This window comes from Streptococcus sp. LYSM12 (assembly GCF_004569635.1).
In the GTDB taxonomy this organism is placed as follows: Bacteria; Bacillota; Bacilli; order Lactobacillales; family Streptococcaceae; genus Streptococcus.
Window position 1 is genome coordinate 1 of the sequence record NZ_SPOZ01000010.1, and the last position, 57,671, is coordinate 57,671.

The 57,671-nt window shown below is 42.1% G+C and carries 36 protein-coding genes, 1 tRNA gene and 1 pseudogene (1 of these 38 running past the window's edge); 3 read left to right on the forward strand and 35 right to left on the reverse strand.

Features of this window, described 5'->3' with window-relative positions; all coding sequences use genetic code 11:
- Positions 1–705 precede the first annotated feature (705 nt).
- The 10 genes from E4T79_RS04390 to secY2 all read right to left on the reverse strand — a co-directional run bounded on the left by E4T79_RS04390 (position 706) and on the right by secY2 (position 16,142).
- Entirely contained in the window at positions 706–1,875 is a 1,170-nt protein-coding gene (locus E4T79_RS04390) for a MucBP domain-containing protein (RefSeq protein WP_135028093.1), read from the reverse strand.
- The gene (locus tag E4T79_RS04395) at positions 1,872–5,282 is read right to left on the reverse strand and encodes a MucBP domain-containing protein (RefSeq protein ID WP_135028095.1); all 3,411 of its coding nucleotides are present in this window, start codon (positions 5,280–5,282) and stop codon (positions 1,872–1,874) included. Before E4T79_RS04395 ends, E4T79_RS04390 begins: the two co-directional genes overlap by 4 nt.
- Before the next feature lie 487 nt (positions 5,283–5,769).
- Entirely contained in the window at positions 5,770–5,937 is a 168-nt protein-coding gene (locus tag E4T79_RS11010) for a hypothetical protein (RefSeq protein WP_167752620.1), read from the reverse strand.
- 23 nt (positions 5,938–5,960) lie between these two features.
- Positions 5,961–7,271 carry an accessory Sec system glycosylation chaperone GtfB gene (gene gtfB, locus E4T79_RS04400; RefSeq protein WP_135028098.1) on the reverse strand — a complete coding sequence of 437 codons (1,311 nt, stop codon included), beginning with the start codon at positions 7,269–7,271 and terminating at the stop codon, positions 5,961–5,963.
- Positions 7,255–8,772: an accessory Sec system glycosyltransferase GtfA gene (gene gtfA, locus E4T79_RS04405; protein WP_135028100.1), complete on the reverse strand. Its 1,518-nt coding sequence runs from the start codon at positions 8,770–8,772 to the stop codon at positions 7,255–7,257. Before gtfA ends, gtfB begins: the two co-directional genes overlap by 17 nt.
- 10 nt (positions 8,773–8,782) lie before the next feature.
- Positions 8,783–11,161, reverse strand: a complete 2,379-nt coding sequence (gene secA2, locus E4T79_RS04410; RefSeq protein WP_135028186.1) for an accessory Sec system translocase SecA2 — start codon at positions 11,159–11,161, stop codon at positions 8,783–8,785.
- 19 nt (positions 11,162–11,180) lie between these two features.
- Positions 11,181–11,720: an accessory Sec system protein Asp3 gene (gene asp3 / locus E4T79_RS04415; RefSeq protein WP_135028102.1), complete on the reverse strand. Its 540-nt coding sequence runs from the start codon at positions 11,718–11,720 to the stop codon at positions 11,181–11,183.
- Positions 11,717–13,294 (reverse strand): accessory Sec system protein Asp2, encoded by a 1,578-nt coding sequence (gene asp2 / locus E4T79_RS04420; RefSeq protein ID WP_135028104.1) that lies wholly within the window; start codon positions 13,292–13,294, stop codon positions 11,717–11,719. Before asp2 ends, asp3 begins: the two co-directional genes overlap by 4 nt.
- A gap of 7 nt (positions 13,295–13,301) precedes the next feature.
- Positions 13,302–14,873, reverse strand: a complete 1,572-nt coding sequence (asp1, locus tag E4T79_RS04425) for an accessory Sec system protein Asp1 (protein ID WP_135028106.1) — start codon at positions 14,871–14,873, stop codon at positions 13,302–13,304.
- A gap of 9 nt (positions 14,874–14,882) precedes the next feature.
- The gene (gene secY2 / locus E4T79_RS04430; protein ID WP_135028108.1) at positions 14,883–16,142 is read right to left on the reverse strand and encodes an accessory Sec system protein translocase subunit SecY2; all 1,260 of its coding nucleotides are present in this window, start codon (positions 16,140–16,142) and stop codon (positions 14,883–14,885) included.
- A 256-nt stretch (positions 16,143–16,398) separates the two neighbouring features.
- Between secY2 and E4T79_RS11435 the strand changes: the two genes are divergently transcribed.
- Both E4T79_RS11435 and E4T79_RS11440 read left to right on the forward strand, forming a co-directional pair.
- On the forward strand, positions 16,399–23,415 hold the full coding sequence (locus E4T79_RS11435; protein WP_280643160.1) for a clumping factor B: 7,017 nt from the start codon (positions 16,399–16,401) through the stop codon (positions 23,413–23,415).
- Between the two features lie 1,884 nt (positions 23,416–25,299).
- A complete protein-coding gene (locus E4T79_RS11440) occupies positions 25,300–25,617 on the forward strand; it encodes a hypothetical protein (RefSeq protein ID WP_280643161.1) in 318 nt (105 codons plus the stop codon).
- A 161-nt stretch (positions 25,618–25,778) separates the two neighbouring features.
- On the opposite strand, the pseudogene E4T79_RS11445 reads toward E4T79_RS11440, so the two are convergent.
- From E4T79_RS11445 to E4T79_RS04535, 22 genes and pseudogenes are all read right to left on the reverse strand, one after another.
- Positions 25,779–26,006: pseudogene (locus E4T79_RS11445) on the reverse strand (accessory Sec-dependent serine-rich glycoprotein adhesin); the annotation flags it as partial.
- Between the two features lie 314 nt (positions 26,007–26,320).
- On the reverse strand, positions 26,321–27,199 hold the full coding sequence (locus E4T79_RS04440) for a glycosyltransferase family 2 protein (RefSeq protein WP_135028110.1): 879 nt from the start codon (positions 27,197–27,199) through the stop codon (positions 26,321–26,323).
- A gap of 1 nt (position 27,200) precedes the next feature.
- Positions 27,201–28,946: an SP_1767 family glycosyltransferase gene (locus tag E4T79_RS04445; protein ID WP_135028112.1), complete on the reverse strand. Its 1,746-nt coding sequence runs from the start codon at positions 28,944–28,946 to the stop codon at positions 27,201–27,203.
- A complete protein-coding gene (locus E4T79_RS04450; RefSeq protein ID WP_194183782.1) occupies positions 28,939–29,925 on the reverse strand; it encodes a sugar transferase in 987 nt (328 codons plus the stop codon). Before E4T79_RS04450 ends, E4T79_RS04445 begins: the two co-directional genes overlap by 8 nt.
- Before the next feature lies 1 nt (position 29,926).
- Positions 29,927–30,802, reverse strand: coding sequence for a glycosyltransferase family 2 protein (locus E4T79_RS04455; protein WP_135028114.1), 876 nt, complete (start codon positions 30,800–30,802; stop codon positions 29,927–29,929).
- 195 nt (positions 30,803–30,997) lie between these two features.
- A complete protein-coding gene (locus tag E4T79_RS04460) occupies positions 30,998–32,833 on the reverse strand; it encodes a glycerophosphodiester phosphodiesterase family protein (RefSeq protein ID WP_135028116.1) in 1,836 nt (611 codons plus the stop codon).
- Between the two features lie 1,152 nt (positions 32,834–33,985).
- Positions 33,986–35,728: an ABC transporter ATP-binding protein gene (locus E4T79_RS04465; protein WP_135028118.1), complete on the reverse strand. Its 1,743-nt coding sequence runs from the start codon at positions 35,726–35,728 to the stop codon at positions 33,986–33,988.
- Positions 35,725–37,455 (reverse strand): ABC transporter ATP-binding protein, encoded by a 1,731-nt coding sequence (locus tag E4T79_RS04470; RefSeq protein ID WP_135028192.1) that lies wholly within the window; start codon positions 37,453–37,455, stop codon positions 35,725–35,727. The genes E4T79_RS04465 and E4T79_RS04470 overlap by 4 nt, the downstream gene beginning before the upstream one ends.
- Before the next feature lie 609 nt (positions 37,456–38,064).
- A tRNA-Thr gene (locus tag E4T79_RS04475) sits at positions 38,065–38,137 on the reverse strand.
- Positions 38,138–38,631: 494 nt separating this feature from the next.
- Complete coding sequence (locus tag E4T79_RS11015; protein ID WP_167752621.1) at positions 38,632–38,790, reverse strand: hypothetical protein; 159 nt, start codon at positions 38,788–38,790, stop codon at positions 38,632–38,634.
- A complete protein-coding gene (locus E4T79_RS04480; protein ID WP_135028120.1) occupies positions 38,759–39,019 on the reverse strand; it encodes a hypothetical protein in 261 nt (86 codons plus the stop codon). Before E4T79_RS04480 ends, E4T79_RS11015 begins: the two co-directional genes overlap by 32 nt.
- Positions 39,016–39,642: a hypothetical protein gene (locus E4T79_RS04485; RefSeq protein ID WP_135028122.1), complete on the reverse strand. Its 627-nt coding sequence runs from the start codon at positions 39,640–39,642 to the stop codon at positions 39,016–39,018. Before E4T79_RS04485 ends, E4T79_RS04480 begins: the two co-directional genes overlap by 4 nt.
- 3 nt (positions 39,643–39,645) lie before the next feature.
- Positions 39,646–42,171 carry a phage tail tip lysozyme gene (locus E4T79_RS04490; RefSeq protein WP_167752622.1) on the reverse strand — a complete coding sequence of 842 codons (2,526 nt, stop codon included), beginning with the start codon at positions 42,169–42,171 and terminating at the stop codon, positions 39,646–39,648.
- A gap of 97 nt (positions 42,172–42,268) precedes the next feature.
- Positions 42,269–44,632 (reverse strand): VirB4-like conjugal transfer ATPase, CD1110 family, encoded by a 2,364-nt coding sequence (locus E4T79_RS04495; protein ID WP_135028126.1) that lies wholly within the window; start codon positions 44,630–44,632, stop codon positions 42,269–42,271.
- Complete coding sequence (locus tag E4T79_RS04500; RefSeq protein WP_135028128.1) at positions 44,586–44,960, reverse strand: hypothetical protein; 375 nt, start codon at positions 44,958–44,960, stop codon at positions 44,586–44,588. The genes E4T79_RS04495 and E4T79_RS04500 overlap by 47 nt, the downstream gene beginning before the upstream one ends.
- Positions 44,961–44,964: 4 nt before the next feature.
- A complete protein-coding gene (locus E4T79_RS04505) occupies positions 44,965–45,717 on the reverse strand; it encodes a hypothetical protein (RefSeq protein WP_135028130.1) in 753 nt (250 codons plus the stop codon).
- A gap of 11 nt (positions 45,718–45,728) precedes the next feature.
- Positions 45,729–45,962, reverse strand: a complete 234-nt coding sequence (locus E4T79_RS04510) for a hypothetical protein (protein ID WP_228063793.1) — start codon at positions 45,960–45,962, stop codon at positions 45,729–45,731.
- Positions 45,940–46,206, reverse strand: coding sequence for a PC4/YdbC family ssDNA-binding protein (locus tag E4T79_RS04515; protein WP_135028132.1), 267 nt, complete (start codon positions 46,204–46,206; stop codon positions 45,940–45,942). Before E4T79_RS04515 ends, E4T79_RS04510 begins: the two co-directional genes overlap by 23 nt.
- A 134-nt stretch (positions 46,207–46,340) precedes the next feature.
- Positions 46,341–50,372 carry a SpaA isopeptide-forming pilin-related protein gene (locus E4T79_RS04520; protein WP_135028134.1) on the reverse strand — a complete coding sequence of 1,344 codons (4,032 nt, stop codon included), beginning with the start codon at positions 50,370–50,372 and terminating at the stop codon, positions 46,341–46,343.
- A gap of 153 nt (positions 50,373–50,525) precedes the next feature.
- On the reverse strand, positions 50,526–51,341 hold the full coding sequence (locus tag E4T79_RS04525; protein WP_135028136.1) for a hypothetical protein: 816 nt from the start codon (positions 51,339–51,341) through the stop codon (positions 50,526–50,528).
- An 89-nt stretch (positions 51,342–51,430) separates the two neighbouring features.
- Positions 51,431–51,661 carry a hypothetical protein gene (locus tag E4T79_RS04530; protein ID WP_135028138.1) on the reverse strand — a complete coding sequence of 77 codons (231 nt, stop codon included), beginning with the start codon at positions 51,659–51,661 and terminating at the stop codon, positions 51,431–51,433.
- A 9-nt stretch (positions 51,662–51,670) separates the two neighbouring features.
- Complete coding sequence (locus tag E4T79_RS04535) at positions 51,671–51,979, reverse strand: hypothetical protein (RefSeq protein WP_135028140.1); 309 nt, start codon at positions 51,977–51,979, stop codon at positions 51,671–51,673.
- 1,288 nt (positions 51,980–53,267) lie between these two features.
- On the opposite strand from E4T79_RS04535, the gene ald reads away from it, so the two are divergent.
- The gene (gene ald / locus E4T79_RS04540; protein ID WP_135028142.1) at positions 53,268–54,377 is read left to right on the forward strand and encodes an alanine dehydrogenase; all 1,110 of its coding nucleotides are present in this window, start codon (positions 53,268–53,270) and stop codon (positions 54,375–54,377) included.
- Positions 54,378–55,372: 995 nt separating this feature from the next.
- Here the strand turns inward: ald and E4T79_RS04545 are convergent.
- The 3 genes from E4T79_RS04545 to E4T79_RS04555 form a co-directional block, all read right to left on the reverse strand.
- On the reverse strand, positions 55,373–56,332 hold the full coding sequence (locus E4T79_RS04545; RefSeq protein WP_135028144.1) for a PhoH family protein: 960 nt from the start codon (positions 56,330–56,332) through the stop codon (positions 55,373–55,375).
- A gap of 233 nt (positions 56,333–56,565) precedes the next feature.
- Entirely contained in the window at positions 56,566–56,781 is a 216-nt protein-coding gene (locus tag E4T79_RS04550; protein ID WP_135028146.1) for a YozE family protein, read from the reverse strand.
- 11 nt (positions 56,782–56,792) lie between these two features.
- Positions 56,793–57,671 carry the 3' portion of a DUF1958 domain-containing protein gene (locus E4T79_RS04555; protein ID WP_135028148.1) on the reverse strand. Its footprint extends 504 nt past the window's final position, so only the last 879 of its 1,383 coding nucleotides appear in the window; its start codon lies beyond the right edge, outside the window; the stop codon is at positions 56,793–56,795.

Genomic DNA, 57,671 nt, shown 5'->3' on the forward strand with positions numbered 1-57,671 from the left:
GTAGTGGGGAAACCTTGTTCTATGTCGGTTGTGGATCCTTTTAAAAGAGAAAAATTCCTGTATCATCTGATGATAAACATGTTTAAACAATCCCATTTATAAACCAATTCAACAGAATTCCCCCAGAAATACCGATGTAACATAACTACTGGAAATTTATTATAATAGTGATAAACAGTTTACAGGTCTATTCTTTGAATTTATGGCACAGGAAAAAATGTCTTTCCTATCTCAAACAGCAATCAAAACCTTATTCTTCTCTTTTAACAGGGTCTTGGATGCACTGAGAAACGCCAAATTGGGATTGGAGAATACAATCTCGCCACTATCATTTGCTGGAACCTTAAAAAGAGTTTTTTAAACAAATGAACTATAAAGAGAGAGGTCAGGACAATGATGTTCTGACCTCTTAAAGTTCTATTGATATAAACAGGTTTATATCTATCAAAAGTTAGGGGAATAACCTAATCCAGTGGATTAGATTATCCCGAGATTGAAAGCTTAAAAGATAGAAGCTAGGATATTAGATAACCTCAATCCTAGAAATAAAAGAGTGAGAATAATCGAGACTTCAACATCACGATTAAATCTCACTCCTTAGTGGTCGCTTTCATCAACCCACTACAGTTGACTATCTGTCTGGAAAACGAGCATCTCCAAATTAGATGTTCCTGTTTTATCTAAATGCTATAGTATGCAACAGTCTTATTCTTCTCGCTTGCGTTTTAACCTTAAGCCAGTTGCTCCTAAAAGCATGCCAAGACCAAGTGTTAGCGCTTCTACAGACTGTGTCTTTTCACCTGTCGCTGGCAATGACTTACTACTTCCAGTTGGACGAACACTTCGTTTATCAACTCCTGGAATACCTGACACATGGCTATCTGGTTTCTTAGGACCTGGAGCTGGTTGTGGTGCTGGATTTTTCTCATATGGCACCGGTGTATCTACTCCTGGATCATTTGGATTGGTAATCGTTGGTGGTACATAGCCTTTGGTTGGATCTGTTGGATCAACCGGCTTCAATGGATTGCCTGCAGGATCTTTTGGAGTGTAGCCTGGAATGTACGGTAAAGGTGGATTATCCTCTGGTTCCAATGGGGTATCATCATATGGGACTGGTGGACGATTGCCTGGATTGTCTACTCCTGGGATATATGGCAAGTAGCTGCCATATTCTCTGTAGATGTAGGTCACATGGGTTGTTCCCTCTACTACTGTTCCCGTTTCATGATCGCCCTCTTTCACCTTGGCGAAGAAGTAGCGTTTTCCGTCTTTTTCGATAGTGACTGGCTTGTTGTCTGTGGTGTCATATGGGGTATTGACATCACTTTCTGGCGTATCCACTCTGTCGCTTGCGATGCTCTCACCCTTTTCATTCACATAGCGAACAACAACTGTTCCCTTTGGTGCTGGATCTTTCTCATATGGCACCGGCGTATCTGTACCTGGATCATTTGGATTGGTAATTGATGGCGGTACGTAGCCTTTGCTTGGATCTGTTGGATCAGCTGGCTTCAATGGATTGCCCGCAGGATCCTTTGGAGTATAGCCTGGAATGTATGGTAAAGGTGGATTATCCTCTGGTTCCAATGGGGTGTCATCATATGGGACTGGTGGACGGTCACCTGGATTGTCTACTCCTGGGATATACGGCAAGTAGCTGCCATATTCTCTGTAGATATAGGTCACGTGGGTTGGTCCCTCTACCACTGTTCCTGTTTCATGATCGCCCTCTTTCACCTTGGCGAAGAAGTAGCGTTTGCCGTCTTTTTCGATAACAGTAGGCTTGTTGTCTGTGGTGTCGTATGGGGTATTAACATCACTTTCTGGCGTATCCACTCTGTCGCTTGCGATGCTCTCACCCTTTTCATTCACATAGCGAACAACGACTGTTCCCTTCTCACTTCTGGTGCTGGATCTTTCTCATATGGCACCGGTGTATCCACTCCTGGATCATTTGGATTGGTAATCGTTGGTGGTACGTAGCCTTTGCTTGGATCTGTTGGATCAACTGGCGTCAATGGATTGCCCGCAGGATCCTTTGGAGTGTAGCCTGGAATGTATGGTAAAGGTGGATTGTCCTCTGGTTCCAATGGGGTGTCATCATATGGGACTGGTGGACGGTCACCTGGATTGTCTACTCCTGGGATATATGGCAAGTAGCTGCCATATTCTCTGTAGATATAGGTCACGTGGGTTGGTCCCTCTACCACTGTTCCCGTTTCATGATCGCCCTCTTTCACCTTGGCGAAGAAGTAGCGTTTTCCGTCTTTTTCGATAACAGTAGGCTTGTTGTCTGTGGTGTCATATGGGGTATTGACATCACTTTCTGGCGTATCCACTCTGTCGCTTGCGATGCTCTCACCCTTTTCATTCACATAGCGAACAACGACCGTTCCTTTCTTCACTTCTGGGGCTGGATCTTTCTCATATGGCACCGGCGTATCTGTACCTGGATCATTTGGATTGGTAATCGTTGGTGGTACATAGCCTTTGCTTGGATCTGTTGGATCAACTGGTTTCAATGGGTTGCCTGCAGGATCCTTTGGAGTGTAGCCTGGAATATACGGTAAAGGTGGATTATCCTCTGGTTCCAATGGGGTATCATCATATGGGACTGGTGGACGATCGCCTGGAGTATCCACTCCTGGGATATACGGCAAGTAGCTGCCATATTCTCTGTAGATGTAAGTCACATGGGTTGGACCCTCTACCACTGTTCCCGTTTCATGATCGCCCTCTTTCACCTTGGCGAAGAAGTAGCGTTTGCCGTCTTTTTCGATAACAGTAGGCTTGTTATCTGTGGTGTCGTATGGGGTACCTACATATGAAGATGGTGTATCTTCTTGTGGCTCTTTAATTTCCGTGCCATCAATAGTGACGTACTTGATAACCACATCACCTTTTGATTTTTCTTTGTACACATAAGTCACTTCTGTTGTGCCTTCTACTACTTTTCCTATTTCAGCACCTGATGTTGTTAAGCGACCATTCTGATCAACGTTTCCTACTGCATAATTTCCAGCCGGCACCAACTCATATATTTTGCCATTTTTTTCAACTGTCAGTGGACGATTATCTTCATGAGTGTTGTAATCTGTTCCTGTTGAAGCTTGATCCATATCTTTAACAGATTCTTTAATCTCTGTTCCATTTAGATCAACATATTTAACGATAACATCGCCTTTTACAATTTCATAAATATATGTTACTAACTTGTCCTTATTGGCTTCTGTCACACCTGTTGGTGCATCAGAATCTGATTTATGCTCAACGAAGCGGTAAGTAGCGCCATTAAATACGATTGTATTTGGCTTATAGGTGTCAGTTGTTGTATCGTAACTTGTAGCGATAGGTTCTTTTTGAGAAACTATTTGCGGATCTTTTATAGGGTTTCCTTGTTTATCGTAGTAATTGACTGAAACTGTACCTTGTTTACGATAATAATAGACTGTTTCTTTCATTCCCGGTGTTAATGGGTTCAAAAGCGAAAAAATAACTCTCTTCACTTTGACATTTGGATCAGCAGGGGCGGTAGCTATCTGGAAGCTTGTTCCTTGTTCCTTATTTCCAATTTTTGATTCTTGGCCTGGTGATAGAACTTCACTAGTAAATAGTACTCGCCATTCCCCTTCTGGATGTTCTATTTGGGAAACAAATGTTGGCACACCGTCTTTCAAAATAGTCCACGCTAAAATCTGTATAACAACATCACCTTGTTCATTAATAATAGTATGTACACGACTATTTGGTCCCTTTGGATCATTATCCCTATAGATCCTTTGTCCACCTACCGTAAATGGTCGTCTTATTGCACCATCTTGTGGTTCTCCCGAAACATATTCATAACCTTCAATCTCACGTTTATGTGAACCTTCGAACAAATCTCCTTCTTTACCGGTAATTTCATATTTAGCTAACAACTTGTTAGTTCCTTCTTCTTTATACTGAACAACATTTGTCACTAAACGTGGAACCTCAAAATCCTGACGATGGGCATTTCTGACCGCAAATTTATCGGAAGCCAATAATTCATATTTACCGGCAACATATGTCGCTGGACTTAAGGCATAAGAACGGAAAACGACTAAATCTCTTGAAATAGCAAAATCAGACTCCACAGTAGCATAGCTAGCTTCCATCCAGAACTGAGCATTACCTTGTTTAGTAGTTATTGATGGGAGTTGCAGTCTAAATTGTTTAACATTATCACCATTGTTACTAGTAACAGGTACTTCTTCTTTAGTCAATACCAGTCTTGAATACTCTTTTTGCGTATCCTTATCCACAACACGAATGACTACATCTCTATTCTCACTAGCTGTTCTTAGTGTAGACAATGTAATATAGTAATTTCCGAATTGTCCATCTTCATTAAAGGATGACTTATATGGTCCATCTGGCTTGAACGGTATAAGATCAATAATACCTATCGTTTGATATCCAGGCGTTGGATCTGGATTAAAACCAACAAGTCTGTCGGCTGGGTATTCAGACGGTGTAATTCTTGCGCCATTTTCATCATCCATGTTCGGGGTTACTAAAGCATCAACTTCTTTATCCACTAGCTTACCAGTAATTTCTGGTGCTGTTTCTGGAGATACTGTGGGTGTAATCACTTCTTTTTCAATCGTTTTTCCTGTAAAACCTTGTAAAGAAGTGTTATTTGCAACATCTTTTTTTAGTTCTCCTGGTACTAAATGACTAGTTGCTGTTTCTGAGGAAGCTTCTGACGATGAACGGATCCCCCTATTCACATCACTATCCCCAATTTTTTTGACTTTTATCTCAATTACATTGTCTTGTTTTTCAATAATTTCTTTTGATACTGTTTTCAGTTGTCCATCAGCCAGGTCGTAGCCTTTCGGTAATTGGTTAACTGTTTCATAAATAGTTGCCTTTGCAATTTCATCGTAAGTATCAATAGGGAACAAATGGACAGTGTTTGCTACAATTTCCCCTGTTTGTTCTTCAATATACACTACTTCATATTTTATAGAAGCTCGTCTTTGAGAAACAATAAGGTTATGCTCTTCAGCATTAACAAATACTGTATCTGAAATCTCCTCTGCACCTAGCTTATTTTCCGAAACAGTTACATCCGAAGTAACTATTCCCAATGAAGATTCCGGCTGCTCTGGCTCTTCTGCCTGAACTGTATCAATACCAGTTGACAAGATAGCACCCAAGAAAACGCTTGCCAAACCAAAATGATATTTCCGAAGTGCAAAACGTTGCTTCATTGAATACCAGTCAAACTTCTTTCTTTTGTCCTTTTTCAAAAGCAAGTACTCCTTTATTTTTTATACATAAACGTAAACAATTTTCTTTAAAAGAAATTATCGAAATCTATGCTACAAAACGATTATACCCCCCCCCCGACTTTGTCAACTTATTTGATGCTAATGATAGAGAACATTTTAAGCCTTTTTTCTTTCCGAATCATTATACCTATTTTAAGCATAAGAAAAGAACCTCCTTAATAGGAATAGCCTCTATCTTTTTTGCTATTCACTTATAAGTGGTTCTTTTCAATCGGCTAAGAAATGTATCGCGAATAGTAGCCCTACTTTCTTTATCCAATATAGCCGTTTCGTTTATTTTTAGTACGAGGCAACGAGTCGCAGGCAGGTAATACTGGAGTACTGCAAGACGAGTCAACGAAGTAATAAAAATAGAAACGAAATGACTATACTATTTATTTTTTACGAGTTTACGCATATTCTTTGATACAAGGAGAGAAACACCTAAGCCATCAACTGTGTAGATTTACAGCAAATAGCGAAGTAAGGGCAGTAGAACTGCGAGTGTTACCAATACAACAACTATCAAATAAAACAGGGATTGTTTGCTCTTTTCTTTCTCACTCTTTTCATAACGAGCCTCACTGATTCGCTCATAAATATCGTTCTCCAATAGCTCATTTCTTTTTGGCATACGCTAACCTCCATTCTCAATCTTTAGCTCAACAAATCTCGATAACTCTCGACTAATTCTTGACCACTTTCATTTCGTTGCCTCTTGACTAAATCCTTTAAATACGATTGCGCTCGTAACCAGTTGGCTAATTTTTCTGGCTCTTCTGAAGAGAAAGTAGCTTCTCTTAACACAAAACTAGGATTGTGCAGAGTATTTTTAAAACCTGCAATCAATAGATTATGCTCAAATGCTTGTCTCACTGCTGATAAAATTTCACTGCCGTGATTAATATCTAAATAAATATCACATATCTGTAACAGTTTTTCTACCTGTCGCGGCGCTACATTGGGATAGAGAGTTACATGAGGTACATCACCATAGCTTGTCAATCTCTGAGACATTTCTGTCAATGCAGCGATATGAAAGCGAAAATCATGTAGCTGAGAAACCAGCGTCTCCAGTCCCTCTAACTGATCTGAATTTGTCAAAATAAGAATATCCTTTTGATTGTGATTTTCCGATTGACTTGGATAAATATAACCTAAATAACTAACTTTTTGTTGCTCCTCTAACGAAAGCAGTTGAAGCAGTTTATCATAACTGTCTTTATCCTGCACGATAATCTTCTTGGTTCGTTTCGCAGATCCTGATAAAATTAATCGCATATTTCCAGGAACGTGATCGCCAATTTTTTCTTGCCAAAATAGAATATCCTCTCCCTCTTCATTCAAGTAATACGAGATAACAAATGGAGTAGAAAGAGAATTATACCAAATTGCAGAGGTATCTAGACCTGCCTCCTTGAAATAAAATAGGAAGAAATCAGAGCGGCTTTCAAAGGTATAGACTTTTCCTTTCCAATAGAGAAAAATCAAGCCCATTTGGAGATTCTCAACAACTACTTCCTGCCCAGATACTCGGTAATACTTTTTGTAAATGACCTGTTCTTCCTCATTCATGTAACTTTTTGCATATAACCAACCGTATTGATTATAATGGTCTGTCCGATACACTTTTTGTGTGTTCGTTAACCAATCGACATCTTTCACAAGTCGCAGATGCTTTGGTTCATGGTAGTAGATATTTGCTTTCTTTTCACTAAAATTCCAGATTTCACCCTGCGTATTGGTTCCTGTAATCTGCCAAAAATCCGGCACCACAACTTGATTAAAATAGCGCGGGGACGTACTACCTTCTTCCATTCCACAAAAGAAAGAGTAGGGGGAGGTTATCCCTTCTGGCAAACAACCATCATCATTTACTACGACTCCAAGACCAGTAAAACCTGCTGTTTTGAGAGAATAATATAAGTCACGTGTCGCTGGATTCAACCAATCAAATAAGGCTATCATCACTCATCTCCTTTACAAACTGTGTCCATCTTTCTTCCAAACGCTGGTGCAAGAAAGACTCTGCTACTTTATACGAGGCAGCCTGGGCCTGCTCTTGATTCATTTCACTGTAATACCGGCAAATCTTTTCTGCAAAGGCTAGTGACATTTTCTGACTATCATCTGGCTCTTGGCGTTTGATTAAATATCCATTTTTACCATTTTCAACAAAGGTTTGATTACCATAAGGAACATCCAGTCCTATCAGGGGCAAACCTGATCCTACCGCTTCCATCAAGGTTAAACCAAATCCCTCACTTGTAGAAGCAGTCAGATATAGTTCATAGTCTTTATAAATTTCTGATAGATTCTGGTGACCTTTCAGTTGAATATAGTCCTCAGCTTGGTAATCTTGAATTAACTGCATTAGTTTATGGCGTTCACCACCTTCTCCATAAATATCAAAGGTGAGCTCCGGTAAGCTTTTACGAGCTAATATCACTGCCTGAACAAGCCAATCAATATGTTTTTCACTCGCCAAGCGAGATCCTGTTATCAACGCATACCGCTTTCTGGTCCTTTCTGGCTGACGCAGCACTTCCAGACTTCCAACTGGAATCACATAAATTTTAGGGCTATACGATGTATAGGTCCGGAATTGTTGCGCCAGGACTTCTTTTTGACCTTGCGTTGATACGATAAAAGCATCGATTTTATCTGCATTGGTAAACTGATATTCATAATAGTTATTCCAAAGAATATGCTGTTCATTCGTTCCTGCAACACTGAAATGTTCTGCATGAATGACCACACCTAATTTTGCAGCACCACGGTGTTGCAATACTGCTTGACCAATACCAGTCGAGCGATCAAGAAGCAGAATATCCTTTGATGTTAGTTCCAATTTTTCGAGCATGGTAGCAATTAAATCTTCTTTCGACTGGCAAATGCGGTCTTTGAAGCAGAACATACTTGTGTTCCCTTGCTGGATTTCCTCATAGGCCACGCTGCCATCTTCATTGAAAAAACTACGTTGATATAGTTGAGGAGTATCGTCTTTCGGCGTATAATATTCACTAAAAATTTTAGTGTAACTATAATAATCTTTCCGAAGTAACTTTCCTTTGGCTACATATTCCACTCGTTGAACATATTGATGTTCTTCGCCACAAACAGCCGCATTCACATATAAATCCTGACCTTCAAAATAGTAGCGAATTAACTGGTGACCTGTCTCTATCTTTTTAATTGGTCGGCTAAATGTTGCCTCCAACTGATCACGTGTATAGGTCGTCGGAGCCACTTTTATATCTGTGAAAAAACCATACAACCAGATAATCTCCTCATCTTGAAAACCAATATTGTTGGTAAAATGTTGGAGATTCTCAGATTGAAACATATCTGTAAAAATAAACTTAGCTGGGATACCTAATTCTCTAAGGACTGTGGCGCGATAAGCCTGTGCATATTCTACGCCACTACTGGCCCAGCCAATTCCCAAATTGATATTGTAAACTGTCATACTTTCTCTCTTATACAAAATAAATTGAATAGCCGTCTTTACTATTTCTTTCTATACTGCTCAACATTACATTCCTTACAATCAGATGTTTTACATCCATCCTCATTTGGTCATAAGAAGCCAGAGATTCTCGGTAATATTCTGTGATAGAATCACGCTGACCAAGTTGGCGCATAACGACAAAATTCTTTAATTGTTGCAAGTTGTCAACTTGTTCAATCCAACAAGTGTCAATCGCACGTAATACTGATAGGCGTAAAAATTCAGAAAACTGTTCATCTGTTTTCAACATTTGTTGCTTGTTTTGCACTTCTTCTTGATACAGGTTCCACAGGTAGGCTTTTAAGTTTTGTGGGTGTGACAAATCATCCTCTGAAAAGTGCTGTGGCTGATAGCTATAATTTTCCAAAATATACCGACGAAACTCATCTAATGTTACCTGTGGATGTTGGCGCAGATAGTCTTCCATAGCTTCTTCAAAAATACGATCAACTTGAGTGCTGAGTAATCGATCTTCATAAATCAATTCATCTCGTAGGGCATAAATTTTATTTCGTTGAACACGCAAACTCTCATCAAATCGTACCGTTGATTCACGCGCAGTCACAGCTTTATCCTCACTTTTGATCTGTGCGAGCCGGATGATTCTCTGATATCTGCGACTTTTCAACGGTTTGCCATAATTCGAACGCTCTGCATGATTCTGCTTATCAAAATAGTTATTAACCCACTTTCCACCATGCTGAATCAGCAATTCATCCTCCAAGGATACAAAAAATTGACTGAGACCAGGATCTCCTTGCCGGCCTGCTCGACCACGTAATTGCCAATCGATTCGGCTATTTGGCATTCGCTCTGTTCCAACTACAGCCAGTCCTCCCAACTCCGCAACTCCCTCTCCTAGCTTAATGTCAGTCCCACGGCCAGCTAAGGAAGTCGCTACTGTCACCGTTCCCTTACGACCTGCCTCTTTGATAATGAGGGCTTCTTTCGCTGTATTTTTCGCAGTCAATACACTATGAGGGATTCCCTCTTGTAGTAGCATACGCGAGTAAATTTCTGCGATATCAACTGTACCTGAAATCAATAAGATGGGCTGCCCTTTTGCATGCAATTCCTTGACATAAGCTAGTGTAGCATGAAGTTTTTCTGGTAAAGTGACATAAACTTTGTCCGGATAGTCAATCCGTTTTATGGGGGTATTTGTTGGAATAACCATGACAGAAACACGATAAGTAGAAATCAATTCATCTTCTGCCAACTTTCCAGTTCCAGTCATTCCAGCTAGTCTTGGAAACATATTGAACAAACTTTGATAAGTGACCGAGGCCATCGAGCGTGCATCTTTCGTTTTTTTAACACCTTCTTTTGTTTCGATCGCTTGGTGAATTCCGGATTGCAAACGGGTTCCTTTTAAAATCCGCCCTGTGCGATTATCTAAAAGTTGTACCTCATCATTCATTATCACATAATCCACGTCTTTTTGATAGAGATGTTGGGCACGAAGCGCTAAATTGATATGCCGGTTGAGTTCAAAATACCGCTCTTCATAGAGGTCTGTAATATCAAAAAATTCTTCTGCATATCGGCTTCCTTTTTCGGTTAAGTAAACCACTTTTTCTTCTTGATTTACATGATACTCTTCCTCTTTTTGAAGCGTCAGAACAAATTGATTTGATACATCATAGAGATTTGATTGGACACGAGGAGAACCAGAAATAATCAAGGGCGTTTGCGCGCTATCTAACAAAACAGCATCTGCTTCATCTACAATCACATAATGAAATGGTCGCAAAAACTTATCTTTTTTATCGGCTGCTAAATTCTCAGCTAAGTAATCAAAACCAAGAGCCGTACTTGTCGTATAAGTGATGTCGGCATCGTAGACAGCACGTTTTTCTTCAATGCTTACTTCCTCATCTTCTTCGAATACACCAATTCCGACACTCAAGCCCATAAAACGATAGACATGCCCCATTTCCTCTGCATCACGACGCGCCAAATATTCGTTTGTTGTGACCAACATAGCCCCTTTGCCTAGTAAAGCATTGAGATAAAGAGGAAGCGTCGCTGTCAGGGTCTTTCCTTCACCCGTTTTCATCTCTGCAATATAGCCTTGATGCAAGGCTAATCCACCTAATACTTGGACATCAAATGGGAACATTCCTAAAATCCGCTTATCTGCTTCCCGCATCACTGCAAAGGCTTCTACCGTTAAGCTATCTAAGCTTTCTCCATTCTGCAGGCGCAGGCGAAATTCCTGCGTCTTTGCAGCCAATTCATCATCCGATAAGCGACTCATACTCGGAGCAAGCCCATTGATTTTATTTAGAATTCGTCTTAATTCTCGTAGTTTCACCCGATTGATGAATGAATTTTTCTCTTTAATTGACACGTTCATTTCCTCATTATACTAATTGAATCAAGGGTTTTACAAACTGAAGTTCTTCTGGCAGCTGCTTTTCTGTATACTGCTTTTGTAAGGGAGAGTCACATTTCATCTCTGCGTCTTGTTCTTCTTGGTATAAGCGCATTTCTTTAAAACAGAGTTGGGTGCAGCCAGCGCTAAAAATAGAAATGGTATACGAAAAAGTATCTGGCGGACAGACAAACTGTTCTATTCCCTGCCTCAACACTTCAAAGGAAATCTTTTCATTTTGACGATTAAAAAAATCAATCTGGGCAAACATCCGTCCTGCTGGCTCTGTTGTTATACTTCGCTCCAAAAAATATGTCTGATTCGGGATTAGCAACGGTAAATCCGGACTACGTCGGTTTCCTTGATAGTTTGTCTTAGACAAAAATCGAACAATAGGCTTCCCTGAAGCTAGGCGTGGATTTTGAAATAAGACCGATTCACCCGAAAAATCAAGTGAGGAGCCATACAAATAAGCCGAGCCACTATATACTTCTTGCCAACGAATAACAGCTAGTAAACTTTTTGTCATGAATAGTTCCTTCCATATCCTTTTTCTAGTAAGTTCACATATTGCTTCATAAACCACTTATTAATGGCACTACTATTGTCATTATGTCGACCTTCGTAGCCTTTCGTGTAAATATGAGCCTGTTTATCCGACAGGTGCTCAATGAGGCGATGAGCAGCCTCTCCATCATAATCATCATTTTCCATGTAGGCAATTGCAAAATTGGTGTGAGGAAAATCAGACTGAGAAAATGTATCCCAAAATTTTTGATTCAGCTGTTCAATATGCTCTTCTTGAACACCACCAGTAACATTTAACAAGACATCCGCACTGGTTTCAAATTCATCTGGTCGTTTTAATTTCATCCCTGCTGCTGTATCTCCAACATTTGTAAAGGGTTTTCCAACGATGACTCCATAGGGATTAAAGTGAGAAGCATAGTAGAGCGCCCCAAACGTCCCCATTGATAGTCCAGAGAGAATCAAATCGGAAGAAGAGAATCCTAAATAGTCTAACGATTCCTGAATAACCGTTTTTATAGCCGTCTCCAAATTCTCTGTACCGCTATAAAAACCACCACCCTCCAAACGAGGATCTCCAATCAGCATAAAAGGAGCCTTGAGCGATTTCATAATCCCAAACCCTTCAAAGCCCTCGGCTGGCCGAAAACCAGAAAAGTAGACATTCATCGGAGGCTTCAGATCACCCGGATTGAAGTAATAGATAAATTCCTGACGCTTTTCATCATGGTAGCGTTCGCCTCCTAGTACAAAACGTCCCAAGCCAATTCTTGAATACCGCCAGTGTAGGGGACCAAAACTTAGTTTCCCACTTCCCTGAGCGTATACTGTCACAGCATAAAAACCAATCTCCTCATTGGGGACTAAAATATAGGGTTCTTCTAAGTCCTTTTCACTCAGTAAAATAGGATCCATCATATCATAGATACTTCCCTGTCGCATGGGAGTTAATTCTAAGCGAATGTGATTGTCTCCGAATACCTTGATGTATTCCAACCATAATTCCAAGGCAACTGGAAAGCTACTCAGATTGTAACGAAAGGAAAACAGTGGCTCAAAGTCCTCGCCAAAATCCCCCTCAAAACTAACAGACACATGTCCCTCATACGTTAGTTTCCCTGTAAACATTGGATTAACATCAATTTCAGGTAGCTTTAGTTTAGCTCCGTATTGGCCACTAAACAAGGTCAAATGGAGAAAACGAATGATTTCCTCTTGCGTTCCAGACACCTTTAATTCACGCAATACTTTTCGTCTAAAGATACCATATGGCTGTTCGCTTTTTAAGTTCAAGCCAGAAAGATGATAGAGTCCGTAAGCCTCAACCAGGTTCATCAAAGGCTCTAAGTCAGATTCTTTCGTTTCATCTGTGATGAAAACTGCATCAAAATGTAGACGAACCTTGGGAGGCTCTTCTCCTTCTTCCACTGCTGGGAGTTTGGCTAGGGCTAATTTTTTCTGTTCTTCTAAAAAGTGTGGAATTTCTTCCGACCGGCTAAATAGCCACTCTACATCTTCTGGAAACTGTTCCACTTCTTCAGCCCAATCAACTTGTCCAATTTGTAAAATCTTCATATTACGATTAGTCCTTTTCTAGTAGCTCTTTCCATTGTGCTAAGATACGCCCACTTGTATAGTCTGCCATTTTTTGAATCGCATAGACCAAGGAAGCGTTCCAATTAGACAATCCATCAAAATAATAGTGAATAGCTGCTTGCAAGTCGTTAGGACCCTCTAACACCCAACCATTTTTCTTGTGACTGACGTAATCCGTTTCTACACGATGAATTTGTGGAATTCCTGCACTGATACTTGCAATTTGTGTATAAAGATCAGGTTCCTCTCCCAAATCTAGTACCAACCGAGCCGTATCTAAGGCTTCAATAATTTGATTTTCATTACTAAAACAGTCAAACTCGATCCGACTTAGCTCAAGTTCTTGATCTTCATCTAAATGATTTTCTCCTGCATCTTCGACTAAGGTGAAAAAATGCTCCTGCTCAAATAGGCTTTCAATCTGACGGCATACCCAGTCTTTTAATTGAGATAGAGAAAACTGGTGATTAAAGGTTACCACCTTTAATTCGATTAATGGGTTTTGATCCATCATGTCTAAGAGTGACAAGAGATTAGCCTCTAACAAATCTTGACCAATAGTATCGATATAAAAATAGATGGTTAATTCCTTGACCATTTGGCTATGCCCCAAGCGCAATCGTGTATCAAATGGTGAAATCCGTGTAAGAGCTTTTTCTTCTTTTTGTATGATTTGCAACGATTCAAGCAAACGCTTTTCTTCTTTTTCAGTATCCACAACCAATAAATCAGCAGCTTGGACAACTGATGACAATAAGGGGAGATTGCTAACATCATAGCGGTCTGCAAAGAAAGAAAAGACTTTCTTTTGTTCACTAAAACTTTTCAGAAGCAATTCATTATGCTGAGTATGGCTGGCGATAATGACGACGTCACTTGAAGTCATTTGTTTCTGTTTTAAAGCAGCTAAACGCTCAGATAATAACTCTTCCCAGTTCTGATACAGATATTTTTGAAATGTGTGATCTGAAAACAAATTGATTTCAATATCGGAACGTTCATCTGATAGATGCTCTCTCACTTGCCAGACACCATTTTGATTGAGATAATCTTGATGGCTCTTGCTCCCATCCTCCTGATGATACAAAATACTGGATAAAAAGCCTCGATCATCAAAGAAATACTGTTTATCAGAACGCCCTTCTTTTTGAAAATCAACAGATAAAAGATTCCCATTTTCAGCAAAATGAATGTAGGCTACTACTGTCTCAGCTTTTTTAGCTACAACAGCAAATGGACTGTACAAAAAGCGCGTTCCTTTAGGCCACTGTAATTTCTTAAAAGAAATTGGCTTGACTGATTGCGCTGAAATATTCTGCACATCATCAAAAAATGACCAATAATCTACTCCTAGCAAATCCTGCTTGTGCAAAAAATAACGTAGCTGTGGCTGATAGTTCAAAATCAGTAAGGAAGAAGGCTCCTGTGTATTTTGAAACATCTTGAGTTGATTTACAGTATCATCAAAGGTCATCCGCTCAAAAACTCGAAACCACAGGGGGGTATTATCGTACCATGGACGCTGTTGATTATACCAAGCCGGAATAAAATAAAACATAAGTTGCTCCTAAATTAGATTCTTGTATTTTTTCCAATTTTGTAACATATTGACCTGCTCAATAACCCCTAATAATAAACTAGAGATAATAAAGACATTACTGATAAGCAGTGTCAAATTAACATTCTCTGCTGTACCACTTTGTAACACAATTACAAGTAAGGGCATACCACCTATCAATACCACAAAACATGCCCCAAATTGTGCTAAAATATTGATTTTCCGTTGGATATACTTTCTTGTCTGTTCACCTGGTCGAATTTTTTCAATATAGTCACCATTATTCCGCATATTTTTAGCAATATCATAGGAGTCATAATTATAATAAGAGAAACCAATGGCTAAAACATACAACAGGACGATATAAAAGAGAACACCTGGTAATTTCGATATTCCAATATTCGTTGCTAGAAAGAGTAAGGTTGGACTATCTGGAAAGATAATCAATAAACCACTAATCACATAAGGTGGCAACAACATCATCGTCATTCCATACATGAATGGCATAGCTCCAGCTGGTGTAATGCGAATAGGGAGATAGCTTCCTTTATTATATGCATTGTTAACTCCTACTCGTCTAATGGAAATTCGATACTCTGCCCTGTAAAAAATGACCGTTACTACGACGAGAATAAACCAGCAAAGGGCAAAAAACAGCACATTCAATCCAATGGTACCTGTTAGTCCGTTTGCCAAATACTTGCTGATATTTTCTACAAAGGAAAGAATCATATTCACCAAAATAATGACAGTCATTCCCCCTAAGCCCTTGCGGCTATTCACTGAACCCAGCCAGGTTAAAACAAAGGATCCTGTAATTAAAAGAAAGATTGTGATTGCTCGTGCCCAAACAAGACCAGTCGCTCCTAAATCCTGAAAAAGGGAAAACTGTGCATTATTAGTCAAGCCAAAGGCTTGAATCCCTCCAATGACAATGGTAAGCAACATACGATAGCGGTGCAACTGAACACTTGTGATTTGTTTAAATATTCCAAATACAGTGAAAAAGCGCCAAATGATCATGGCAGTCATCCATGGACTCAATCCCAGTGTAAACACTGTTATACTACTAAAATTAGCTCCTGTTACAGAGGCTAGGTTATTGATTAAATCAATATTTGCCACCTGCTTCAAGGTTTCTTGATTACTTGAGAGAGTTGTAATCGGCAACATCCTCCCTGCCATATAAATGAATATAATGATTAAGGTCCAAACGATTTTAGGAAAAATGAGCGCACGCCGCCATTTTTTTTTGATTTCTACCAACATGTTTTTTAGATCCTATGTAATTAACTTTTAAAATAGTATAGTCTTTTCGTTTGCTTTTAGTACTAGGCAAGGAGCTGCAAGCTGTACTAGAGTACGGCAAAGCGAGTGAACGAAGGAATAAAAGATAAACGAAATGACTATAACTGCCTTCATGTTCTTTGCTTTCTATTATAACGTATAACGCGGAAATAGCCATTCTGTAAGAATGGCTTTTTCCATTTAGTTTACTTATTCTTCATCAGTTGCTTTTTTCTTCTTGGCGAAAAGTGCTCCTAAGAAGAGACCTGCTCCAAGAATACCAGCTGTTGATGAGTTCCTTTCTCCTGTATTCGGCAAGCGATTGACCTCATATCCACTTGCAGATTCTGATTCAGAGAGGGATTCTGATACGGACTCTGAAATAGATTCAGAAATGGACTCGGATACTGACTCACTTACTGATTCAGAGATTGATTCAGAAACAGATTCACTCACTGATTCAGAAATGGATTCTGAGACAGATTCAGATACAGACTCGCTTACTGACTCTGAAATAGATTCAGATACAGACTCGCTTACTGATTCTGAGATTGATTCTGAAACGGACTCACTCACCGATTCGGAAACAGACTCGCTCACGGACTCTGATACGGATTCAGATACGGACTCGCTCACGGACTCTGAAATAGATTCAGACACAGACTCGCTTACGGACTCTGAAATAGATTCTGATACGGACTCGCTTACTGATTCAGAAACAGATTCTGAGACGGACTCACTCACTGATTCGGAGACAGATTCTGATACAGACTCGCTCACGGACTCTGATACTGATTCTGATACAGACTCGCTCACTGATTCTGAAACGGATTCTGAGACGGACTCACTTACTGATTCAGAAATGGATTCGGATACTGACTCACTCACTGATTCTGAAATAGATTCTGACACAGACTCACTTACTGATTCTGAGATTGATTCTGACACAGACTCACTTACTGACTCTGAAATAGATTCTGACACAGACTCACTCACTGACTCTGATACTGATTCGCTTACGGACTCACTTACTGATTCAGAAATGGATTCGGATACTGACTCACTCACTGATTCTGAAATAGATTCTGACACAGACTCACTCACTGACTCTGATACTGATTCGCTTACGGACTCACTTACTGATTCAGAAATGGATTCGGATACTGACTCACTCACTGATTCGGAGACAGATTCAGATACGGACTCACTTACTGACTCTGAAATAGATTCTGATACAGACTCACTTACTGACTCTGAAATGGATTCTGATACAGACTCACTTACTGATTCAGAAATGGATTCTGATACAGACTCGCTCACTGATTCAGATACGGACTCGCTTACTGATTCTGATACGGACTCGCTTACTGACTCTGAAATAGATTCTGAAACGGACTCACTCACCGATTCGGAAACAGATTCTGAGACGGACTCACTCACTGATTCGGAGATAGATTCAGAAACGGATTCACTCACGGACTCTGATACTGATTCAGATACTGACTCGCTCACTGATTCTGAGACAGATTCAGATACAGACTCGCTTACTGATTCTGAAACAGATTCAGATACTGACTCGCTTACTGATTCTGAGATTGATTCAGACACGGACTCACTTACTGATTCTGAGATTGATTCAGACACAGACTCACTTACGGACTCTGAAATAGATTCAGATACAGACTCGCTTACTGACTCTGATACTGATTCTGAGACGGACTCACTTACTGATTCAGAAATGGATTCTGAGACAGATTCACTCACTGATTCAGAGATTGATTCTGAAACTGATTCACTTACTGACTCTGAAATAGATTCGGAAACAGATTCGCTCACTGATTCAGAAATGGATTCTGAAACGGATTCGCTCACGGACTCTGATACTGATTCTGAGACGGACTCGCTTACTGACTCTGATACTGATTCTGAGACGGACTCGCTTACTGACTCTGATACTGATTCTGAGACGGACTCGCTTACTGACTCTGAAATAGATTCAGACACAGACTCACTCACTGATTCGGAGACAGATTCTGAAATGGATTCGCTCACTGATTCTGAAACAGACTCAGAAACTGATTCACTCACTGACTCTGATACAGATTCTGAAACGGACTCACTTACTGATTCAGAAATGGATTCTGATACAGACTCGCTCACGGACTCAGATACAGATTCTGAGACGGACTCGCTTACTGATTCTGAGATGGATTCAGAAACGGACTCGCTTACTGATTCTGAGATTGATTCAGACACAGACTCGCTTACGGACTCTGAAATAGATTCTGATACGGACTCACTCACCGATTCGGAAACAGATTCTGAAACAGATTCACTCACTGATTCTGAAATAGATTCAGACACAGACTCACTCACTGATTCGGAGACAGATTCTGAAACGGACTCGCTTACTGATTCTGAGATTGATTCAGAAACAGATTCACTCACTGACTCTGAAATAGATTCAGATACGGACTCACTCACTGATTCTGAGATTGATTCTGACACAGACTCACTTACTGATTCAGAAATGGATTCGGATACTGACTCACTCACTGATTCTGAAATAGATTCAGATACGGATTCACTTACTGATTCAGAAATGGATTCTGATACGGACTCACTTACTGATTCAGAGATTGATTCAGACACGGACTCGCTTACTGATTCTGAGATTGATTCAGAAACAGATTCACTCACGGACTCTGAAATAGATTCAGATACGGACTCACTCACTGATTCGGAGACAGATTCTGAGACGGACTCGCTCACTGATTCTGAAATGGATTCTGAGACGGATTCGCTCACGGACTCTGATACTGATTCGGAGACGGACTCGCTTACTGACTCTGATACTGATTCGGAGACGGACTCGCTTACTGACTCTGAAATAGATTCTGACACAGATTCACTTACTGATTCTGAAATGGATTCGGAGACGGACTCGCTTACTGACTCTGATACTGATTCAGATACTGACTCACTTACTGATTCAGATACGGATTCGCTTACTGATTCCGAGATTGATTCAGAAACAGATTCACTCACGGACTCTGAAATAGATTCAGATACTGACTCACTTACTGATTCAGAGATTGATTCAGAAACAGATTCACTCACGGACTCTGAAATAGATTCAGATACGGACTCACTCACTGATTCGGAAACAGATTCTGAGACGGACTCGCTCACTGATTCTGAAATGGATTCTGAGACGGATTCGCTCACGGACTCTGATACTGATTCGGAGACGGACTCGCTTACGGACTCTGATACTGATTCAGAGACGGACTCGCTTACTGACTCTGAAATAGATTCTGACACAGATTCACTTACTGATTCTGAAATGGATTCTGAAACGGACTCACTCACCGATTCGGAAACAGATTCTGACACAGACTCACTCACTGACTCTGATACGGATTCGCTTACGGACTCACTTACTGATTCAGACACGGACTCACTTACTGACTCTGAAATAGATTCGGATACTGACTCACTTACTGATTCTGAAATAGATTCTGATACAGACTCGCTTACGGACTCACTTACTGATTCAGACACGGACTCACTTACTGATTCAGAGATTGATTCAGACACGGACTCGCTCACGGACTCTGATATAGATTCTGAGACGGACTCACTTACTGACTCTGAAATAGATTCTGAGACGGACTCACTTACTGACTCTGAAATAGATTCTGATACAGACTCACTCACGGACTCTGAAATAGATTCAGACACAGACTCGCTTACTGATTCTGAGATTGATTCAGACACGGACTCGCTTACTGATTCGGAAATAGATTCTGATACAGACTCGCTCACTGACTCTGAAATAGATTCTGAAACAGACTCACTTACTGACTCTGAAATAGATTCTGAGACGGACTCACTCACTGATTCGGAGACAGATTCTGAGACGGACTCGCTTACTGATTCTGAAATAGATTCGGAGACAGACTCACTTACTGACTCTGAAATAGATTCTGAAACGGATTCGCTTACTGATTCTGAAATAGATTCTGAGACGGACTCACTCACTGATTCGGAAATAGATTCTGATACAGACTCGCTTACTGACTCTGAAATAGATTCTGACACAGACTCGCTCACTGACTCTGAAATAGATTCTGACACAGACTCACTTACTGACTCTGAAATAGATTCTGATACAGACTCACTCACGGACTCAGAGATTGATTCTGAAACAGATTCAGATACTGACTCGCTTACTGATTCTGAGATTGATTCAGACACGGACTCACTTACTGATTCTGAAATGGATTCTGACACAGACTCACTTACTGATTCTGAAATAGATTCAGATACTGACTCGCTTACGGACTCTGAAATAGATTCTGATACAGACTCACTCACCGATTCGGAAACAGATTCTGATACGGACTCACTCACTGATTCGGAGACAGATTCAGATACTGACTCGCTTACTGATTCTGATACAGACTCGCTCACGGACTCTGATACGGATTCAGATACGGACTCGCTTACGGACTCTGAGATAGATTCAGATACGGATTCGCTTACTGACTCTGATACAGATTCAGACACTGACTCGCTTACTGATTCTGAAACAGATTCAGATACTGACTCGCTTACTGATTCAGAGATTGATTCAGAAACTGACTCACTTACTGATTCAGAGATTGATTCAGACACTGACTCACTCACCGATTCGGAAACAGATTCTGAGACGGACTCTGATACAGACTCAGAAACTGATTCACTCACTGACTCTGAGATTGATTCAGACACAGATTCACTCACGGACTCTGAAATAGATTCAGATACGGACTCGCTCACTGATTCGGAGACAGATTCAGATACGGATTCGCTTACTGACTCTGATACAGACTCAGAAACTGATTCACTCACGGACTCTGAGATTGATTCAGATACGGACTCGCTTACTGATTCTGAGATTGATTCAGACACGGACTCGCTTACTGATTCGGAAATAGATTCTGATACAGACTCGCTCACTGACTCTGAAATAGATTCTGACACAGACTCACTTACTGACTCTGAAATAGATTCAGATACAGACTCGCTCACTGATTCTGAAATAGATTCTGAGACGGACTCACTCACTGATTCGGAGACAGATTCTGAGACGGACTCGCTTACGGACTCTGAAATAGATTCTGACACAGACTCGCTCACGGACTCTGAAATAGATTCTGACACAGACTCACTTACTGACTCTGAAATAGATTCTGATACAGACTCACTCACGGACTCTGAGATTGATTCTGAGACGGACTCACTCACGGACTCTGAAATAGATTCTGACACAGACTCGCTCACGGACTCTGAAATAGATTCTGACACAGACTCACTTACTGACTCTGAAATAGATTCTGATACAGACTCACTCACGGACTCCGAAATAGATTCGGAAACAGATTCGCTCACTGATTCAGAAATGGATTCTGAAACGGACTCACTCACTGACTCTGAAATGGATTCTGACACAGACTCACTCACTGATTCTGAAATAGATTCTGAGACGGACTCACTTACTGACTCTGAAATAGATTCTGAGACGGACTCACTTACTGATTCAGAAATGGATTCGGATACTGACTCTGATACTGATTCTGAAATAGATTCAGATACGGACTCGCTCACTGATTCTGAAATAGATTCAGACACAGACTCACTCACTGATTCAGAAATTGATTCAGACACAGACTCACTTACTGATTCGGAGACAGATTCAGATACGGACTCGCTTACGGACTCTGATACTGATTCAGATACAGATTCACTTAATGATTCAGAAACAGATTCACTCACGGACTCTGAAACAGATTCAGATACAGACTCACTTACTGATTCTGAGATTGATTCTGAAACGGACTCGCTTACTGATTCTGAGATTGATTCAGAAACTGATTCACTCACGGACTCTGAAATAGATTCTGAGACGGACTCACTCACTGACTCTGAGATTGATTCTGAGACGGACTCGCTTACTGATTCTGAGATTGATTCAGACACAGATTCACTTACGGACTCTGATACTGATTCTGAGACGGACTCGCTCACTGATTCGGAGACAGATTCAGATACGGATTCGCTTACGGACTCGGATACAGACTCAGAAACTGATTCACTCACTGATTCGGAGACAGATTCAGATACAGACTCGCTTACTGATTCGGAGACAGATTCAGATACGGATTCGCTTACGGACTCTGATACAGACTCAGAAACTGATTCACTCACTGATTCGGAGACAGATTCAGATACAGACTCGCTTACTGATTCGGAGACAGATTCAGATACGGATTCGCTTACGGACTCTGATACAGACTCAGAAACTGATTCACTCACTGATTCGGAGACAGATTCAGATACAGACTCGCTTACTGATTCGGAGATTGATTCAGAAACAGATTCACTCACGGACTCTGAAATAGATTCAGATACGGACTCGCTTACTGATTCTGAGATTGATTCAGACACGGACTCACTTACTGATTCTGAGATTGATTCTGAAACAGATTCAGATACAGACTCACTTACTGACTCTGAAATGGATTCGCTCACTGATTCGGATACAGACTCAGAAACTGATTCACTCACGGACTCTGAAATAGATTCTGACACAGACTCGCTCACGGACTCTGAAATAGATTCTGACACAGACTCACTTACGGACTCTGAAATAGATTCTGAAACGGATTCGCTCACTGATTCTGAAATAGATTCTGAGACGGACTCACTTACTGATTCAGAGATTGATTCAGAAATGGATTCACTCACGGACTCCGAAATAGATTCTGAAACGGATTCGCTCACGGACTCTGAAACAGATTCAGACATGGATTCGGAGACGGACTCGCTTACTGACTCTGAAATAGATTCGGAGACGGACTCACTTACTGATTCAGAGATTGATTCAGAAATGGATTCACTCACGGACTCCGAAATAGATTCTGAAACGGATTCGCTCACGGACTCTGAAACAGATTCAGAAATGGATTCTGATACGGACTCGCTTACTGACTCTGAAATAGATTCGGAGACGGACTCACTCACTGATTCAGAGATTGATTCAGACACTGACTCGCTTACTGATTCAGAGATTGATTCAGAAATAGATTCACTCACGGACTCTGAAATGGATTCTGACACAGACTCGCTTACTGACTCTGAAATAGATTCTGAAACGGACTCACTTACTGACTCTGATACTGATTCGGAAACAGATTCACTCACTGACTGAGAATGGGAAGTCGATTTAGAGGTCGATTCACTCATTGACTGAGAATGAGAGGTCGATTTAGAGGTCGATTCACTCACTGACTGAGAATGAGAAGTTGATTTAGAAGTCGATTCACTCACTGACTGAGAATGAGAGGTGGACTGAGAAGTCGATTCACTCACTGACTGGGAATGAGAGGTCGATTTAGAGGTCGATTCACTCACTGACTGAGAATGAGAAGTTGATTTAGAAGTCGATTCACTCACTGACTGAGAATGAGAGGTGGACTGAGAAGTCGATTCACTCACTGACTGAGAATGAGAGGTGGACTGAGAAGTCGATTCACTCACTGACTGAGAATGAGAGGTCGATTTAGAGGTCGATTCACTCACTGACTGAGAATGAGAGGTCGATTTAGAGGTCGATTCACTCACTGACTGAGAATGAGAAGTTGATTTAGAAGTCGATTCACTCACTGACTGAGAATGAGAGGTCGATTTAGAGGTCGATTCGCTCACTGATTGAGAATGAGAAGTCGATTTAGAGGTCGACTCACTCACTGACTGAGAATGAGAGGTCGATTTAGAGGTCGATTCACTCACTGACTGAGAATGAGAGGTCGATTTAGAGGTCGATTCGCTCACTGACTGAGAATGGGAAGTCGATTTAGAGGTCGATTCACTCACTGACTGAGAATGAGAGGTAGACTGAGAGGTCGATTCACTCATTGACTGAGAATGGGAGGTCGACTGAGAGGTCGATTCACTCACTGACTGAGAATGGGAGGTGGACTTAACAGTTGATTCACTCACGGACTCGGAGCTGGACAGAGACATTGACTGTGATTCGCTAATGGACTCCGATTGAGAGATTGAGTCACTCGGGATTGATTTGGCATTTACTCCATTGATATTATAACCAGATACTGCAGTTGTAACACCTCCAGAAGTGACATAAGTTTGGCCCTTGCCACCATAGCGTCCTCCTGTTTGAATAGACCCTGAGTCCATCATTAGTTGTTGCTTAGAAGTTGCCCCTACAATACTAATGCGTAAAGTTGCTAAATCATTGACCGTTCCAGCATAATTTGTTGTGAAAGTAAACGTGTGTCTTCTTACTCCCTCAGCATTCTGAGATACGTATTCTTTTCCTGTTCCACGAGTACGTGAAGACCCTACATTTTGTGCAGTACGAGCATCGACTGGTACTGTACTACGACCATCAATCTTGACATTTGTCGGTTGACTCAGATTTGGATCTGCAGAAGTGTCAATATAGAGACCCGTATAACCTCCTTTTGTGGTCCAATCCTTTGTTTTCAAGACTTCGCTTGCATCATACACCACTGTCCAAGTGATTGTTTTTGTTGCTGAGTCATAGACTGCCGTAATGCTTTTCATTGTGTTGGCATATCTATTATTACCACCACTCCACTGGTAACTGTGGGATCTGTCTGAAAAGTCGCTGATAGTAAATGTAGTCTTCGTACCATTCGTTACTGAACGAAATCCTCTGCCAAGCAAACCTAATTCTTCAAAGGTTTTTCCGTTTTCAGCCGGACGTGGCATAATAGAGGTTAATCGGATACGTTTCGAACCATCACTGGCTGTTGTCTCAGCGTAGGTTAAGCCATTGCTTGCAGTAATAGAGTCGCCAGTTCTTGTACCAGAAGCCATGACCTTTTCAGAAACTCGTTTCTGAATTGAGCTATCTGTCGCAGCAATGACACTCTGCATCATATTTATTTGTTCGAGTGATGCAGCAGAACTGCTCACAATACCTTGGGCTTGAAGTAAGAGAGCATAGGCTGCTGCCAAATCATTCAATTCCAGACTCTCAGCTGTATCAAGTGTTCGTTTTAAATCATTAATCGCTGTTGTTAAATTTGAAGCTGCTTCTTCTTTTTTGCTCGTTACATCTGTTATATTCGTTTTATCTTCAGTCTTCTCATCAGCTTTTGGCGAAGCAGATGCTTCTATCTTGTCAGCAACCTCTGACTCACTTGTTGCTGCCTCACTTGCTGATAGAGAGCCACTAAGTGAACTTGAAGTGGACTCAGAAAGCGATTCACTAGCTGAGGACGATTCGCTTACTGACTCAGAAAACGATTCACTAATCGATTCTGAAAGAGATTCACTCGCAAGCCTTGAAGTAGACTCGCTAACTGATTGTGACTCACTCGTTGACTGTGAAAGGGACTCCGAATCTCTCACTGACTGTTGATCTTCTTCTGCTACTGCTTTATCATCAGTAGTTTCAGCTATGGTTGCCGAAGGACTTGTCAAAGCAACTTCATCTGTCCCCACGAGAGTTGAAGTCGTCGTCTCAGTTGCAATTACTGTTTCTTCTGCATAAACCTCATCCATCAGGCTTACACCACCGGCTACGGCTCCCAGAGCTGCTGCACCTTTTAAAATTGTTGCTGCAGAGATAGCGCTAGAAGATAGGTCGTCTACTCTGACTGTCTTTTCAACTGAAGCACCACGTATCAAGCGAATAAGACCAATCTGAGACATCACGGTACGAACCCAGTGCTTCCCTGACTTGTGCATTTTTACACGTGTCTTACGGGACGACTCGCCATAACCGTTTCTATTGAATTTATTACTCATGCAAACTTCCTTTGTTAAGATTTTAGATTTTTGACGCTAAGAGCGTATTTGAGCATTGTACCACCCCCCCCCGGAATTGCAAGCATTTCCTCTTATTTTCTCTATATTTTTTTGAAATTACACTATTTTTCTCTCTTTTTCTCTTTTTTTCTCTTTATTTTTATAGTCTTTTAATTTAGAGTATGGCAAAGCGAGGTAACGAAGTAATAAAAGATAAACGAAAGGACTATACAACATAAAAACCTCAAAAATATATTATTTTTGAGGTGAATGATTCTATAAACTATACTGTCTACTATTAAATTAGAAGAAACTCATTTCTGCCATTTTTCCAAAATCATTAATTTCTGTAAACATTTCTGATACTCTTGCATCTTTCCTGCTTGCAAAAAACTGTCTTTGTGCAACTTCAATCTCCAGCGATAAGCATGTAACTCAACTACAATATCGAAATCAAGCATAGAAAGTAAGGTTATGCGTTCTTCAATACTTTTTAGCGGATAAACTGCCGCCAAATCAACCGTCTTTGTTACACTATTTGATCGTTTTCGATGATAGTAAAGCGCTGTATTGGAATAGACAATCCTATCTGCCATCAGATAAATCTTCCAAGTCGTTAAATCATCTTCTACTTTTTCATCTTCCGGATAAATGATATTATCAAAGAGTTTCGCCTTGTAAAGCTTGCACCAGGGAACTGTAAAACACTGACTAAACGCAAACTTCCCTTCATATTGAAGAGCGAACCACTCTTTTGGACAGTACACTTTCTGATAGTAATCATCGGCTGTCAAGTGAAAACGAAAAGTCTGGCTCTCATCATCAAACTCAGTAAAATTCGCAATCGCAATATCACTATCTGTTTCTTTTAAAGATTGATATAGACGCTCAATATGATCGAGCTCCAACCAGTCATCATTATCCACAAACAAAACGTAATCACCGGTAATAAGCGGAAGAGCTGTATTTCGCGTAGCACCGACCCCTCCCCCGCCTAATTTTTTATGAATCACGCGGATTCTAGCATCTATCTTGCGATAAGCTTCACAGATACTGGCAGATGTATCTGTTGAGCCATCGTTAATCAAGAGAATTTCTAAATGCCGGTAGGTTTGGTTGATAATGCTATCTAAACAGGTTTTTAAATAAGGTCCGGCATTAAAAATCGGAACAATCACAGTAATTTTTTCCACCCTACTTCTCCTTTTGGTAGTGCTCAATCAAGTCTAATTTCGCAGTCAAATCCTGGTACAGATGAATTTGACCTGCTCTCAAGCTATCTGCTTGGCATTTTTTTAAACGTTTGATATAAGAATCCACATGCTCTCGTACATCGTAGCCCAGGGTCACTAATAGCGCAATCCGCTCCTCGGCATTGCCAATCATACTGCGAATATCATCGAGCATTCCATTTCGCGACAAGCCCTCACTGCGCTGTGAGTAATAATAAGCACCTTGATTGATAAAAGCAATTTTTCTTGCTTTCAAGTACAATTTATAAATGGTGGCATCATCTTCTCTTAAGCGCCCAATTGGAAATACAATTCCATCAAATAATTCTCGTTTAAACAACTTCAATGGCGAAAAAGTAAAGGTCAAATAGAGATTATTTTTCGCTGTGTTTTCTTGGTTTAACCATTCTTCCACTGTGTAAGTCTGCTCAAAATACATCTCTTTTGTGATAGAAAATAGAAAACTTTGTCGCTCCTCGTTGAAAGAATTAAAATTACAAATTGAAATATCTGCCTCGTTCTTTTCCAAAGCCGTATGCAGATTCTCCAGATAATCCACTTCCACAAAGTCATCAGAATCAACAAAGGTAATATAACGTCCTCGCGCCAGTTCAAGCCCACGATTTCGTGCTGCTGAAGGACCCGCATTTTCTTGATGAATGACACGAATTCGACTATCTGTACGAGCATATTCTTCACAAATCAAAGCACTGTTGTCTGTAGAGCCGTCATTAATCAATAATAATTCAAAATCTACATAGGTCTGCTTTACTAACGAATCCAAGCATCTCTTTAAATAGCGCTCCACATTGTAAACAGGTACAATGATACTAATGGTTTCACCGGCTGTCACTATTGCCTCCTCTTCTTTAGCTGGCTCAATGCCCACAGTTGCTACAATTTGACGCTCATAGGCTTCATCTTGTGCAAATTCAATTTCTTCATCCCAATTAAACTCTGCTGTGTGCTTATGTTTTAGCTTAATCTTATGCTTTGCTTTCATCTGATACCATTCATATTCTGAATCAATATGTCCAAGATCAATTGCTTGATACCCACGCTCCATCAAGTCATAAGCCAGTACTTTAGCAGTAGGTCCTAGCATCAGAATCACTAATTTGCCTTCTACATGCTCCAACATTCCTTCCATGATTTCATCGTAGTGATCAAAGGCATTTTTTGAAGGACAAACAATCCGAGAAATAGAATTTGCATTTGCAAACAAATCATTTCCTACGCCTGAGCGAGAAGTTTCTCCCTCTACTAACAAGATATCACGTCCTTGCCACAAATTTCGAATAGCTGCAAAATAGGTCACTGAAAGAGACTTATCTTCTAAGTCAATATAAGGACGGGACAAAAAAGTAGACCCATACCAATCAGACTGGCATTCCTCTTGATAAAAGTTTTCGTATTTCTCAAAATGCGATTTCCAGAAAAACTGCGCATTCTGATTATAGCGCTCAATTTTTTGAAAAACATCCGGCAAACAAACCAATAAATCCTCGCTACTTGGTCGTTGTAAAATCAGTTTTAAAGCCACAGCCAACTGTTCATCGTAGTCCTGATAAGGAATGCTTTCTCCATTGATAATATCAATCTCTCCATCACCAAACCGTACAACTGAAGATCGATGCTGCTCAATAAAACGTAAACTCTCTAAAATCGGAAGGACTTGAATCTCCGATAACTCTCTTTTCCTACTCACACAACACCTCAAATACTGAATTAACTAATAATCTTCGGGTAAAATACCCTTGACGAAGCAAACGGTTGAAAGAACGGACATTTGCAACCATTTGCTGGTACTCACTCTCGTTCATCCCTTGGATTTTTTCTACAACCTCATGTAAGGTGTCTACGACAAAACCTAATTTATTTTTTTCAATAAGGTCTTGATTCGCAATCCCCCTTTGGACAAATACAGGAATTCCAGCAGTCAAAAAAGTCCCTAATTTATGCGGGCAATATAACTGCTGGTAATCTTTATCATGATCATCCATCCAGACCAAGCCGAAACCACCTTTTGATAATTCCAATAATAACTGATCATCTGGTATATAGGAACGATGAACAACTTGATTAGGTAAATCATCTCCCTTTCGAGCATACAAGTGCAGGGGAAGCTCGTATTCCCATTCTTTCACAAAACTGAATCGCTCCGGATCTCCTGGAAAATGAATGATTTTATCAAACTTTGCTGGGAAAGAGGTGACACTCGTTGGATGATCCCACATGCCTTGAATAATCGTCTTTTCAACCTTTAAACCATACTGGCGTAGCTGATCAATCATCGCCTGACTCGGTGAGATAATCAAATCAGCCTGATTATAGTACTGAATGGTTCGGTCCATCAAATAGAAGTTCCCTGCAAACATCAACGGCACTACATCATGGATGAAGAGAATGACTTTGATATTGTACATTTTTAATTTTTCCATGACTTTTTCATCAAAAGCCGTTGTATTCCAAGTCGGCGTCTGGAAAATCACGACATCGCCTTGATGAAGTCCGGCCACAATCCCGTCTAAGCGCTTATTGAGCTCACTAGGGCTATCCGTAGCCATTTGATAGCAATAAATTCCCAATTCTCGATAGCCGAGAGATTGGGCAATATCTGTTACCATATTTTGCGCAAATGAGGCTGTACCGGCTAGCCCATTGATATTTGTAATATAAACTCTCATATCACTTCCCATATTTCTCTAATAATTTCAAACGAAACTCTAGCTCCTTGTAACGTGTCATATTTCCTGCTTTTAACTCACTATCACGGTTTAACTGTGCCCGCCATTTATAGGCTGCTACTTCTCTTGATACATCAAAGCCAAGCAGGCTCAAGACTTCCAAGCGTTCTGCAACTGGTTGTGTCGAAAAAACAGTTGAAAGGTTGGTCGTTTGGGTCATACTTCCTGTATTGACACGATAGAGATAGCTTGAACGATGCATGTAGGCAATCTTATCGGCCATTAGATAGGTTTTCCATGTTGTCTTATCATCTTCACCAAATCCATCTGTTGGATAGCGAATCGTTTCAAAAAGTGATGTTTTATATAACTTACACCAGGGAACTGTAAAGCAGAGGCTCAGATTGTGTGGATGTCCATACTGGAAAGCAAACCATTCCTCTGGTCTATAGACTGCTTCATAGTAATCCTTATCTGTAATATGGAGATTGTAATGGCCTGTTTCCTCAACATACTGTGTAAAATTAGTAATAGCAATATCACTATCCGTACGACGGAGCAGGTCATACAAATCTTCGATATGGTTGGGGTCAATCCAATCATCACTATCGACAAAAACAAGATAGTCTCCTGTCACCATATCCAAAGCACTGTTTCGAGCCGCTCCCAGCCCCTCATTTTGCTTCTTGTGAAGTACACGAATCCGACGATCTTGTACACACAGTTGCTCGATAAGTAAACCTGTGCCGTCTGTTGAGCCATCATTGATAACGACTATCTCCAGCTGGCTATATGTCTGCTTCATAATGCTTTCTATACACATCTTGAGATACTTTTCCCCATTATATACAGGAACTACTACACTAATTTTTTCCATATTTTTTCCACCTTATTCATTGACCTACATTCCATATTCGTTCACAAAAACTTTTTTCTATGCTACAAGTATAGTATAGGACATTCGATAAATCACTTACATTATACTGCTAAACAATACTGCTTGCAATATCTTACATTTAGATTACAACTTACAACTGATATATAGATGCTTCCTAGTCTAATCACTCCTATCTCACCCAAACAAACTATCCATTATTAGTTCTAAATCACTTCGTTCATCTCGTTTTTTGATACCATCTTTGACGGCTAATACATAGTCTGTAATAATCCCATCAACATCAGAGTTAACGAAAGTGTTTATTGATTCGTCTGTATTGACAGTCCATACAACAACTTTTTTTCCCTTTGCTTTTAGGAGGTCTACTTTGTCCGATGTAGCTTCACGCTCTTCCATAATGAGGTAGTCTCCTAACAAATGTTCAATCTGTCCAAGAGCAAAATAATAAAGGTAACCTGACTGGATTTCTGGATAGGTTGTTTCAATATATTCAATAAGCTGATAGTCAAGTGACAGTAAGACAGCCTTGTCTTCAATATGTTCTGCTTTGATAAGAGAAACCATGTCATCGACCATTTTAGTATCGGCTGTTTTGCCCTTTAATTCCATAAAGAGACCTATTTTACCCTTAGCAGCCTCTATTACTTCTTCAATGGTCGGTATTGGCTGTGCAACTTTGCTTGGATCAAAATGATTTTTGACAGTCAATGTCTTTATCTCCGCTAAGGTCATTTCTGAGGAGGTACGTGACTCACCAGAAACCCTTTGAAAATCCCCATCATGGTTTAAAACATAGGAGCCATCTTTCGTGCGTTGAATGTCAATTTCTGTCCAAGAAACACCTTCCTTTGCTGCTTCCTCAATCCCTTCAATAGTATTTTCTGCCCCTAAGTCGCCACCTCCACGATGTGCAATGATTGCAATATTCTGTTTCTTTTGATTAAAAATATCTTCAAAAAAGTAGGTAAAAAAGAATGAAGAAGAGAGATTAAAGGCCAGTAAGAGAACCAAAGTAATTGCAATGCCCACTTTACTACGCCATTTGATTTTGTGAGGGACGTTTTTTTCCCAAGCACTAGCTTTAACAGGTATTTTCAACTGAATAGGTTGGCCCTCTTTTTGATGATAGTCATAAAAAAGAGTCGTAACGTTCAGAATAATGACTGGTGTCAATAGAAATGTTGAAAAAGCAATGACTTGTCCCAAAGATATGAGAATAAAAAAGAGTAAAAAACGAAAATCATGCTGATGATCAGCTAATCGAAGCAGAATGAATATGAGAAGACCAAAGATGATACTGGCAGGTATGTAGATAGTTGCAATCCATTTGAGCAATCCTAAACTGAAGTCTTTTAAAAATTGCTTTCCATATTTTCGAGTCAATTTCACAGACTGTTTTAAGGCATCAAAGGTCCTACTGCCCATGATGAGAATATAGTGAAAAACAAAAATAAAGCGATAACTAATATATGTTAACATGAGCAGGACAACACTATAGGAAACTATATAAACAGGGTTTCCGTAAATCACTGAAGTAATAAAGTTGGGAATCTGAAAATCTTTCATTGGAGATACAGTAATTCCTATCCCAAGCAGCAGAAAAATCAAGGAAATGTAAATCATCATTATCAGACCAGCAGGACTTAAAAATTGTTTAAGAGATTTTAAACCGACCCAAATCATATGCCGAGCAGTCATTTCAATCCTACCTTCTCGAATCAAGGCACTAATCAAAATAAAGCTATTCACATCTAATCCTATTAAAACAATCATCATCACTAGCGTTACAAGCATTAAACCCAGTCCATTAAAGCTCAGTAAAAAAGATACAAAATCACCACTTGATAAAACTGTTCGTCCAGATTGAGCTAGAAGATAATCTAGGATAATCCTATAGATAGGATAGAAGAAAAGGCTTAAGAGACCCTTTGTTAATAATTGGTATTTGATAAATAACCAGGTAGTTCTCCCCCTATAAGCAAGGGAGCTTGAAGCGTTCATAGTTGACATATTGATGATTCTCCTTAATTCTCCTTAAAGTGTTTTCTTTCCAATCTATATAGTCAGTATAGTTTATCATAAAGAAGTAATGAATTTCAATAAAATGATTAGCTACTAACATCAAGACAGGTCAAATCCGGTTAGAATTTTCTATATAAGCATCTATCATCGCTCACTTAATTACTCTATGATTGTAGCAAATGCGATACCTATCCTCTCTTGAGAAATCTGTCACTGGCAACTAAAGGGTCTGCTATAAGACAGAACAGTTGGTTTCAGTAATGAAGTTTATAAACATATCCATTATAGCAAACGGTCGTATCCCCTCTAAAATGACGAACTTTGAAATTCCTGCTTGACAGACAGGCCCTAGTGAAAAACTGACTATCTCTTCAAAACTACCCTTGAAACGACTGGTATAGCTGCTCCATACTCATCAACAATCAACATCTAATTAACAAGGAAAAAATCTCTTGCCCAGACCAGGTGCCTCTAGCGTCTTTAAAGTAGACGCAAAGCACAAAAAGCGATGATTGCTCTTACCCATCAAATCTTAAAAATAGCTCGTTCCCTCTTAAGCGAAAACAGAACTTATTCCAATTTTTAGCCCAGAAAAAGACTACCAGAAACAACTAGTAGCCTAATATCCTTTTTCACTTTGATGATAAAATGTTTCCACTTCAAAAAGGTAACTGGTAATGAAGTGTGACTTTCTGTTATATGCTCAACCATACATTTCTAAAGTCAATTTCTCATATAGTTCAACAGCATACTTTTTGCAATAGATGCCCCATATCATCAGAGGGAGATTTTTCCATTCTTTTACATTTTCGTATAAAAGCTCGATTTTATAACCAATTATACTGACAATTCCGACTTTCTTTATACTCGTCAGAAATCAAGATCTTGACATCATGACTGTATCCAACTCCCGGCTAACCGTCACCTTTCACTACACCTCCATAATGAGGTAGGCAAAAAGGAGAAATTCGATGCCCTATCCTTGGGGAGAATGTGCCAGTTCCCCTTTGCTCTCTCAAAAATATAGTCCTTTAGTTTAACTTTTAATACTTCGTTCACTCGCTTTACCGTACTCTAGTACAGCCTGTAGCTCGTTACCGAATACTAAAAGCAAACTAAAACACCACAGATAACAGCTTCCTATCCTACTTTCTGCTGAATCTCATACATCTGAGCATAGATACCCCCGATAGCGAGAAGCTCCTCATGGCTACCTCGCTCGGCAATACGCCCTTTATCAAGCACCAAAATCTGATCTGCATGTTGAATCGTAGACAGGCGATGAGCGATGATAAAGGTCGTCCGTCCCTCTTTTACCACTTCCATCGCATGTTGGATAATTTCTTCTGTCTCCGTATCAATGTGCGAAGTTGCTTCATCTAAAATCAAAATCTTAGGATTTGAATACAGAGTGCGGGCAAACGCAATCAGCTGCCGCTCGCCACTTGAAAATGCGGCCCCCTGTTCGACTACAGGCTCATCTATTCCCTTTTCAAGTCGTCCAAGTAAATCCTTGGCCCCAACCTTTTCCAGAGCTTCCACTATTTTCTTGCGATTCATATCTTCCTCATTCATGCTGACATTCGTTGCAATGGTACCTGTGAATAAATAAGGATCCTGAAGAACAATTCCCATATGACTACGAACACTTTCTCGTGCATAGTCTTTGATATTTTGCCCATCAATCCAGACACCTCCCTGCTGGGAATCATAAAAGCGGTAAAGCAGGTTCATAATAGAGGTCTTGCCTGAACCAGTATGACCAACAAGAGCAATGGTCTCGCTCTTTTCAACCTCAAAGGAAATATCCTGCAAAATAGGCTTATCTGCTTCGTAGGAAAAGTGAACATGATCAAAGACCACTCGACCATCTGTCACAGTTAGACTAGCCTCCCTATCATCTTCAACAGGTTCTTCTAAGAGGACTAACAAGCGTTTGCCTGTTTCCAAGGAACGCAACATATTAGGAAATTGCTGAATCAAGCGTCCCATGGCATCAAATACATCAGCAGTATAGCTGATATAGATAAAGAGAAGACCCGCTGTCAATTTCCATTGACCAGCTAAAAACCGTTGTCCGATAACCGTCAAAACGAGGGTAATAACCAAGTATTTGATGAACTCCGTCATATTCCAAGTTGCGATAGACTGCGCCCATATCACTCGATTCTCAGCCCGTTTCATCTTGTTAGCTGTCTCTTCAAAGTCTTCCATAATCGCTTCTTCCTGACCATAGAGCTGAATAAGACCTGCTCCATTCATGGTTTCGTTCACCTTGGTATTAATTTCACTTCTAGCATCGTAAAAATCTTTCATAGGCTGGTCTGTCAAGCGTTTGTAGAAAAGTTGCAAACCATAAAATGCTGGCAACAAGGTTAGTAAAACAAGACCCAGGGTCATATTCATATAAAAAATAATTCCATAGGTAAAGATGAGACGCACCAAGTTATTAAAGATATAAACTAAGGTCGCATAAAACTGATTGCGCAAGGTTTCCGTATCGTTGACAACCCGTGTAGCAACTTTGCCTGCTGGCTTATCATCAAAATAAGAAATCGGTAAGCGCTGCATGTGCTCATAGGTACGATTACGCAGGATTTCTGCAATCCGATTGGCGCAATGCATGAGGATTCGCGTTGAGAGATAAAAGAAGAGACCACCGACAACATTTAAGCCCATATAAGCTGCCAGCTGTAGGAGAAAGTCCGCTTGATTAAAGACGAGACCCTTGCTCAAATCTGTCACCGGTCCATCAATCATTCGCTGCAAGAGGATCGGTGCTAGGCGCACCAGGACAGAAGCACCAAAATAGACGAGAACGCCCAGCCCAAACAAGCCTTTAACATGACGAATTTCTTTTAATAAAGTAACAATAATTCTCACTCTTCTTCTCCTTCCTGTCTTTGTTGACGTTGGTATTGCTCATAGTACCATCCCCCTTGTTCCAAGAGTTGTGCTGGGCTTCCTTCTTCGATAATATATCCATCCTCTAAAACTAAGACCCAGTCTGCATGGTGCACCGCAGACAAGCGGTGGGTCACAATAATATTGGTCTTCCCCTTTCGCTCTCGCTGAATATTTTCAATAATCTGGCGCTCCGTTCTCGCATCCACTGCCGATAGAGAATCATCTAAGATAAGCAGGTCTGGATTTCGTAAGAAAGCACGAGCAATGGAAATTCGCTGCTTCTGCCCGCCTGAAATCGATACTCCTCGCTCCCCAATCATGGTTTCTATCCCTTCTGACATTCGCTCCAAGTCCTTGGTAAAGTCTGCTGTATCGATGGCTTGAACAATCTCATCCAGCTGACTATCCTGTTTACCAAGGGCTATGTTTTCACGAACAGTTTTGGAAAAGAGAACATGCTCCTGAGGCACATAACCAATCTTATCTTCAATAGATGCCCGTTTGTAATCAAGTATCGAGTGCCCATTGAGGGTAAAACTACCACTACCAATCGGATATTGGCGCAAGAGCTGGCGAATCAAGGTCGTTTTCCCCGAACCTGTCTTTCCAACAATTCCAACCGTCTGACCAGCTTTCAGGGTCCAGGAAATACCTGTTAGACTATTACGATCTGCCTGAGGATAACGAAAATCGTAGTCCTGAAAGGTTATCTCACGTAGGTCTCCCAGCTGCTCTGTACCGTCTTCTTCCATATCATCTCCCGTATCCACCAATTCCTGTAATTTAGCAAACGAGGTTTTTCCTGTCTGGTAGACCAAGATAAAGTCAGACAGCATCCAAAAAGGTTCTAAAAGCGACACCGTGTACAGTTGCAAAGCAATCACTTGTCCGAGCGAGACCTGCCCTTGCTCTAAAAAAATAGCTCCCAGCCCTAAAATTACAATCGTTGCCAGTCCCAATAAAATCGTTGTCATGGGATTATACAAAGATTGAAGGGCCATGATATTGTCCCCACGAAGCGCGAGATTACGGGTCCGTTCTTGGAACTTACGCTTCTGCTGTTCTTTCTTGCTGTAGGCTCTCGTAACACGAATTCCCTCAACCACTTCCAAAACTTCATCATTCAAATCTGCGATTGCTTCTCGATTAGCTGCAACTGCCTGTTCTTGTCGTTGCCCAATCATATAAATAGCCACAACCAAAATCAGCATTGGAATCAAAGCCGCAAGACTAATCTGCCAAGAGATGAAAAACATAGTTGGAATAATAAAGGCAATCATCCCACCTGCATAGACAACAATCATGAGACCGTAGCCTACCATGTCCATCAACCCCTCCACATCCGTTGAAAACCGTGTCATCACATCTCCCGAACGAAATTTTTCATAAAATGGTGTTCGCATGACTACTAACTTGTGAAAAGAACGTTGCTGCATATCAAATTTAAACTGCACCGACGACTGAAATAACTTTAAATGCCAAATATAGGCCGTAACATACGTTAGGATGGTCACCCCTAGTAAAATCAGCATATCCTGCATCAAACTAGCTAAGGTTAAACTTCCTTGACCAATCCTGTCTACCAAGCCCTGAATAATCCTTGTTGGTACCAATAAACAAGCATCATAAACTATCAAAGTAATAGCAACCAGCAAGTATATCCACTTGTGCTGCCTTACATACCGAATAATCAGTCCTATCATCATCTTCTCCTTACATTTCTAAAAAAAGCACACAAAAAACCCGAGATAGATTAGCTCCATCCCGAGTCCCTAAAGTCTACCAAAAAGACACTAAGGCCAATACTTAGAAAGGAGCCTATTGCAAAAAACATAACTAGTCATTCCTACACTGTTATTCATTGTTGTTCTCCTTTCATTTTATATATACACGTATCATTCTAGCAGAATCTATAAGAATGTCAAGAATTACTTGTTTTGTTAAACGTATGAACTTAAAATTTCCAAACCTTTAGTAATAAGGCAAGCCTTTTAGTTTTGTAAGAAGTATTCCTAAGAGGAAGAAGGTACAGCATTCCCATTTTTAGAACATATAGTCTTTTAGTCTACTTTTAGTACTAGGCAACGAGTCGCAGGTAGTACTAGAGTACAGCAAGACGAGTTAACGAAGTAATAAAAGATAAACGAAACAACTATAATAACTAATGTTCATTGACTATTGCTTCCCTTGCTAAACTTCAGTCCTACTTTCAACTTGGAAATAAGGATTTTTATAGAATGTTTGACAGATTTTCCAAAATCTGGGTAGAAATAACAAAAAAACCTTGACACACAAGGCTTTTTGTTATTTCATGCTAGTTGCCGGGATTGAACCGGCGACCTCATCCTTACCATGGATGCGCTCTACCGACTGAGCTAAACCAGCGATACCGTAACAGTATACCAAGAAATCAATCATTTGTCAATTACTCCCGCAAATTTTTTATTTCTATCGAGCATTATCAGCATTCTCCGAATAAAACATGAAAACATCCCAGTAAGTTTTTTACTTTTTCTGTGATTTCTTCTTCATAAAATACTTACCAGAAGCCATTTCTTCTTTTAAAGTAGTTGAATTGAGGAAATCAGCCACCGATTATCCCTCCTTACTCAATCCCACCTCTTTAGTAGGAGAGCGATTCGTTTGGTAAGACCACTATCTATCCAAAAGAGAATAACCATTTGAAAAAACTGCCCTCTTTGGTTTGAAGTGCCCAAAATCCACCAAGGCCTCATCCACCGTCCCCTCAAGGGGAAATGATGTACTCCTCTTGTCCAATATAGTCTTTTCGTTTGCTTTTAGTACTAGGCAAGGAGCTGCAGGCTGTACTAGAGTACGGCAAAGCGAGTTAACGAAGTAATAAAAGATAAACTAAATGACTATAATCGACCATTCTCTTCCAGATAAAAGATGTCAAAGCTAGCACTTGTCTGTTTCTTTTTCCGCCTGGCATGTAACAGATCCAACTCCAGGAGTAACTCGTCACGGGTATTGACCTGAAAGTGACTATAAGTCACTTGATTCTGTACTTGAAACATGGCCACTTCCTCCTCTCGCTTTATTGTGGGCAAGGATTGTCTTTGCTTCTTCAAAGGTCACCCCATACTCGATAAACAAGGCCGTCACCTGCTCTGCCTCAAGGAGCTTTTCTTCTTCCTGAAGTCGCCCTAATTTCTCTTGTAGGTGCTGGAGCTGATTCCGTGTCTTTTCAATCTCTGCACGCTTACGAGCCACACGTTGCTCTGCCTGTCGTAATTTTTGACTCATCTTGTTTCTTTCTCCTCTTCACTTATTTTTCCGATAACCGCATCCAACCGTGAACCCTGGGCGAGCTCTGTGCCGTCTGAGAGGACAATGGTCTCCATGTTATTGACTAAAAAGCCACTTTCTGTCTCACTATAGCTCAAACGCAGGGTCGCAGTCCCTTGCTCGGTGTACGTTTTCCCCTCTCGCTGATCCTTTTCTTCTAAAATGAGTTGGGAATACTGCACTTGGCTAATGACCGTCTTTGTTTCCCGATCGATATAGATGGTCGCATCCTGATAGAGGCGATTAACCACATAGCCCTGATAGGTCTTCTGAAGAGGCTTGCCTTCTTCAGAAACCGTTGCGGTATAGAGCCCCTCTGTCATAAAGGGCTTATAGCGCTTGCGGTTTTCTCCCAAGTCCTTTCTGGTATAGTAGGCCATGAGAAAGGCTTCCACCTCTTCACGCTGCAGCTCCTGTTTCAGAGCTGGTTCTGTCTCCTGTACAGTTTGGGCTATTTCAACGTCTTTCTGCCTCATCTTTGACTGGACAGAAGCCGTCCCATAGCCCAAGGCAAAGAATAGGCTAAGGACAATCATCCCCACTCCTATCTTGAATCCTTTTACTAATTGTTCGTTATACATCGTCTACCTTGATTCCTTTCCTTCGTTTGGTGTGATGAAATAGATGCCTGTTTGGGGTGTGACGACCCGCCAACTAAACCCATAGATACTACCTGTCGCATTCATCTCGCTCATGAGAAACGTCCCGTCCTCATTGACTACTTCACAAAAGCCCACATGCCCATACATCGGGTCACTTCCTGCCACCCCGGCAAGAAAGACAGCCGCAGCCCCTGCTCTTGGCTCAGACGTAACACGGTATCCCCTTAATTGAGCGGAGGTCACCCAGTTGGTCGCATTGCCCAGATAAGGGTCTATCGGGCTTCCAATTTGATAAAAACGATTGTAAACATACCAGGTACAATTCCCCAAGACATAGGCATTGCCTGGATAGCCCTGCCCTTCCAGAAGCGCTTGATCACTAGGCAAGCCATAAGGGAGCTTGTCCTTGTAGCCTGCTGGAATCGTTTGACTAGAGCTTCCTGTCAGACGGATTCCCCCTTTCAGATAGGCTTCCCATTGCTTGGCAGACTGTCGCCTCGCCTCCAACTTGCTTCCTGGGTTTCCCTCCCACTTGACTAGAAAAGCAAGGGTCAAGTCATCGGTTGAAGCTTCACTCGTGAGAATCTCTCGCACCACAGCTTGATGATAGGCGGTATCTCCATGAAGCAGAAAGTCCAGCTGCAGCTCCAAGTCATACCACTTCTTGTCTTTCTTTCGGGCATAGTCTACTAACAGGGTGTGCCGAACAGAACCGTCTGCTGTATCCGTCCACTGTCCTAACCCAAGCCCTCGGCGAAGAATGTTAGGATAGCGTCCATTATAGATGGCAGGTCCATTCATGGAGAGCCAGTTGGGGTCATCCCAGGAACTGCTGCTTGCGCCAATGGGAGGGGAAAGATAATCACCCTCGGCACGTTTGGGATTGATACTACTTTCACTATCAAAGTTCCCTAGAATCGAAGCAAGTCCCTTGAGTGACAGCTGTTTCCCCTCCTTTTGAAGTTCCTTGGTTAGGTAGTTCTTGATGAGCTGGACTTTCTCTGCCTTATCCGCATCCACGTGGCTCGCCTTGACATAGGTCTCTTCTAAGTAGCGCACTGATTTGAAATAAAAGCCCGGGTTGACATAGAACCAGTCCTCCCGTGGTTCTGGATGCCAGTTGGTTAGAGTAGACTTAGGCGTATAGGTCAGCTTCTTCTGATAGGAAACGGTCTGGTCTCCTGCAGGACTAGTTTGCCCTATCTGCGTGCCGACTGCCACTTCTTGCCCGTCTGTTACCCGAATGCCGGAGACGTGATAAAAACTAAACTTGGCATCCAGTGTTTCAATGGTGACGACTCCGTCAGCTACCACTGCCTTTCCTGTCAAAGGGGCATAGAGAGGGTGGTTGCCCTCCATCGCAAGAAGTGTGGTATCCGTCCGCTTGTCCTCTGACCGATAGCCAAAGCGCTCTTTGATGTTCAAGGGGTCATGAACCCTTGGGTCCTCTTCCAGATAAAAGGGATTATCCAGCTCTAGGAGGAGCGCAAACTTGCCCAACTCCTTGGAGGTTTCCATGAGCTCCTCAAAGGAGGCTTGTTCCTCCTTTGTCAAACCATACTTGGTCTGATCATTCCGATAGAGGTCTTGCATCGTCTTGATATCGTTTGGATCGCTGTTTAAAGCCTGCCACAAGTCCTCCACGTAGCGTCGCCCTGCCTGCTGGTCCATAAAATGATAGGTGGCATCAAGCCTCGGGTCTGCATGAATCGCCTCATAGCGATAGTGGAGATAAAGGAGCGGGTCTTCCCAGTTGGTATAGTAGACCACCTCATCGGTTGACTTCTTCCGATCCAGCTGGGTCATATAGAGATAGGTCTCATTCAAGTCATACTCGCTTTGAATAGGAAACATCTGCCCAAAGACACTGGTGATAAGAAGCAAAAACAAACCGAAGCCCCCAAGTACCCATGCACTCCAGTTCAAGATGCTGGTCGAAAAAAGGACTGGAACAGAACGAGCCCCTAATCCCCAGATACTGCTCTTGGAATCCTTGGAGCTTGAGAACCTCTTTCGAAGTGGGAGTTTTTTCTTTCTGGGTCTGTCCTCTCCACTTGAAAGCGACAAGGACTGGGATTTGCCATGGGTGGAAAGTCGAGAGGAAACTGTTCCAAGACGGGGGCGCAGCTGATAGAGGCCCAGCTTCCCTAGTTGGACACCTTGTTGCAGACTGGACAGCTCTTGTCCCTCCTCCTGATATTGGAGTGCAGCTGCTTTTTGACGAACTTCTCGCTTCAGTCCCCTCCCAAGCCGCAAGCGAAAGGCTCCCTTTCTCTTAGAGGATAAGGGCTTGCCTCCTGCTCTCCCTCCCCTACTTGCTTCCTTTCTGATATCCCCGTTCTCCCTGGGATTGGTCCTAGCAGGCCTTTTCTTTTGAGAAAGACTGATCTGTTTAGAGGAGGTCTTGCGAACACCTTCTCGCACCCTCTCTAGGTCTTTAGGGGATACCCTCTTCAAAAACGAAGCCTTGGAGCGGGTTCCCATCTTCTTCCAATTGCGTTGGGACATAGATAGCCGTTTCCGACCCGAGGAAGAACTCTTAAGGTGCGCCTGGTCTCTCTGAAGCTGGAGTGCTTTCTTTTCGTCCATAACTCTCCTTTCTCCCTCAAGCATCGGTCGCTATCAGCTGATAGAGCCTGGAGTCCTCGGGAATGGGATTCTCAAAGGGGACAATGATGTCGCCTGCCACAATCAAGCCCGTTCCCTTAGCCTTAGGATGCTCAATATAGCGGGCTTGGTGTTCGGTGAGTTTAACCACTTTCTTGGCCTCTGTCAATGCCAAACCCTCTAGTTTCAAGAGAATCTTGAACTGGCTATTGCCAAGGAGCTTGCGTCCTTGTGGGGATTCGGTTAGGGTCTCTGGCATCTGGGTAATCCCTGTGGGGACACAGCCGTATTTGCGAATCCGTGACCAGAGGTGATTAAAGTAGGTCCCCTGGTATTCTTCCTCAAAGTAGAGCTGTAACTCATCAAAGTAGAACCAAATGGTCTCCCCCTTGGCTCGTGCCTCCACTACCTGATTCCAGATAAAGTCCTGAATGACCAAGAGGGCAAAATGCTTGAGCTGGCCAGACAGACGCTGGAGGTTAAAGATGATGAAGCGATTGTCTAGATTGACAGAGGTCGCCCTTGAAAAAAGACTATAACTTCCCAGGGTATAAATCTCCAGCTTCAGAGCCAACTGCTGGGCTTCTGCTTCTTCCTGCTCCTCTAAGACACGGTGCCACTCCTTGAGGGTAGGCTGTTCATAGCGTTGATAGGTTTCCCTGGTCACTCGGTCAATGAGAGAAACCGTCTCATCCCCAAAGTCCGACAAGAGACTAGTGAACAGGGTGACGAGGAAATTAGACTTATCCCCCTCCAAGTCCCTATCCTCCTTGAGGATTTTGTCCCTATTAGGCAGATCCATGAGATTAAAGGAGGCCTCTGTTCCGACAGAGATGTCAATGATTTCCGCCCCGAACTCCTGACCGATGTCCAGGTACTCCGCTTCTGGGTCAATGACGATGACCTTATCCCTCTTGTATTTTAAGAGGGTCGAGATAATCTCATTCTTGGCAACGACTGACTTACCCGATCCAGAAGCACCCATAATCACTCCCCCTGCTGCTAACAGATCCTTTTTTCTATCGATCGAGATGATATTATGTGATACCTGGTGTTGCCCATAGTAACGGGCATTGGGGCTTTTGGAGATACAGTCCACCGAGGCAAAGGGAATCTGGGTTGCCAGGTTGGCCGTTGTCATGCTTCTGGGAAAGAGCTTTTTCATACGGACATTCTGCTTGAGGTCGAGGTAGTTCTTTCCGATAGGAAGAACCGTGTTGAGGGCATCTTCCTGGTGATAGTAGAGTTCCCCAAAACGAACCCCCACCTTACGACCAGCCCGTTCAATCTTGCGCTGGTGGAGGGCTAACTCCTCATCACTGTCTGCTTGAAAGTGAACGAGAATGAGGCCGCGAAAGATTTTCTGGTCCCGCTCTCGAACCTCTCTTCGCCATTTCTTGGCCTCATCGAAATCTTCAGAAGCCTGGGATTCTAAGGACAAATCGAGCGGGACACTGGAGCTCTTGGCAGTTCGAATCTGTTCCAAGACGGCCTCTGACTGGCTTCCCTCAATCTCCTCCAAGACCTCTCCTGTATCATAGGCTTCTGCCTGAATGGAAATGGCCAGCTCAATCCCTACAGAGGTCAACTCCTTTATCAAATCATCTTCCATGGACTTGGGATAGTATTTGATATAGAGGGTTTTGCCTACCCTCTCATTAATGGTAATCGTGCTTCGATGAAACTCCATCACATCTGGAGCGATGAAGTCCTTACTGGTTAAACCCGAAATCCGCAGGTCATCATAGGTATACGGCAGGGTTTCCTCCCCATTTAGGATCTCAGAGAAAACAGAAAGGCGCTCCATTTCTGTTAGGGGCTGAAAAGAAACACCAATAGTCTTATAGAGATGTTCCAGGGTGACCCCTGCATCCTGCAAGGCAAGCTGGGCTTGTTTGCGACTTTCGGCTTCCTGGGAAATGGTGATGTATTTCTGAATTTCAAAGTTGTTGCTTGCGATACTAAAGCGCTCTTCAATCTGTTGATTCAATTCCGAGCGGTAGACATCTGCCGCATCATGGCCTGGTTCATACAAGACCTGCTTTAGGACATCCTCCTTGACCCTGCGATTGAGGAGTAACAGCTGCAGGGTCGCACCTGCATCGAGGGCATTAAAGGCCTTGGCATGGGCTTCTCCAATCATCAGCTGTTGCTCATACTCTGCCGCAAGATAGGAGGCGTCTCCCAGCCGATAGGTCGTGGAATAGCTCTCTCCCACAATGTGCATCAACCCTCCTTGAAACAAACTGGTATAGGCAAGGGTGTTCTGAGTAGTAGGCTTCATCTGGCGCTTCAAGCGCTCTGCCCTTGTCCTCTCAGACGGGGTCAGTTTCTCTGACCGTTTTTGCTTGAATAAAATCACGGGAATGGTACTCCTTTCTGCTTGACTTTTCGTCGAAGTCTTCTGTTTGATATACTCTCCGCTTGATGAGGAGGAAAAAGGAAAAGCGCTCCATGAGAGAGAGCTTCTTATCAATACTCAGTCCAAAGACAATGGTCGGGAAAAATAACAACAAGGTGACTGCCACAACCAAAAGGTCGGGATAGCCAAAGAAAAAGAGGAGGGTGGTTACACTGAGGGTCACCACAACCCCTATGATGAGAAGCACCCCTCTTCCTGTCAACTGGAAGAAAACGGGTTTCCTCTCCTTGACAAAGTCATCTAAAAATACGGAACCTAATCTATTCATCTTCTTATACCCCCAATAAGTGTCTCATTCTGCGTCCCACTCTGACAATAGTCATGATGTAGATAATCCCTTGGAGGATGGACAACAGCGCCGTCACATAGGGAATACCTCTCGATTCTACGAATGCCAAGAGGAAATTCGTTGAAAAGAGTGCCGCATAGATGACACTGATAACCGCTAGCCCTAGGGCAATCAAGACGTAGGAGGAAAAATACTTCAAAAAGGTAATGGCAATCGGACGAAGCATCTCATTGACCAGAGAGGGGACTAAAACAGGAGCGATGCCTTTTAGGAAGTACAACTCCATATAACGCAGGAAGCTAATCAGTTTCGAGATGACATTTGCGACCAGCGACACCATCCCACCAATCAAGTTTAAAATAATCTTTGCGGGTCCTCCAACAGTGCCCAGTTCAAAGGTATAGCTATATCCTTCCGCTTTCACTGCCTTTGAAATGAGGTATACACCGCTATCTAAGAGCCACATCAGTCCGTCTAAGATGGGCGCAGAATACTGCATGAGCAACCAACAGGCCAGATACTTGAACCCTATTTCTAGCCAAAGCTTCATCGGGAGCTTCTTTCCCAGTGTCCCACCTACAAGCTCATACCATTTCATCATCTCCAGCAATAGAAAAATCGCTAGGAGGATATTGCCAAGAACAAGGAGTGCCTTGTTTATGGCAAGGATGGACTGGTTGACGACCGGATTGTAGGTCGCTAAACTCTTGGTGAGCTCTGAAACGTCTAGTTTCATACCAGCCCTCCTTAAAATGTGATGGCTCGAATAGCCGCCACAATTCCTGCCGCAATCGAGGCAGAAAAGGCGGCCAGGGCAAAGCCATTGATGATGCCCTCTTGTCCTTCATCGATCTGTTCAGGGCGCTTATTTTTCCGTCCTGCAAAGAGGTTGTATACCCCAAACAACATCCAAAAGAGTCCTGATACAGCCATCAAACCTCCGACAAGCGTCACAATTTTAATCGCCATTTCCATGTGCATCTTCTCCTTTTTCTATTTCTAATCCTTGTAAGACTTCCTGTAAAGCCTTTACTTCTTCTACTTTGAGGGTCATCCCTCGACTCGGCTTGCCATTTGGGCTCCATTTACGGAGATCCCAGACAGCGGGGTTCCCATTGTAGGAAATGAGGTTCAATTCCTTGGTCCAGTCGTTGGAATCGGTTGATAAGACCGCCACTCGCTCGATGACCTGGAATGTAAAGGGATTGGTTGTTTCTTCTGTCATAACTGTCTCCTTTAAACAAAAAGAGCAGGCAACTAGGACTCTGCTCAATGATTAGATATAACAAGACCGCTGTTAGGTGTGAGTAGACTCAGAAATCTCTTTTCTTTTATCTTCTAACAGCGGTCTCTGTAAAGCTATTTCAAACGACCTTTTAAGGCTTTGATCGTGTGCTTGCGTAGGAAACCGGTCTTCCATTCGAAGACAAGACTGAGAATGAAACCTCCAAGCAAGGCATAGACAACTGCAGGTCTTTCCCCCGTTCCTGGGAGGAAGCCTTTCCGTGTCTTATTCACCCGTTTTTCGGTCATCAGCTCCTCTTTCTTCCCATCCTTGTCTACGATGATTTGTTTGGCGGTATTGATGATATCACTACCTGCAGGCACATCCTGCTTGACTGTCGCTGGAATCTCGATTTGATAGTAGACACCCAAATCAAACTTCGATGTATCAAGTACCTTGATGTGACCAAGGGTCTTCTTGACCGAATCGTTTGGCTCAATCGTCACCTTACCATTCTTGTCTGTCATCGTAAATTGCTGGGTCACGTCCTTACCTGTCACCTTGTTGTAGACCTTAATGGCCTTGGCATCAATGGTCACGTAACGCTCATCGTAGTCATCTTCGATACTAACCGTTTGAAGCAAGCTCTCCTTGTCAAATGGTGTGGTATCCATCCAGACTTGATAGTGGAGAACGGTAGCTGCCTTGACGACTGCTGTATTGATGTTTTCAGGTTCGTTATTGTCCACTTTATCCGTATATGGATTTTTGTGAGTCTCCTGATAGCGGTCTGTCAACTCGCTGTCATCATCTAACAACTTGGTTCCTTTGATGTCCACAGTTGCTTGATTAAGGACGAATTTATGAGGTTCTGGTTTGATTTGGTTCACCTTGTTCACCCGCTTCTGGGTGGGCTTTTCAAGGGTCTTGCCTGGAGTAGCCCCAGCTGGTTTCTCATCGTCCGATGAAGTAGCTGGATCTGCGATCGTCACAAACTGGCTGGCCACATTTTCAATATCCACTCCGTTCTTTACATCATCCTTAACAGTGACCGGAACATCAAACTTGTAGTACCGGCCAAAGGCAAAGCGTGCTGTGTCTAGCACACCGTCCTTGAGCAGGTCTTTCTTGGTTTGAATGGTAAGGGTGCCGTCCTTGTCTGTGATGTCAAAGAGGTTGGTTACCTCTTCTCCCGTCTTGCCATCGTAGCCCTTGATGTTCTTGGCATCTAGGGTGACATGCTTCGCATCGTAGACATCTCTTAGACCTGTCACTTGAAGCAGCTGGTCTGGAGTAAAGTGAGTCGTATCAAGCCAGAGCTGATAAAAGAGCTGGTCTCCTCGTTTGACTAGCTTGGTATTGAGGTTTTGGGCTTCATTGTTATCTGTTTTGTCCGCATACGGATCCTTGTTGGTTTCTGCGTACTCATCTGTTAGCTCATCATCGTCATCCATGAGTTTGTTTCCTGTCAGATCAAACTTGGCTTCAGACAAATCAAACTTCTCTGGTTGGAAAGTTGGTTCTTCTGGAGTCAGTTCTGGGAGTGGATTGTCCTTAAAGGTCATCCGAGACAAAGAAAGCAAGGCATTGCTTGAGGTGAGCGTCCCTGCAAGGGTTCCTTTAGCGTTGGTATTTTTTTCTACCTGGTCATCGGACTGGCTAAAGGTACGGGTCGAGAATGGTTTGGATCCATCTTCCTGTTTAGAAGCCGTAATGGTATAAAGGTCGGTCTTCTCATCATAACTCATATGGATATAGATGGGGTCTATCTTCTCATAGCCAGCTGGCGCTTCCACCTCTTCAATCTTCCAATCCCCATAGAGGAGGTCTGTAGTCGCAAAGCCGTCTTCCTCCTCCTTGATAGTGGTCGTAAACGCAACAGCTTCTGCCTTGGTATGATTGAGGGGACTAGCCTTAAAGGTCACATCATTGATTCCGGAGTGACTACCGTCTCCCTGACTTTGGACAATCTTTTGAATGGAGATCTTCGCCTTGATGACTTGTTCGAGAGATTTGGTAGGCGGGGTGATGATGTTCTTGGTCGCATCATCTTTTTTAGCAATGGTAAAGGCATGCTTTTTCCCATCGATGGTATAGCCCTCAGGCGCATTGGTCTCTTTCCAGTAGTAGCTACCGAGGGCGAGATTGCCAACTGCGACAGTCAAATCCTTGTCGTCCACATTCAAGACCACATTGTCTCCATTGTCCACTTCTTTTCCGTTGAGGATGGAGGTCTTGACCTTCTCGCCTTTCAACAGTTTGGCATGAGGAATGTCGGTCCACTTGACGGGAGTATCTTTCCTGTGGCTAGCAGATCCTGTTGTATCTTCTGCATAGTAAAGGGTATACTCCGCATTCGTTAGAACACCTTGTCCTTGAGAGGCGGTATCTGTATCCTTGTCTCGTTTTTCAAGGGTATTTTCTCCCTTGATTTCATCATTGGTGCCCGAAACCGTGACCTCAAGTGTGCCATCTTGCTTAAGACTGGCAGATTGGGCGGTAAAGGTTTTGGCAAATCCAGCCGAGGCGGAGACTTCTTCCACCGTGTAATCCCCCAGCTGCATGTTTTCTACGAGGGCTTGTCCCTTGATATCGGTCGTCACTTCATAGACCTTACCCGACTGCTTGTTGGTTAATTTGAACTTGTTTCCAAGGAGGGAATAGTATTGATTCCACAGTTCAAGGGCGGATTCGCTTCCTTTTTTGACAATGGTGATCTTGCCTGTGATTTCATCATTGGTACCATTCACCGTCACAAGCTGGTCCTCTTTTCCATTGATGGTGACTTTGGGAGTTTGGGCGCTCAAGGTGATTTCTTGAGCTTGAAAGGTCTTATGGAAACCTGTAGAAGATTGGATTTCTTCAACCTTATAGGTGCCAAATGGGATATCCGTGAGAGTGACGACCCCCTTATCATCCGTTGTCCCTTCAAAGGTGGCACCTGTCTCCTTATTGGTTAGACGAAAGACGTTGCCCTGAAGCGTATAGAGACTGTTCCACATACTGGTACCAGAAGCTGTCCCTGTCTTTTGAATGGTCACACTTCCCTTAGAGTCCGCATTGACTGTAAAGCCCATATTTCCAAAGAGACCTGTCACAATATCGAAATGATCCCTGCGACCATCTGTATAGGCATAACTAACATAGTTACTATTAAAATTCTTAAAAGCAACATAGGCTGTCGGTAGTAATTGCGTTGAATCCGCATTTGTGGCACTGGCTGAGCCTGTAACAAGCCCTCCTCCTGAAATGGAGAGATCCGTATTTGGTCCAACAATGTAGGCTAGGGCTCCTTCTCTTCCAAGCGTCGCTCGTTGACTGCCATCAATGTCTGATACTTTGATAGCCATTAGGATTCGGTCATTCGGAATAGCTTGCTTAGTATCTTGTCGTACAAGTGTGGCAGTATATGCAGTGCGTTCGATATAACCAGGATTCCGTCCTGATCCTCCGCTAACTGACCCAGCTGAACCACCCTCTGTCGTTCCACCAGAACCAGTGGAAATACCTCCCCCTGTCGGTACAACCACTCCAACCGTAATAACCGAGCCTTGGTTCTTGATGGCCATGGCCACATCCTTATTGGACCAACCATCGTCTCCGTGTTCTACATCTTCATGGGTAAGCATCAAATCAACTGGGATTTTCTCACCTGTTTCGATATCAGTAACCGTTCCAACATTAGTCACTGCAAGGGATTGACCGGGATTAAGATAAGCCCCTGTATCCTCCTTGACAAAGCCGTCCTGTTGGAGGAAATGGCTGATATTGGTGCCAAAGATAGTGTGTAGCATCCCTGTTTGGACACCACCAACCCCCTTGACCTCCGTATTGGCATTCCACTGGATAGTATCAGCGACATACTTGACACCACTTAGGTTCTTATCCGCAAGCAGGGAGTCCACCAGTGCTTGAAACTCTGGCGAGGACATGTCTGCCGTATTGGCTTGAACAACAGGGACATTGTTTAGCGTCCCAATCTGTCGACCATGTTCAATCTCAGTCGCTGTAACAACTCCTTGATTCCAGGGAGCTTGTGGGGCAAGGCTAGCGATTCCTGCCCCTGTTAAAGCAACCCCTGCGCTCATTAGAGCAAGGGTGCGTTTCAATGTCTTCTTCCCGCTCTTCTTGCGATGGCGGTAAGAGGGTGTTTGAGAAAATTTCATCTAATGATCTCCTTTGTTTAGTTATAAAGTAAAAAGGTAGTCATTCGACTACCAAACTGTCTATTGATTCCCCGAGGGGGAGCGAGCTGAAATCATGTGTCCTCCTTTAGATACAAAAAAAGACAAGTGCTGGACTTGTCTCTAAAATGCTTTCTATTGATAATCCCAGACTCGATTTGGATCACTCGCTCGTTGCTCTGCCTCATCTGCTTGTTGCTGGATTTGTTCTTGCGTCAGCGATTGTTGGGGCGCTTGCGGAACTACAGGAGCAGGGGGTGTATAATCTTGAGCAGGAGCAGCCACCTCTCCTCCTGTTTGAGCTGGGGCTTCATAAGCTGGTTGAGGGACTTGGGCTTGCGCCGCAGCCTGTTGAGCTTCTGCCGCTGCTTGAGCGGCCCGAGCTGCTTCTTCCGCCTGAGCTTGAGCAGCTTGTTGGGCTCTGGTATCCATCGCACTCTTAACAAGGTTGAGACGGTGTTGGAGCTTGTCCTTTTGGTCCTTGGCTGTGACCTTGTCTACTGCTGTTTGCGCAAGTGTGACTTTCTCATTTACCTGATCCTTTTCAAGAGCTGATACTGCTTCTTCTGCCTCTTTGGCGAGCCTTGCCTCGGTCTCTTTCTTAGCAAGAGCCGTTTTCACTGTTTCAACTCGCTTAGTCAGCTTGTCCTTCGTATCACCGTCTTTTAGCGCTTTGACGGCTGTCTCAGCTGTAGAGACATTCTCCTTTACTTGATTGTCTTCAAGGAGCTTCACAGCCTTTTCAGCTTTTTCCATAAGAGTAGCTTCCTTATCGACACTAGAGCTTGATGTTGTCTGGGTCATTTTAGAAACGGAAGCTGTCTTGGTGCTTGGTTGGGCGAGGAAAAAGCCTCCTGTCAGAAGCACAAGAGCTAATCCTGTTCCTGCTAGAATGCGTTGTCTTTTTGTCGTTTGTTTGAGGGTGTCTAGTAATGTCTTTTTCATCATCATGCCTCACTTTCTCTTTAGGTTTATTCTATCATATTATTGTTAAAAAATATAGGGTGGAAGAAATTTTTTGTTTCTCGTACTGCTTTTCATTACTTCCCAACAAAGAAAAAGTTAAATAAATCAAGAATCAATCCGATAACAAAATAGAGGCTATACATAAAAGCCATTATCAGAACACCTAGCCCTGCTTCGGAGAAATGTGGAGGTGAAATTTGCTTTTTCCTATCTTTCATAAACCAGCGAATAACAGCAATAGACCATATCCAGCCAATCAAAGTAAAAAAGATTGAAATAACTAAATTTCGGAAATATTCTCCCATATCTCCTCCCTACTGTTTCCTCTGGTAGCCTTTTCCTGTCAGACGCAGCACACTCTTTTTCCCTGTGCCTTCTCGTCTGGCTACTAAGACCCCATTGGATAGAATGGTCCGAATCTGTGAATATAGATTTGGATAGTCGTACATGACTTCCACCTCTTCTAATGTGCCTGCAATATAACCTTTTTGTGAAATCGTGCCAAAACGTGGATAGAATTTCACGGTTCTTCCATCCACAAGGCGGGCGGTTACTCCGCCTTGTCGACCTAGTGTTCGTAAGTCAGCTAAGGTGACTTCTCTATCTCTTTTCATTTGATTCATGTTTTCCTCCTAGTAGCGAATCAAAGGCGACCTACGCCGTGCTGTGAAAGGACGTATCCTTTCATCGGTATTTTCCCATGCACAGTTTATAGTCTAGGAACTGCGAACTCCTTCAGCTTATGATTTTCTATCATGCTTTTACGTTAGTGTGACCGGACTAGATATCTCTTTCTAGCTACTTCACCACCCTCTTCTTCTTTTTATCCTTCGTCACGCTTTTAGGGGGGTGGGGCTATTCAGTTGTCAAGGAACACAAACAGTTTTAGGACATGATTTGAGCTCTTCCAATAGATACAAGAGAGCATACATTGCATAGAAATATTCATTACGGAACACATAAAATGATGTCCATTACTCAGCCTTTTCACCTATCTTTCTACCTTTATATTCTGTAGGACAAAGCTGTAAACTTCTACACTCATGTACATCTAATCACTTATATCCAAGTCTTAAGCGCTCGTGACAGAAGTATTTAATATAGTGATACTCTATAAAAATCAACATCTGACTCGCTTTCACGATTGAAAATTGTAAAAGGTCGGAAATAAAAATAGCCAAATTAGCCTCCTCTAAACCCAAGCTAGAACAGAAGTTCAGCAAGGTGTGCCAACAACGGAAAAAAGTGATGTTTGACGAGTACTTATTTGTAAAAATGAGTCTAAGTATGCCCTATAAATACATAAATCTGTCCCTATATTTATTCGTAATCACTTGTAACAATGAGCACTATTTTTCTAAAATATCTATTTATCATTTGATTATTTTTGTATAGAAAAATCAGATGCAACTCTTCTAGAGTGAAACCTAATCACTCATGCTATTTATACTCTATAAAAATCAACATCTGACTAGTATTCACAACTGATATAGTCTTTTCGTTTGCTTTTAGTACTAGGCAAGGAGCTGCAGGCTGTACTAGAGTACGGCAAAGTGAGTTAACGAAGTAATAAAAGATAAACGAAAAGACTATAATAGCCACTTATCATCAACAATCGACCTATGTCATTTCTAAAACATGGACACTTCAGAGAGTAAGTATTTTCCTTGATATAGATTCAAACTCTTCTATCATTTCAACAATTTGATTCTAAATGGTCACTGCAACACCCCATTTTCACTATTTTTACTTGTTGCCGAGTATGATCTACATAGGTCATTCTGGCTCAAACAATACAACTATTTACTACCATATACACCAAAAATACTATAGCAATTTAAAGTTTCACTTGATTTTCTCCCCATTTTTATATAGACTATAGACTAAGAACATAGAAAAAGGAGGTAGACTATGTTAATTGGTATTCCAAAAGAAATTAAAAACAATGAAAACCGTGTGGCTCTGACACCTGCTGGTGTCCAAAGTCTGGTTACCCAAGGTCACCAGGTTGTGATTGAAACAGGTGCCGGACTAGGTTCTGGCTTTACAGATGCCAATTATGAAACACAAGGTGCAAAAATTCTCTCCACGGCAAAAGAAGTCTGGGCAAGTGAATTGGTCGTAAAAGTCAAGGAACCCCTACCTGAAGAATATGGTTTCCTACGTCAAGATTTACTGCTCTTTACCTATCTTCACATGGCAGCAGCTCCTGAGTTAGCAAACGCGATGCTTGCGAGCAAGACAACCGGAATTGCTTACGAAACTGTAACTGATAATGGTCAACTTCCCCTACTTACCCCTATGAGTGAGGTGGCTGGTCGTATGGCAGTTCAAATCGGGGCGCATTTCCTTACCAAACAAGAGGGGGGATCTGGAATTCTTCTAGGCGGCGTACCTGGTGTTCCTAAAGGAAAAGTCACCATTATCGGTGGCGGTGTCGTCGGCACACATGCAGCTCGAATCGCTCTAGGACTTGGAGCACAAGTAACCATTCTTGATATCAGCGCAAAACGCCTCTCTGCCTTAGAAGAAATCTTTGGTAATCAAATCCAAACCCTCATGTCCAATCCCTTTAACATTGAAACTAGTGTTAGAGATGCAGATGTTGTGATTGGAGCAGTACTCCTTCCTGGAGCAAAAGCACCAAAGTTAGTGACTGAAAACATGGTTAAACAAATGCGTTCCGGCTCTGTCATTGTGGATGTAGCAGTCGATCAAGGTGGAGTGGTTGAAACAGCTGATCACGTGACGACCCACGATGACCCTATCTACGAAAAACATGGAGTTCTTCACTACGCTGTTGCCAATATCCCTGGAGCCGTTGCTCGCACATCTACCATTGCACTAACCAGCGTGACCTTACCATATATAGTCAAACTGGCTAATCAAGGCTTCAAAAAGGCTATTTTAGAAGATGATGGTTTCCGACAAGGAGTGACTACCTATCAAGGTCTCATCACCAATTTAGCTGTCGCTACTAGTCTACATCAAGACTATACTAGTATTGATGAATTAGTATAAGTCATCCTTACCCGTTACAATGAGCGACTTGTCTGCCAGCTATAAGCTGTTTCCTTTCAGTGACGTTTCGGATGTTCGCCGAACGTCACTTCTGCTTTCGGCTTGGAGAAAGCTAGTTTCATGCCTTTCTGATCCCAAACCTTTCACAAGTTTCAATTCTGAAAGCGAGTTAGATGTTGATTTTCAGAGAGAATAGCCTGTACTTGAACGCTAGAAAGCGAAGATTGTCGAACTTGTATAGTCTTTTCGTTTACTTTTATAGCCGTTTCGTTTATTTTTAGTACGAGGCAAGGAGTCGCAGGTAGTACTGGAGTACAGCAAGACGAGTGAACGAAGTAATAAAAAGATAAACGAAATGACTATACTAGGCAAGGAGCTGCAGGCTGTACTAGGGTACAGCAAAGAGAGGGGAACAAAGTCATAAAAGATAAACGAAATGACTGTAAAGCAGTAATCGATCAACCTTTTATTAGAAAATGGGCGGACTAACAGGTCCTAAAATAGCAAAAATCGCTTAATTCAAAGACTGAAAATCTTGATGTTAAGCGATTTTTATTGTATTCTTTTTGTAGTTTAGGACTCTTGGTTCGATTTCTGTATTTCCAACTTTCCACAAGTTTCAACAACCTTGCACACGATTTGGATAGAATAGTTGAGGGGATAGACTATTCCAATGGATTCGTTCAGACCGAACCTAGAAATGAGGAAGTGAAGATAAGCCGTGGATTCGTTCGTAATTGAATTTAGGCTAACAAATCAGAAAAAAGATAGACAGCTCTTCTAGCTTTGGCTAGATTTAAAGCTATAGTCTAATACTATACCTCTGGAGGTGAGAACCCCTTTAGAGATGGTCCCCTTGTGAATATCACACACAGCGTCGGTCTTCTATTTTTGAACGCTTTTTTCATATTCTCGTATCTTGTATTCGCCTGAATCTAAAAACTAGAAAATGGGGATTATCTTCGAAATCACAGTCATTCCCCCCCTTTAATAGATTACCTTGTCTCTTCTGGTTCGTAAGCCCTTATAATTTCAGTAACAACAGGGTGACGGACAACATCTTTGGCTGAAAAATGTACAAAATCAATCTGCGAAATCTTCTTCAATTTCTCCATCGCATCAAGCAAGCCAGACCGAACATGTCGCGGCAGGTCAATTTGACTACTATCTCCATTTACAATCATCTTGGAGTGAAATCCAAGACGGGTCAAAAACATCTTCATCTGCATAATGGTCGTATTTTGTGCCTCATCCAAGATGACAAAGGCATCCTCCAGGGTTCGACCACGCATATAAGCCAAGGGAGCAATTTCAATAATCTCACGCTCCATGAGCCGCGTTGTCTGATCCTTACCTAAAATCTGGTATAGCGCATCATAAACTGGACGAAGATAGGGATCCACCTTTTCTTTCAAGTCTCCCGGTAAAAATCCCAGACTCTCTCCTGCCTCTACCGCAGGACGGGTCAGGATAATACGTTTAACTTGTCCACGTTTGAGGGCCGTCACTGCGAGCGTCACTGCAAGAAAGGTCTTTCCTGTCCCTGCTGGTCCAATTCCAAAAACAATGTCATGGTTCTTAATACTATCCACGTAAAGCTTTTGCCCCAAGGTTTTGACACGAATGGGCTGACCATAATGGTCCTTAATAATTTCTGCTTCATATAGGGCTAAAAACTTCTCAATCTCACCGTTTTTAGCCATGGAAATAGCCGTTACTACATCGGGCAGCTGAATCGTCAAGCCACGGTTGATTAAGGTAAGTAAAGACTGAATAACCAGGCGGGCTACATCAACGTCGACTGGATCCCCAACCACCTGTACCACCTCTGTTCGGGCATGGATGACCACACCCAATTCCTGCTCCATCATGCGTAAATGACGTTCATTTGACCCAAATAACGTCAACATATCATCTGGGTAGGAAAGGTGAATATCAATTGAATGTTCTTGCAATAGCTTGCTCCTTTATCGATTTTTTTCTATTATATCAAAAAAATGTCCCGAGGACATTTTTTCACAAGTCTAAAAAGAGAAAAGCCAACATCAGCTCTAACAGTTATGTGTCTAGTGATTTCAACTATTCCATCCCCAAAGATAGTGTTTTAGAGCACTTCATCTGCGATTCTTCACCAGCTATCATTGGGGATGAAGCAGTAGAAAAATCCTATTTCAGTTTTTATTGACGATCAATGTGCCAAATAGTCTTCCCAAATGCGGTCAAAGTCTGTCATAGAAAAGCTAAAACTGGATTTTTCCTCCAAAAAACGACTGACTTCATCAAATTGATCTGACTGTTTGGGAAAATCTGCCTCTTCAAAAACGAGATCAGCTAGGATTGCTACCGCCTCATGACTTTTCGGATTGCGCTGGGTCATCAGCCAGCTATAAAAACTCTTTCTCACAACAACCTCACTTATCTTCTACGACGACGGCGTGACCGCACTTCCATATGTTCTTCTCTGCTTTCACGGCGCTTTTTACTTTTTCTAATCGCTATGATAAACGGTAAACTAGCAAGAACAAGAGCGATTGGAATTAAGAGGGCATACCAATACGTAGTGACTAACCGTTTCCAATCAACAGACTCTCTCGTAGTGGATGACGCATCACTAGATACCTGCGCGTCACTAGCCATTGTACTTGGCTCTATCTCGATTGGCTCCACAGCCAGGCTATCTGAAATCAAGGGGCTAACTGTTTCCAGTCCATTGTCAACTTGCAACTGATTAGCTTCTACCGTATAGATTGGCTCTTGTCCACGTCGCACGGTTGCATAAAAATCAGACGGCAGGTTGTAGGGTTGACCATTGATGATTTGCTTACCTGCTGTCAATACTTTTTTATATTCATAATCTGCATAAGCTTTTTCGAGCAAGGCATTGCCAAATGGATGGCGGTAGTACTCTCCATCCTGGTCAGACCAATCTCCAACCCCCATAATAAGACTAATCAGCCGTTGCTCTCCTCGTTTAGCCGTTGCAATGTAGTTAAAGGCACCGCGAGGACTGGAACCTGTTTTCAGCCCATCTACACCTTCGATTCCATATTTAGCACCTGGAAGTGAGTAATTATAGGTTTCAAAGGTCTCCTCATAGGGTGTTCCTGCCTTGACTGTCACCACAGGATACTTAGTATGTTCCAAAATTTCAGGGTAATTTTTCAAAAAATGATAGACAAGAATAGACAAATCTCTTGCTGTAGTCTGATTGGCTGCATCATGATCATAGCGCGTTGGATTGTAATAGCCGTGGAAAGATCTAGCAGCTGCCCCACTGGCATTGGACCAGTAGGT

Bases quoted from the DNA above. Each gene is read 5' to 3' on its own strand.
- E4T79_RS04455 (WP_135028114.1), bottom strand. From the start codon at position 30,802: ATGGAAAAAATTAGTGTAGTAGTTCCTGTATATAATGGGGAAAAGTAT.
- E4T79_RS04505 (WP_135028130.1), bottom strand. From the start codon at position 45,717: ATGAAACTAGACGTTTCAGAGCTCACCAAGAGTTTAGCGACCTACAAT.
- asp2 (WP_135028104.1), bottom strand. From the start codon at position 13,294: ATGAAGATTTTACAAATTGGACAAGTTGATTGGGCTGAAGAAGTGGAA.
- gtfB (WP_135028098.1), bottom strand. From the start codon at position 7,271: ATGATAGCCTTATTTGATTGGTTGAATCCAGCGACACGTGACTTATAT.
- E4T79_RS04450 (WP_194183782.1), bottom strand. From the start codon at position 29,925: ATGAGAGTTTATATTACAAATATCAATGGGCTAGCCGGTACAGCCTCA.
- E4T79_RS04525 (WP_135028136.1), bottom strand. From the start codon at position 51,341: ATGATGATGAAAAAGACATTACTAGACACCCTCAAACAAACGACAAAA.
- E4T79_RS04485 (WP_135028122.1), bottom strand. From the start codon at position 39,642: ATGTATAACGAACAATTAGTAAAAGGATTCAAGATAGGAGTGGGGATG.
- secY2 (WP_135028108.1), bottom strand. From the start codon at position 16,142: ATGTTGGTAGAAATCAAAAAAAAATGGCGGCGTGCGCTCATTTTTCCT.
- asp3 (WP_135028102.1), bottom strand. From the start codon at position 11,720: ATGACAAAAAGTTTACTAGCTGTTATTCGTTGGCAAGAAGTATATAGT.
- E4T79_RS04510 (WP_228063793.1), bottom strand. From the start codon at position 45,962: ATGCACATGGAAATGGCGATTAAAATTGTGACGCTTGTCGGAGGTTTG.
- E4T79_RS04480 (WP_135028120.1), bottom strand. From the start codon at position 39,019: ATGAGTCAAAAATTACGACAGGCAGAGCAACGTGTGGCTCGTAAGCGT.
- E4T79_RS11015 (WP_167752621.1), bottom strand. From the start codon at position 38,790: ATGTTTCAAGTACAGAATCAAGTGACTTATAGTCACTTTCAGGTCAAT.
- E4T79_RS04515 (WP_135028132.1), bottom strand. From the start codon at position 46,206: ATGACAGAAGAAACAACCAATCCCTTTACATTCCAGGTCATCGAGCGA.
- E4T79_RS04470 (WP_135028192.1), bottom strand. From the start codon at position 37,455: ATGATAGGACTGATTATTCGGTATGTAAGGCAGCACAAGTGGATATAC.
- E4T79_RS04530 (WP_135028138.1), bottom strand. From the start codon at position 51,661: ATGGGAGAATATTTCCGAAATTTAGTTATTTCAATCTTTTTTACTTTG.
- E4T79_RS11010 (WP_167752620.1), bottom strand. From the start codon at position 5,937: ATGCCAAAAAGAAATGAGCTATTGGAGAACGATATTTATGAGCGAATC.
- E4T79_RS04535 (WP_135028140.1), bottom strand. From the start codon at position 51,979: ATGAATCAAATGAAAAGAGATAGAGAAGTCACCTTAGCTGACTTACGA.
- E4T79_RS04500 (WP_135028128.1), bottom strand. From the start codon at position 44,960: ATGAATAGATTAGGTTCCGTATTTTTAGATGACTTTGTCAAGGAGAGG.
- E4T79_RS04520 (WP_135028134.1), bottom strand. From the start codon at position 50,372: ATGAAATTTTCTCAAACACCCTCTTACCGCCATCGCAAGAAGAGCGGG.
- ald (WP_135028142.1), top strand. From the start codon at position 53,268: ATGTTAATTGGTATTCCAAAAGAAATTAAAAACAATGAAAACCGTGTG.
- E4T79_RS04490 (WP_167752622.1), bottom strand. From the start codon at position 42,171: ATGTCCCAACGCAATTGGAAGAAGATGGGAACCCGCTCCAAGGCTTCG.
- asp1 (WP_135028106.1), bottom strand. From the start codon at position 14,873: ATGTTTTATTTTATTCCGGCTTGGTATAATCAACAGCGTCCATGGTAC.
- gtfA (WP_135028100.1), bottom strand. From the start codon at position 8,772: ATGACAGTTTACAATATCAATTTGGGAATTGGCTGGGCCAGTAGTGGC.
- E4T79_RS04460 (WP_135028116.1), bottom strand. From the start codon at position 32,833: ATGTCAACTATGAACGCTTCAAGCTCCCTTGCTTATAGGGGGAGAACT.